The sequence below is a fragment of the Pseudoalteromonas sp. TB41 genome (assembly GCF_000497975.1).
In the GTDB taxonomy this organism is placed as follows: Bacteria; Pseudomonadota; Gammaproteobacteria; order Enterobacterales; family Alteromonadaceae; genus Pseudoalteromonas; species Pseudoalteromonas tetraodonis.
This window is the reverse complement of the sequence record NZ_AUTH01000094.1, coordinates 57672-113734: the sequence shown is the minus strand read 5'-3', so window position 1 is coordinate 113734 and position 56063 is coordinate 57672. Positions and strand designations below refer to the sequence as shown.

Annotated in this window: 43 protein-coding genes (1 of these 43 only partly in view); 25 read left to right on the top strand and 18 right to left on the bottom strand. The window is 38.7% G+C overall.

Features of this window, described 5'->3' with window-relative positions; all coding sequences use genetic code 11:
• Positions 1 to 77 precede the first annotated feature (77 nt).
• Positions 78 to 1258, top strand: a protein-coding gene (locus tag L641_RS0116300) for an IS3 family transposase (RefSeq protein ID WP_086007400.1) whose coding sequence is annotated in 2 segments (ribosomal slippage) — positions 78 to 336 and positions 336 to 1258 — 1182 coding nt in all. Because the reading frame shifts where the segments join, the coding sequence is not laid out codon by codon here.
• A 3-nt stretch (positions 1259 to 1261) separates the two neighbouring features.
• Here L641_RS0116300 and L641_RS0116295 read toward each other — a convergent pair.
• The 4 genes from L641_RS0116295 to L641_RS0116280 all read right to left on the bottom strand — a co-directional run bounded on the left by L641_RS0116295 (position 1262) and on the right by L641_RS0116280 (position 4185).
• Positions 1262 to 1591, bottom strand: a complete 330-nt coding sequence (locus L641_RS0116295; RefSeq protein ID WP_024602483.1) for a hypothetical protein — start codon at positions 1589 to 1591, stop codon at positions 1262 to 1264.
• A 112-nt stretch (positions 1592 to 1703) separates the two neighbouring features.
• Entirely contained in the window at positions 1704 to 2081 is a 378-nt protein-coding gene (locus L641_RS0116290; RefSeq protein ID WP_024602482.1) for a hypothetical protein, read from the bottom strand.
• Positions 2082 to 2206: 125 nt separating this feature from the next.
• Positions 2207 to 3598, bottom strand: a complete 1392-nt coding sequence (locus L641_RS0116285; protein ID WP_024602481.1) for an N-6 DNA methylase — start codon at positions 3596 to 3598, stop codon at positions 2207 to 2209.
• Positions 3595 to 4185, bottom strand: coding sequence for a hypothetical protein (locus L641_RS0116280; RefSeq protein ID WP_010365361.1), 591 nt, complete (start codon positions 4183 to 4185; stop codon positions 3595 to 3597). Before L641_RS0116280 ends, L641_RS0116285 begins: the two co-directional genes overlap by 4 nt.
• A 123-nt stretch (positions 4186 to 4308) precedes the next feature.
• Between L641_RS0116280 and L641_RS0116275 the strand changes: the two genes are divergently transcribed.
• Genes L641_RS0116275 through L641_RS0116260 form a run of 4 tightly spaced genes read left to right on the top strand, consistent with a single transcriptional unit; the run spans position 4309 to position 9577 of the window.
• Positions 4309 to 4941, top strand: coding sequence for a hypothetical protein (locus L641_RS0116275; protein ID WP_008465531.1), 633 nt, complete (start codon positions 4309 to 4311; stop codon positions 4939 to 4941).
• Entirely contained in the window at positions 4934 to 6883 is a 1950-nt protein-coding gene (locus L641_RS0116270) for a hypothetical protein (RefSeq protein ID WP_024602480.1), read from the top strand. The genes L641_RS0116275 and L641_RS0116270 overlap by 8 nt, the downstream gene beginning before the upstream one ends.
• A complete protein-coding gene (locus L641_RS0116265) occupies positions 6876 to 7904 on the top strand; it encodes a TniB family NTP-binding protein (RefSeq protein ID WP_024602479.1) in 1029 nt (342 codons plus the stop codon). Before L641_RS0116270 ends, L641_RS0116265 begins: the two co-directional genes overlap by 8 nt.
• Positions 7904 to 9577 carry a hypothetical protein gene (locus L641_RS0116260; protein WP_024602478.1) on the top strand — a complete coding sequence of 558 codons (1674 nt, stop codon included), beginning with the start codon at positions 7904 to 7906 and terminating at the stop codon, positions 9575 to 9577. Before L641_RS0116265 ends, L641_RS0116260 begins: the two co-directional genes overlap by 1 nt.
• 324 nt (positions 9578 to 9901) lie before the next feature.
• Here the strand turns inward: L641_RS0116260 and L641_RS0116255 are convergent, their stop codons facing one another.
• The gene (locus tag L641_RS0116255) at positions 9902 to 10465 is read right to left on the bottom strand and encodes a YSC84-related protein (RefSeq protein WP_024602477.1); all 564 of its coding nucleotides are present in this window, start codon (positions 10463 to 10465) and stop codon (positions 9902 to 9904) included.
• A gap of 140 nt (positions 10466 to 10605) precedes the next feature.
• On the opposite strand from L641_RS0116255, the gene L641_RS0116250 reads away from it, so the two are divergent.
• Both L641_RS0116250 and L641_RS0116245 read left to right on the top strand, forming a co-directional pair.
• Positions 10606 to 11817 carry a tyrosine-type recombinase/integrase gene (locus tag L641_RS0116250; RefSeq protein WP_024602476.1) on the top strand — a complete coding sequence of 404 codons (1212 nt, stop codon included), beginning with the start codon at positions 10606 to 10608 and terminating at the stop codon, positions 11815 to 11817.
• Positions 11817 to 13016 carry a cation:proton antiporter gene (locus tag L641_RS0116245; RefSeq protein WP_024602475.1) on the top strand — a complete coding sequence of 400 codons (1200 nt, stop codon included), beginning with the start codon at positions 11817 to 11819 and terminating at the stop codon, positions 13014 to 13016. The genes L641_RS0116250 and L641_RS0116245 overlap by 1 nt, the downstream gene beginning before the upstream one ends.
• Positions 13017 to 13089: 73 nt before the next feature.
• Here the strand turns inward: L641_RS0116245 and L641_RS0116240 are convergent, their stop codons facing one another.
• On the bottom strand, positions 13090 to 16137 hold the full coding sequence (locus tag L641_RS0116240) for an FAD-binding and (Fe-S)-binding domain-containing protein (protein WP_024602474.1): 3048 nt from the start codon (positions 16135 to 16137) through the stop codon (positions 13090 to 13092).
• 144 nt (positions 16138 to 16281) lie between these two features.
• Between L641_RS0116240 and L641_RS0116235 the strand changes: the two genes are divergently transcribed.
• On the top strand, positions 16282 to 16500 hold the full coding sequence (locus L641_RS0116235; protein ID WP_024602473.1) for a PGPGW domain-containing protein: 219 nt from the start codon (positions 16282 to 16284) through the stop codon (positions 16498 to 16500).
• Between the two features lie 47 nt (positions 16501 to 16547).
• Here L641_RS0116235 and ppsA read toward each other — a convergent pair whose 3' ends face one another.
• Positions 16548 to 18923, bottom strand: coding sequence for a phosphoenolpyruvate synthase (gene ppsA, locus L641_RS0116230; RefSeq protein ID WP_016898933.1), 2376 nt, complete (start codon positions 18921 to 18923; stop codon positions 16548 to 16550).
• Between the two features lie 154 nt (positions 18924 to 19077).
• Between ppsA and L641_RS0116225 the strand changes: the two genes are divergently transcribed.
• Positions 19078 to 19887 carry a pyruvate, water dikinase regulatory protein gene (locus L641_RS0116225; protein ID WP_008108730.1) on the top strand — a complete coding sequence of 270 codons (810 nt, stop codon included), beginning with the start codon at positions 19078 to 19080 and terminating at the stop codon, positions 19885 to 19887.
• An 89-nt stretch (positions 19888 to 19976) separates the two neighbouring features.
• Here the strand turns inward: L641_RS0116225 and L641_RS0116220 are convergent, their stop codons facing one another.
• Entirely contained in the window at positions 19977 to 21326 is a 1350-nt protein-coding gene (locus tag L641_RS0116220) for a 3-deoxy-7-phosphoheptulonate synthase class II (RefSeq protein ID WP_024602472.1), read from the bottom strand.
• Positions 21327 to 21917: 591 nt separating this feature from the next.
• Here L641_RS0116220 and L641_RS0116215 point away from each other — a divergent pair.
• On the top strand, positions 21918 to 22793 hold the full coding sequence (locus tag L641_RS0116215; RefSeq protein ID WP_008464472.1) for a DNA replication terminus site-binding protein: 876 nt from the start codon (positions 21918 to 21920) through the stop codon (positions 22791 to 22793).
• 62 nt (positions 22794 to 22855) lie between these two features.
• Here L641_RS0116215 and L641_RS0116210 read toward each other — a convergent pair whose 3' ends face one another.
• On the bottom strand, positions 22856 to 24070 hold the full coding sequence (locus L641_RS0116210; protein WP_013463357.1) for a hypothetical protein: 1215 nt from the start codon (positions 24068 to 24070) through the stop codon (positions 22856 to 22858).
• Between the two features lie 773 nt (positions 24071 to 24843).
• On the opposite strand from L641_RS0116210, the gene L641_RS0116205 reads away from it, so the two are divergent.
• From L641_RS0116205 to L641_RS0116180, 5 genes are all read left to right on the top strand, one after another.
• Positions 24844 to 26082, top strand: a complete 1239-nt coding sequence (locus tag L641_RS0116205) for an AAA family ATPase (protein ID WP_008464468.1) — start codon at positions 24844 to 24846, stop codon at positions 26080 to 26082.
• Between the two features lie 15 nt (positions 26083 to 26097).
• Complete coding sequence (locus tag L641_RS0116200) at positions 26098 to 27060, top strand: transcriptional regulator (protein ID WP_013462769.1); 963 nt, start codon at positions 26098 to 26100, stop codon at positions 27058 to 27060.
• Positions 27061 to 27486: 426 nt separating this feature from the next.
• On the top strand, positions 27487 to 30633 hold the full coding sequence (locus L641_RS0116195; RefSeq protein ID WP_024602471.1) for a DEAD/DEAH box helicase: 3147 nt from the start codon (positions 27487 to 27489) through the stop codon (positions 30631 to 30633).
• 596 nt (positions 30634 to 31229) lie between these two features.
• Positions 31230 to 32699: a DNA recombination protein RmuC gene (gene rmuC, locus L641_RS0116185; protein WP_024602470.1), complete on the top strand. Its 1470-nt coding sequence runs from the start codon at positions 31230 to 31232 to the stop codon at positions 32697 to 32699.
• Positions 32700 to 32803: 104 nt separating this feature from the next.
• Positions 32804 to 33601, top strand: coding sequence for a class III extradiol ring-cleavage dioxygenase (locus tag L641_RS0116180; RefSeq protein WP_024602469.1), 798 nt, complete (start codon positions 32804 to 32806; stop codon positions 33599 to 33601).
• Between the two features lie 75 nt (positions 33602 to 33676).
• Here the strand turns inward: L641_RS0116180 and L641_RS0116175 are convergent, their stop codons facing one another.
• Positions 33677 to 34573 carry an MBL fold metallo-hydrolase gene (locus L641_RS0116175; RefSeq protein ID WP_128860824.1) on the bottom strand — a complete coding sequence of 299 codons (897 nt, stop codon included), beginning with the start codon at positions 34571 to 34573 and terminating at the stop codon, positions 33677 to 33679.
• A gap of 71 nt (positions 34574 to 34644) precedes the next feature.
• Between L641_RS0116175 and L641_RS0116170 the strand changes: the two genes are divergently transcribed.
• Together L641_RS0116170 and L641_RS0116165 are read left to right on the top strand one after the other, a co-directional pair.
• Positions 34645 to 35532 carry a LysR family transcriptional regulator gene (locus L641_RS0116170; protein WP_024602467.1) on the top strand — a complete coding sequence of 296 codons (888 nt, stop codon included), beginning with the start codon at positions 34645 to 34647 and terminating at the stop codon, positions 35530 to 35532.
• Between the two features lie 134 nt (positions 35533 to 35666).
• Complete coding sequence (locus L641_RS0116165; protein ID WP_024602466.1) at positions 35667 to 38003, top strand: S9 family peptidase; 2337 nt, start codon at positions 35667 to 35669, stop codon at positions 38001 to 38003.
• A 169-nt stretch (positions 38004 to 38172) separates the two neighbouring features.
• Here L641_RS0116165 and L641_RS0116160 read toward each other — a convergent pair whose 3' ends face one another.
• A complete protein-coding gene (locus tag L641_RS0116160) occupies positions 38173 to 39147 on the bottom strand; it encodes an alpha/beta fold hydrolase (RefSeq protein WP_013462777.1) in 975 nt (324 codons plus the stop codon).
• 493 nt (positions 39148 to 39640) lie between these two features.
• Entirely contained in the window at positions 39641 to 39952 is a 312-nt protein-coding gene (locus L641_RS0116155) for a hypothetical protein (RefSeq protein WP_013462778.1), read from the bottom strand.
• A 109-nt stretch (positions 39953 to 40061) separates the two neighbouring features.
• Between L641_RS0116155 and nhaR the strand changes: the two genes are divergently transcribed.
• Positions 40062 to 40955, top strand: a complete 894-nt coding sequence (gene nhaR / locus L641_RS0116150; RefSeq protein ID WP_024602465.1) for a transcriptional activator NhaR — start codon at positions 40062 to 40064, stop codon at positions 40953 to 40955.
• A gap of 69 nt (positions 40956 to 41024) precedes the next feature.
• Here the strand turns inward: nhaR and L641_RS0116145 are convergent, their stop codons facing one another.
• Together L641_RS0116145 and L641_RS0116140 are read right to left on the bottom strand one after the other, a co-directional pair.
• Positions 41025 to 41399: a hypothetical protein gene (locus L641_RS0116145; RefSeq protein WP_024602464.1), complete on the bottom strand. Its 375-nt coding sequence runs from the start codon at positions 41397 to 41399 to the stop codon at positions 41025 to 41027.
• A gap of 65 nt (positions 41400 to 41464) precedes the next feature.
• A complete protein-coding gene (locus L641_RS0116140) occupies positions 41465 to 42274 on the bottom strand; it encodes a sulfite exporter TauE/SafE family protein (RefSeq protein ID WP_024602463.1) in 810 nt (269 codons plus the stop codon).
• Between the two features lie 463 nt (positions 42275 to 42737).
• Between L641_RS0116140 and L641_RS0116135 the strand changes: the two genes are divergently transcribed.
• On the top strand, positions 42738 to 43712 hold the full coding sequence (locus L641_RS0116135) for a DUF1852 domain-containing protein (RefSeq protein WP_010388779.1): 975 nt from the start codon (positions 42738 to 42740) through the stop codon (positions 43710 to 43712).
• 31 nt (positions 43713 to 43743) lie between these two features.
• Entirely contained in the window at positions 43744 to 44784 is a 1041-nt protein-coding gene (locus tag L641_RS0116130) for a methionine synthase (RefSeq protein ID WP_024602462.1), read from the top strand.
• Positions 44785 to 45104: 320 nt separating this feature from the next.
• On the opposite strand, the gene L641_RS0116125 is transcribed toward L641_RS0116130, so the two are convergent.
• From L641_RS0116125 to L641_RS0116115, 3 genes are all read right to left on the bottom strand, one after another.
• Entirely contained in the window at positions 45105 to 45623 is a 519-nt protein-coding gene (locus tag L641_RS0116125) for a hypothetical protein (RefSeq protein WP_024602461.1), read from the bottom strand.
• 108 nt (positions 45624 to 45731) lie between these two features.
• A complete protein-coding gene (locus L641_RS0116120; protein ID WP_024602460.1) occupies positions 45732 to 46487 on the bottom strand; it encodes an abortive infection family protein in 756 nt (251 codons plus the stop codon).
• Positions 46488 to 46590: 103 nt separating this feature from the next.
• Positions 46591 to 47820: a hypothetical protein gene (locus L641_RS0116115; protein ID WP_024602459.1), complete on the bottom strand. Its 1230-nt coding sequence runs from the start codon at positions 47818 to 47820 to the stop codon at positions 46591 to 46593.
• Positions 47821 to 48617: 797 nt separating this feature from the next.
• On the opposite strand from L641_RS0116115, the gene L641_RS0116110 reads away from it, so the two are divergent.
• Positions 48618 to 49298, top strand: a complete 681-nt coding sequence (locus L641_RS0116110; RefSeq protein ID WP_024602458.1) for a haloacid dehalogenase type II — start codon at positions 48618 to 48620, stop codon at positions 49296 to 49298.
• Between the two features lie 67 nt (positions 49299 to 49365).
• Here the strand turns inward: L641_RS0116110 and L641_RS0116105 are convergent, their stop codons facing one another.
• A complete protein-coding gene (locus L641_RS0116105; RefSeq protein ID WP_024602457.1) occupies positions 49366 to 49821 on the bottom strand; it encodes a GyrI-like domain-containing protein in 456 nt (151 codons plus the stop codon).
• 382 nt (positions 49822 to 50203) lie between these two features.
• Between L641_RS0116105 and L641_RS0116100 the strand changes: the two genes are divergently transcribed.
• The 4 genes in view from L641_RS0116100 to L641_RS0116085 are tightly spaced (at most 24 nt apart) and all read left to right on the top strand, a layout consistent with a single transcriptional unit that may run on beyond the window.
• Positions 50204 to 51742, top strand: coding sequence for an aspartate aminotransferase family protein (locus tag L641_RS0116100; RefSeq protein ID WP_024602456.1), 1539 nt, complete (start codon positions 50204 to 50206; stop codon positions 51740 to 51742).
• The gene (locus L641_RS0116095) at positions 51742 to 53061 is read left to right on the top strand and encodes a SidA/IucD/PvdA family monooxygenase (RefSeq protein ID WP_024602455.1); all 1320 of its coding nucleotides are present in this window, start codon (positions 51742 to 51744) and stop codon (positions 53059 to 53061) included. The genes L641_RS0116100 and L641_RS0116095 overlap by 1 nt, the downstream gene beginning before the upstream one ends.
• Positions 53058 to 54236 carry an MFS transporter gene (locus tag L641_RS0116090; RefSeq protein WP_024602454.1) on the top strand — a complete coding sequence of 393 codons (1179 nt, stop codon included), beginning with the start codon at positions 53058 to 53060 and terminating at the stop codon, positions 54234 to 54236. The genes L641_RS0116095 and L641_RS0116090 overlap by 4 nt, the downstream gene beginning before the upstream one ends.
• A 24-nt stretch (positions 54237 to 54260) precedes the next feature.
• Positions 54261 to 56063, top strand: the 5' portion of a protein-coding gene (locus tag L641_RS0116085; protein WP_024602453.1) for a GNAT family N-acetyltransferase. Its footprint extends 546 nt past the window's final position; only the first 1803 of its 2349 coding nucleotides appear in the window; the start codon lies at positions 54261 to 54263; its stop codon lies beyond the right edge, outside the window.

Genomic DNA, 56063 nt, shown 5'->3' with positions numbered 1-56063 from the left:
TGTAGTGGTACAGTGATTTTGGCCACCCATTAAGAAAGAAATGTTATGCTAATAAGCATACAAATTTGGGTGAAAAAATGACGAAATTAAAACGCGCAACGTATTCTGCGGCAATCAAATTAGAAACAGCTCAGCTTGTAGTTGACCAAAGTTATACTCAAGAAGAAGCAGCCAAAGCGATGGGGGTGGGTAAATCAACCGTCAGTAAGTGGGTTACTCAATTAAAGCAAGAGCGGAGTGGCCAGACACCATCTGCTTCACCAATGACGCCCGAACAAATTGAAATCCGCGAACTTAAAAAGCAAATCCAACGCATTAAATTAGAAAAGGATATATTAAAAAAGGCTACCGCTCTCTTGATGTCCGACTCCCTGAACAATTCTCGTTAATTGAGAAACTAAATCAACGAGAGCGTTACCCAATTAGCGTGCTGTGTAACGTATTCAATGTGCATCGTAGCAGCTATAAATATTGGGCTATACGGGATACAACGCCGACGCCAGAGCAAATAAGGCTAGAAGCTGAAGTTAAAGCCATACATGCAATGAGCGGCGGCTCAGCTGGGGCGCGGACAATCGCGGCAATAGCAACGAACAATGATTTTGAATTGAGTCGTTATCGTGCTGCTAAGCTAATGGTTAAATTAAAGCTTGAAAGCTGCCAAGTACCTCAACATTCATATAAACGCGGTGGTAATGAGCACCTTGAAATTCCAAATCTGCTTGATAGACAATTTGATGTTGTTGAGCCAGATACCGTGTGGTGCGGTGATGTGACGTATATTTGGACAGGCAATCGCTGGGCCTATTTAGCGGTCGTTGTTGATTTGTTTGCACGTAAAGTCGTTGGTTGGGCAATGTCGTTGTCGCCAGATACTAACTTAACGCTAAAAGCGCTTGAACTCGCGTATGAAAGCAGAGGTAAGCCAAGTGGACTGATGTTTCATTCAGACCAAGGTAGTCATTATACAAGTTTAAAATATCGTCAACGTTTATGGCGCTATAAAATTACACAAAGTATGAGCAGGCGCGGAAATTGTTGGGATAATGCGCCAATGGAGCGATTTTTTAGAAGCTTTAAAACGGAGTGGATGCCAAAGGTTGGATACGAAAACTTTAAAGATGCTAAATATAGTGTGAGTGATTATATCAACGGGTATTACAACAACGTTAGGCCACATCATTATAATGCCGGTTTAGCGCCAAATGAATCTGAGGTTAGATACCAAGATTCTAAAGCTGTGGCCAAATTTTATTGACCACTACAGTGCTTCGACTGGAAATTTTGTATCGCCAATCGAATCAAAACCGTCTGATATCTCATTAGCTAATTTAACCAGTGTCTTTCGCGGATCATGATTGAAGAGTGGTTTAAAGTTGGACTCTATGATGTACTGCTTTTCTGTTGTGTTATACGACAGGTTTTTAGGTGCAAGCTCTTTATAAAGAGCTAAATCTCTGGAAGCAGCGGCAGTACCGCATTCGAAGCGTTGGATGATTTCGTTACGCGTTACTGAGCTTGTGAACATCAATTTAAAATCAATGAAAGCGAGACGTTGTTTTTGTGCGTAATTGACGTTTTCTAGTTCCATCTAACTTATTATACTAATTACGTATTTGAGCTAGTGTGTATCATTTTGATAATCACGTCAATGTCCAGATAAAAGAAAAGGAGCAGTTAAGTCCTTTTCGTTTATCTTTTGACTAAGAGAGATATTTCATAATCAAAATATCTCTTGGATTCATCAGTGTTTGCCGCATTTTAAGCCAATCTTGCCCATTTAATGTGACGTACTCTACCTCATTGCAACTCACATATTGAGAGCCGGATTTTGTTATAAATCGAGTATTATGATTAGATGAAATCTGTATCGGTGATGAAATCACAATATCATCATGTGAAAACCTTTGTGTTTCATCAAGCTCAACAAAGCCGTGTAGCACTTGAGCCATTTCTATCAGCTCTCCGTCTAGTTTATCTACCACAGAAACAACGGTTACTTCACGTAAATATGTTTTTAATGTGTCGATCTGAAAATCACTATATTCAGGATTTTCTTGGTTACTATCTATATGTTCCATATCGCTTACCTCTTCTACTTAAACATTAAGTTTTATAGAAGAGGTAGCTAATCTTGTCATTATACAAATATGTATAAAAACAACAGGTTGAGAGTTAATTTGTTGATAATGAATGACAATTACTTTTAAATTTTTTTCATTAATTTGTCGAATAACTGATTCGTGTTACTTTGAATTAAAGTAAGTTCGTCAATTAACTCATCAATCGAAGTGGGATCTATAATCTTTTTGCTTCTGCTTATGTAAGCTGGAACGTTTAAAGAGAAATTAGATTCATTTGTGGTTTCATCAATCAAACTTAACTTTTCAACTTGCCCATTGGTTATTACTTGGCAAATGTCAGGAATGTTTTTCCGTGCAGCGAGAATATTTGCTATTTCATCTTCACGAATTAGTCTGTTGCGCTTGATATCACGATTGAAATAAGAAGATGCATCGATAAACACAATGTCATTTGTTTGTTTATTTTTACGAAGAACTAAAGCGAACAAATCAACTGTTCTTGCACTTATTAAACTAGTTGGTAGCTGAATAACTCCATCAACGTAATTATTTTCAATGAGATATTTGCGAGACTTTGCTTCTTCTATGCGCTGCAATGCGCCTCGTCCAACAAATGCTATCGCTAAGCCAGTTTTATTTATTGACCAAACGAGGTGTTGAAGAAGTGCGTGATCGTTATATTGAGATGAAATTATATCTAGATCTATTCTTTTTGGGTCATAGTGACCACTCAAAGCCCCGCCTTCACAAGACTTTTTGACATCGGAACCAGATGCTTTTCTAACGGCAGTTGGCTCATACAGCGCAAACGCTAAGTCAAAAGTAGAGGGTTTTATAAATGGAGTACTATTGAGTGAATAACTCTGGCTCACTACACAATCGTCATTCCCGGCTAGCACAAACTTGTGTACAAGGTAGTAAGGGTTTTGAAGCAAGCTCTCAGTTGTAAAGTGCCAGTGCGGGTTTAATTGAGCAAGAAAATTGCTTAATTCACCAGTCGATGCCATTGCATCATATACAGCTAATTTCTCATTACTTTTGACGATACTTGCTATCAATCTAGAAAAATCATCGGGCCGCAGTTGAAAATCAAAACCTTTCGCATCACTGTGGATCAATTCAAAGACTTTTGGTTCTTGCAATAATTTGAGAGTTTGTTCGTATAATGTAATTGATTCGAAACGCGTCAACTTACTTAAGTCAAAAGCTTCATGTATTTCATTGAATCTACTCAGGAGCTTATTGATTTTCTCATCATTCAAATGCGCTATTGCTTGTTTTACAACTAACTCTTCTGAGTCAGTGAAATCAAATTTTTCCACGTCAATCGATTTAATATCGTCAGAAACCAGAAGTGATTCTAAGAAATTTTGATATTTCCCATCCTCTATATTGGCGAGCAAATCGATAGTTAGAAGCGCAAGAAAAGAAAGTCTTTCATCTAAATTAGCTGGCAACAAATCGCTGCCTTTATAAGCTTCTACATATTTTATTGTTAGTTCATTGGTTATCATTGCTTCACCATCTCACTTATTAACCCGGCTACTTGGTTTTTTCTTGCTTCTATTAATTGATGATATTTTTCTAATTCAGCATTGACGTTTAATACGTACTCGATGAAATCACTACCACTTTCGTCAGTCAAATCTGGGAGCGGCATCTTCTCTAAGATCCCTTTACCAATAGTACTTTGATAGTTACCACCTGAATTTGCTTCTATCCAATCCTTTGAAAAATTGGTTTCTAAATAAGATTTTAAAAATAAGCTAGTTACCGTTGAAAATTCCGACTTAGGTTTAACAATTAGAAAATGTTGAGTACATATTAGTTTATCAGGCACATCATTAAGCAATACAAGATGCTTTTCTCGTCCTTTAGTGACCATGATTAGATCACCGTTGTTTAAACATTCAACTTTCCTTGAAGTATTTATTTCAGTTTCTGTTAACTTGTCAAAATCTAAGGTTGCTTCGCCTTTATCAAAAACAATATCTCCTATTTGGATCACCTTAAAGCCCATGTCGGCAGCCTTTTTAATGGCTCCACGAAAAGACCTCCCAGTAGAAATATCCGCGTATTTTGAAAGCTGTTCAATTCTCATTTTTTTACCGACCCTAAATTACATACTGAGAAATGTAGCAAAACAGCTTGACAAATTCAAAACATTTGATCAAAACTATTAATACACCCTGAGGAATGTAGCATATAATTAAGGAGGTGCAACATGGTGTTTCCAAAACAAATTCGATTTTACGGAAAGAAAAAAGCGACTTACTTTAACTCTATCCAAATGAGAAAAACGTTCAGACCTGAAAGCAGCTTCGAGACTAGTTTCATGCTGCAACAAGAGTTTGATGATGATGTGTTTGCATGGGCTGGTCAGGCTCAAAGCTTTGTTTTTAATATCAAAGGAAAAAATACTCGCTATACCCCGGATGTTGTTAGAAAACGAAGAACGCCTGAAGGTGACGTGATCGAATTCATTGAGTTAAAACCCAATATCTTTGCCAATAACGAATCGGTCTATACCAAACACCAACTATTGAGTGAACAATTTCTAGATCTGTATAACCGTCCTCTTTCAGTTCATACTGAAGATGATTTTTATAAACCTATCAAAGCTGAGAACCTTGCGCGTTTCTACCAATACAGAGCTTATGACTTTTCACGCTATGATTTAGATTTAGCTTTTACACATTTAACAGATGTTAAATGCGTTGGTGACTTGTATGAGATGTGTTCACGTTTTAATGCATCACCTGCTTTCGCTCCGGCACTAATCGCTCAAAAAAAAGTTCATATTGACTTCGAAAAACCATTTTCTTTGGATCTGCCATTGGAGGTGAAGTATGGCTAGAGGTATCACACTTAGTTCTCTTCAAGATAAAAAATTGGAATACATGGGAAAAAAAGCTGTTGTCAGAGCTGTAAATGAAGCTACTCAAGAATTATTCATTGAGCGCGAAGGTCATCACATGTTCATGCGACCTTTTGTAGATTTATTGGAAGAGATCAAGAAAGGGAAAATCACAATTATTCAGGAGCTTGCTAAGGCTCCGTCTATGCAAGGAGCAACTAGTGAACAACTGCTAGAAATCAATCGTAGAGAAAAGTATTTCTATGCCATGTTGGCTAAGAAATATCCGACCAAAGATGTAGAAAGATTAGTTGAAGATATCCAACGAGAAGCTAACGATACCATAGGTTACGCCCGTTCAACCTTGTGTAAGGATTTTAAAAAATTTAAAAGGGATGGTTATAGCGCAGCTCCACAGGTTTTAAATAACAAACGAAATCGTGACGCTGGATTGACGCAAGATGTGGATGATTTGGTGTGGGAATATTTATACAAACACCACTTAAAAGAAAATGGTAAGTCAGTTGCAGCTACACAACGTTTATTAGCTATGAACTATGAAGAACTGGGCTATGAGGGTAATGCTCCATGCGCTAAAACTCTTATGCGCAGAGCACGGTCATTAGGTCCCTATGAGTATGATCGCCTTCGCTATGGCGAATCATACGCAAAAAACAAATATAAACAAAAATTAGAGAAGTACGACATCACGATTCCACTAGATCGCGTAGAACTCGATATGGCTCACTTTAACGTTGGCATTGTTAAGTTTGTTAACGGTAAAAAGTACTATCGAGGAACTGTTTCGATGGCGCTTGTATTTGATGTTGGTACGGCCAGTTTATTAGGTTATGCCATTCAAGTAGGCAAGAATAAAGAAGCCTCTAGCTACGTTGTTGCCTCAATTCATCATGCTATTAATAGAAAACCAGACCCTACTTATATTCAACACGGGTGTATGCGTTTAGCGGTCATGGATGCTGGTACAGCCTACCGCTCAGCAATGACCAAAAGTTTATTACAAAAGATTCAAGGAGTATTTGAAACAACCGAAGTAAGAAAGCCATGCTCAAAAGGGTTTGTCGAGAATTTTGTGAATCGCTTGAGGTTAGAATTTTTCCAAGGATTAGAAGGATATTGTGGCCCTTTCGATCCAAGCCGATATTCCGAAGCAAATATCAAGAAAGACGCAAAATACACGTTTGAACAATTCCATCAAAAATTTACCAACTATGTTCGTGATTACCATAACTCGCAATTAAAAAGGTTGCATGGATTAACACCTAATGAAGCATGGATAAAAGGAACTGAGGTTTACCCGGTATTAGAGCCTTCTGACATTCCTGAGCTGCGAAAATATAGAGGATTGGAAATAGATGTTACTTATAACATCAAATACGGCACTACCTATGACTATCAGTATTTCAATTCGCCAGAGTTGAAAGCGATGTATGCAGAGTACTGCATTGCAACTGAAAAAGATTTTATGCCTCTGACTCTGCTGGTTGATCTAAACGATGCTTCTTCAGTAAGCGTAGTTGTACCGAGAATCGTCAGCCCGAACCCTGATGAAATCGTTTTACTTAGTATTCCAAACACTAATCGATCTGCTTTTGGTAAGTCATTTAATGAATTGAGTGTTATTGAAGGCCGTTGCGAAGTGCTAGACGGGGCTACAACGTTTCTTGAAGACCATAACTTATCTGGGTATCGAAGTACGCCAAAGCATGGCGATCTCATTGATATCACTCATAGCCAAGATTCTGATTTGTCAGAAGACGAAGTTAACACTGAAATTGATGAAATCATTAACTCTGCTGGCGTTGATTTTAAAGCCGAAGAGCAGCTAGATGATGAAGAACTAAAGTCGAGTGATGAACAGACTAACAAGCATTTTGATGATGCTGAAAACAAAAAACTAGGAGTATCAGTAGATGATTAAAAAACAGAAATTTAAGATGAAAGAGGCAGCTTTAGAATTCAAAAAAATGCGATTTGATATGATTTTGCATAAAGACGCGGAACAAAAAGTTATCGATCTTATTAAGATAAGTAACGATGAAGCTAAAGTTCGCGCATTGTATGGTAATTCTCATACGGGCAAATCAAATTTTCTTAAAAATTTCATTAAGAAGCACGCAGACGTAATTGATCAGCATAGCGGCATAAAAGATATTGTTCTTGTACGACTCTCTTCTGGTGTCACGCCAAAAGATTTTTGTGAAGCGATATTACTTCAACTTGGTATAAAGCCCAAAGCAGGAACAAAACAGCCTCAACTAGAGAATCAAGTTATTGAAGTATTGAAAAATATTGGTATTGAGTTACTCATTATTGACGAAACTCAACATGCACTACCAAATAAAACAAACTCGAAAACCACCCAAAAATTGGCAGATACTATCAAAAATATAGTGGACGAGAGCCATGTTCCGATTTTGTTATGCGGGATCTCATCTATTTCTAAGTTAATTGAAAACAATTTTTCTAGAGCTTCTGAAATGCAACTAGAAGAAGAGCAACTATTTAACAGAACATTGCCCCCGATTGAATTCAATACAATTGAATTGTCCGACAAAGATACAATGGCTGCCGTGATGCAAGGTTATACGATGATATTCGACAAGTTGCACCGCCAATATAGGATATCGATCATCAAAATGACCTCAGCAAAATTTCAAGCTGCGATGTGGGCATCTAGCGAAGGTGTTATTGGCAGAATGGCATTGGTTTTACAATGGGCTATTGAGCTAGCCGACGAAGGGCAACAAATTGACTTTTCTGTACTTGGTAAAGCTCATGATGCTATAGCTACGGGGGGATGGGATAAAAGCGGAATTAACCCATTTACATGTAGTGAAGTTGATTTAAATAAACGAATTACTACGATTAATAAGTTTTCTAAACGCGCTCGTCTAAATGCCTTAAACAAAGCTAAGGCTAAAATGAAGGAGACTGCGTAATGCTGCCACTTAGATTAGATTTTTGTCCAACAATACATCCTGCATATTACCTTCTTAAAGTGGCTAGTTTGCATGGCTATGCTGATTTAAAAGATATGGTGAATGCGCATGGATTTAGATTTCCTAATAAGTTAGATGGCAACCTCGAAAGTTATAATCAAATCATTAAAGAAACGACTGGTATTGAAACCAACACCAAAGAGTTAGAAGGCTTTGAGTATGATAAAAGCCGCTACTTAACATCCTTAATTTATACTGGTGTGAACATTTGCCCGACCTGCCTTGATGACGGACATGTAAATTTTGACAGTCGTTATCTAACAACTACATATTGTAGTGTTCACCAGTGTAAAACAGTGCAAACCTGCAACCATTGCGGTGAGGAGCTTCAATGGGATAATGCACTACTGAAAGGATTGTGCAGTCATTGTGGTAACAAACTTCAAACGCAATATTCCGAAACTTCAGCATACATAACGTTTATGGAAAATCTTGATAAGGCGATGTTGCCACTCTTTTTAGATGACCTTTCACTTGCTGTTGGTTTCGTTCTAAGACCTTTTGATATTGTCCCGGAACGCGTTAACCGTAATGCCCTCAAGACATGGGACCACATTTTTGAGTCAGCATTCTCATTACTCACAAATGTAAGAAACATACAGAACTGGTTAGCAAATATACGAGCAGATAGCCGATTTACTGATTATCGTTCTAGATATGCAGGGCCAAGGTTCCTGATCAGAAATACAAAGATGGAATGGCCCATCCTTGAACAAGTACTAGCGGAAACTAACATAAACGAATGCTTTTTTGTAGCAGAGGAATTATCTGCTATCAGCCCCAAGAACTTCGGCATTAAGCCAAGTTGGAAAACTAAGGGATTAAGCGACACGGAACAAGATGAACTTGCACAGTGTAAATGTTCTGTGGATACGTTAGCTGATATATTGTCTTGCAACGTAAATGAAGCAAATTCGATTATTACAAATGGGTTTGTGAAAACTCTACGCGCAGCTAAAGCTGGTGTAACAGCTCAAATAGATATAAGAGAGTTAAGCACAATCGTCTTAAAGGTTGATTTTCAAGGTAATGGAACCTTCGCTCATAACCCCTTAAGTAACGATTTTTTGAAACTGTTTTACTGTGACTTGGCAGACGTATTCGAAATGGTATGCAAAACTCCTCAAATATTTACTCAGTCGAAATCTACAGATGGTTTTTTCAAAAGGCTGAAAGTTAACGATACAAGACAGTTTTTAAATACAATCCTTTCTAAATATAAAAGACGATTTGACGAAAAGATAACTGAAGTCGAAGCAGTTGCTTTATTTGGCTTTACTCAAAAAGACCTCAAGGCACTTTGGCAGCAAGAATTGGCCTATTCACTACCTTGGCAGCAAGGAGCTACTTATTTTCGAATCCGCGATTTAGAAAATATTGAAAACAAGGTATTCAATCTAAAGCGATACTGTTTAGTTAGAAATATTGACTTTGATAAGCTTAAAGCCGAAATGTCAAAAAATAATATCGATCCAATTGTTGGTGATTCTTTCTATCAATGTAAGACCCAAGTGGTTACCTATATAAAGGAAGGGAAAATTATCCAGCCAATTAGAACCTTTAAAACTAAAAGGTTGAACAACTGGCCATTTCAACAAATCCACTCAGCCTAAAACTCTCTATATATAAGTGGGCTAAAAATAATAATAATCGCCCAGACTCCAAACCAGAATCACAATTTATACCTTTTCATGTTGCAATTCTAACATTCTTGCCGTAGATTATTATTAGATAAATTAAATAAAAACAGTTGGTTATGAAATAAATCTCACTTTATGAGTCGCAAGACCCCAAGAGACTCAGCTTAAGTGTCCCAAATGGGATTTTAGGATCTCGCCTTAACTGTCCCAGCCCTTTAATCTCAAGGCTGTCTGATCTCAAGTTATGAGTCTTTTTTCACATACAAACTAGCCCACTTATGAGAGGGTTTTGAGGTCTTAATTTAGCTCAGAATCGACCCAAAATTTAGTACCTTTTAAAACAGCTTGCAGTGCAAGGCCACTTTCGGTTAAAGAGTAAACAGTAACTTGGTCAGCAATAGCTTCGGCAACTAAAGCACCACCTTTATCTTGGTATTTTGCAGCAGCATCGGCATTACCACCGAACGCCCAACCATGTTTAATAAATCTATTTAACGCTGCTTGATCGTGAAAAACCATCACAATATTGAAATCTTTAACACCTAAACCTAAGCCTAAACCAGCTTCACCCATATTCATATAGGTAGATTTTCCGGTTAGGTTATTTTTTACTACACCGTACCCACCACCAAAACTGGCTAAAATAACGTTTACATTTGCATTATCAAATACAGCATAACCGGCAGAGTTTGCAATTTGAGTTTTAACATCTGGTTTTTTTTCGTATAGAGCAGTTAATGTATTCGATTTCATACTTTGTACTAAAGCACGTTTTTCTCCAGGGGAAGCACTGCCTGTAGTAGCGCAACCTGTTAATAAAACGCTAATAACGAACATGCTCAACAGAAGTAATTTTTTCATGATTTTTCCTTTAATAAGGTATATGGTTAATAAATCTGCGTTTAGCATAAATATCAAAAATTCATTATGTCCAATACTAGACAGTATCGGACTTTAAGGTTAACCTATAAGTCTATTATTTTCTTATATATTTTACTATTATGCTTGTTGCTCTGGTCGATACATTAAAACAATTACGTTATCAAATAGCTCATCTTGAAGATAATACACTCTCATCAGAATATCCAGAACTAGCCTCTTTTATACAGCAAGTCAGCTTGACTGTAACTGAATCAAAGGCTGATCTTAATTTTTTATACCAGTTTTTATATGTTTATGGCCGAAAATCTGAGGCAACCTATAGTCGTTTTCGTAATGAGTTGGAACGTTTTTATTTATGGTCATGGCTTATAGCTGAAAAATCTGTATTTGAACTTAAGCGTGAAGATATTGAAGCCTATGTTGATTTTATGGTTGAACCGGATAAAAAATGGGCATCTACATCTGTTCAATGGCGTTATAAAGATGAGCAAGGAATTCGTCGGTTAAATCAAAATTGGCGCCCTTTCATGTTAAAAGAATCTATTGCGAGTCAGCAAACATTATCGGCCATGTTTACTGCCCTCAATGTATTTTATAAATTCGCTATTTTAGAAGAAAAAACCTTTGCTAACTTTGTACCTGTTGTTAAAAAAAATAGTCCCTACTTGGTTGTGCAATCGCAAATACAAATCCCCGATACATTAAGTGATATTCAATGGGAATATGTATTTGGCGTTACCCGAGATATATGCGAAAAAAAACCAGAGTATGAAAGAAACTTATTTACCCTCGCCTGTTTAAAAGGACTCTACCTTCGTATTTCAGAATTATCAGAGCGACCACAATGGTCACCTGTTATGTCTCATTTTTGGCAAGATAATGATGGTTTTTGGTTTTTACGAATAATGGGCAAAGGAAATAAATTACGCGATGTAACATTAAGTGATGATTTTCTTGAGTATTTAAAACGTTATCGCTTGTATCGAGGCTTGCCTGCTCTGCCCCGCGTTGATGAGTCAGACCCGCTAGTTCATAAAATTCGTGGTCAGGGTGGAATGACCGTAAGACAAATTCGCAGATTGGTACAACAAAGTTTCGATATTGCGCAACAATCTTTACTTGATGATGGATTTAAAGATGACGCGGAACAATTAGAAGCGGCCACTGCGCATTGGTTACGCCATACGGGGGCAACGCATGACGCACAAACTCGCCCTTTAAAACATTTATCTGAAGACTTAGGCCATGCAAAAATTGCTACAACCGATCAAATTTATATTCAAACAAATATAAAAGAGCGGGCTAAATCTGGAATTAAAAGGAAAATTTAATGGAATACTTAGTGATCTCATTTATTGGCGTTTTATTTTTAGTTTATTCCTTAACATTTCGCCAACTAGAAAAAACCGAAGTAACGGGGCCAATGTTTTTTGTAATTGGTGGGATATTGCTTGCCACACTTTTACCTAACGAAAGTAGCAGAATAAAAACCGGCATAGATTTTTTACTGCCCTTTATAGAATTGACACTCAGTATATTTTTATTTTCTGATGCGGCTAAGTCAAAATTAAGTGTTTTAAGACATAGCTTTCAGTATCCGAGTTTACTGTTATTTATCGCCCTCCCCTTAACGTTATTACTTGGGATTGCCGTTGGGTTATTTTTGTTTGCCGATTTATCTGTTATTCAAGCGGCGTTACTTGCAATAATATTAACGCCTACCGATGCGGCGTTGAGTAAAGGGTTATTGGCAAGTGCGCAGGTACCTGAAAAAATTCGTGAAGGAATAAATACCGAAAGTGGTTTGAATGATGGTTTATGTGTTCCTATTTTTTTAATATTTATATTACTGGCAAAAAATCCTGAATCTGCAATTACAGCAACGCAAACGTTAAGTGTGTTTGGCAGAGAACTTGGTTTAGCCTTATTAATAGCCTTTACAAGTACCGCTATTTTTATTCCGTGTTTAAATTTTGCAATGAAGCGCCATTACTTTGCCCAAAACACGAGTCCTTTTTTACTATTGGGTTTTGCTATGACTGTATTTTCACTTACGCAATATTTTCATGGCAGTGGATTTATTGCCGTATTTGTAGCGGGGCTTTTATTTGATAAATACGCGAGTACTAAAATAAACAAAGAGCTGATTGAAGACTCAGAGCATATAGCTGACTTTTCCTCTTTAATGATTTGGTGTTTATTCGGTTTTGTTTGTGCTTATTTAGTGATCCCGAAATTAAATACTGAAATAGTAATTTACGCTTTACTCAGTACAACACTGATCAGAATAATACCGGTTATGCTGTCATTGCAATTTACAGCACTAACAATTAAAGAGCGTTTTACATTTGCTTGGTTTGGGCCAAGAGGATTGGCCTCAATTGTTTTTACCTTAATGGTAATAGACACACAAATAGAAAACAAATTTCAAATTGCGACCATTGCCATGACAACAATTTTATTTAGTGTGTTTATTCACGGTATTAGTACAAAACCTATAGCAGATAGTTTTGCTAAAAAAACTAAATAAATATAAGCAAAATAAAAAGGCGTACTTAATAATAAGTTACGCCTTTTTATTTTCAGCTTAATTAATTAAATTATTAACTAAGTACATTTGCCAGTAACTCTATCGGATGCTTGGGTTTAAACTTTTCATAACGTTTAACTTGGCTGCGACATGAGAATCCCGTTGATAAAAGTTGCTCAGGTTTATTTTTATCAACAATAGGTTTCCAACTCATTTCGTAAAGCGATCGAGAGTTATCTTGGTTTTGTGCTTCGTGGCCATACGTACCTGCCATTCCACAACAACCCGTATTTGTAGTATTTAATGTCAAACCAAGTTCATCAAAAATAGTTTTCCAAACACTTGCCGCTTTTGGTAAAGCGGTTGTTTCAGTGCAGTGGCTCAATAACGTAAATTCAGTATTTAAATTTTGTTTAGCCGTTAACTGTTTAAACGATTGTGTTTCTAGCCATTCATGGGCAAGTAGCACATGAAAATCACCACGGTTATTTTCTAAAATTGTATTATATTCATCGCGATAACACATCACTAAAGATACATCTAAACCTACTAATGGCGCATTGATCTCGTTAAGTTGATTTAGAAATTCTGCAGCATTTTTAGCTGTCACTTTAAACTCATGTAAAAAACCTTTCACATGTTGAGGCTTACCATTGGGTTTAAATGGTAACAACATGGGTTTTTTTCCAAGCTGTGTGATCAGTGTAATAAAGCTCTCAACCAATTCGGCTTCGTAAAAGCTGGTAAATGGGTCTTGAACAATGAGTACATACTCATTTTGCTCATCGGCGCTTAATTTTTTAAGTAAATTTAAATCAAATTTTTGCGCTTTGTTTATACGTTTACCGAGTGCTGGAATACTTAGCTGCGGGGTATCAACATAACCGACCGTTTTTTTAATGATGCTACTAACCAATGATGTTTTTACAATTGGGTTAATAATCCGAGCAAATTTTGACATTAACGGTGCGCTATTTTCGATATTACCCACTAAATAATCTTTAAGTGGGCGCGCATAATAACTATGGTAATAATTTAAAAAACGAGCTCGAAAAGTTGGTACATCTACCTTTATTGGGCAAGCGGTAGTACACGCTTTACATGCTAAACACTCGTCCATTGATGCTTTTACTTCGTGAGAAAAATCGTAAACGCCTTTATTTTTTTCACGGCTATGAACAAAACGCTCCCACCAGGTGATCACTTCACCTTTGTTTAGCTCTTTCTCTACTTCAAGCAAATTAACATCTTTTGACTCTTGAAGTCGTAACCATTCACGCATTAAACCCGCGCGACCTTTAGGTGAATTACGGCGATCGCCGGTCACTTTATAAGATGGGCACATTGGCGAGTTTTCATCATAATTAAAACACAAGCCGTTACCATTACAGGTCATTGCATTGTTAAAACTGGTTTTAACATCAATAGAAATTTGCTTATCGAAGTAAGAACGTTTCTGCCCATCAACACTAACTAGTGAGTCTTTACTTTCAATTGGCGTACATATTTTACCGGGGTTTATTTTATTATTAGGATCAAAAGCTGACTTTATTTTTCGTAATTGAGTAAATAAATGCTCACCAAAAAATTCAGGGCCGTATTCACTTCGGTATCCTTTGCCATGCTCGCCCCACATTAATCCACCGTATTTAGCGGTGAGTTTTACTACCTCATCTGAAATTGTACGTAGTAATTTTTCTTGTTCTGGGTCGCACATATCCAGTGCAGGTCTAACATGTAATACACCGGCATCAACATGGCCAAACATACCATATTGTAAATTATGGCTGTCGAGTAATGCTCTAAATTCGACAATGTAATCGGCTAAATTTTCAGGCGGTACGGCAGTATCCTCTGCAAACGCGAGGGGCTTTTGGCTTCCTTTTACATTACCTAATAAACCCACTGATTTTTTACGCATTGCATAAATTTTTAGTATATCGCTTTTATCGCTTGTTAACTGATAGTCAATAACCCCATTAGTTTGATTTTCAACGCATTCATCTAATAATTTACATAAAGTGTCTACTTTGTCTTTTATGTCTTGTGGTGATACAGCATTAAACTCAACCATGTTGAGTCCTTGCATATCTTTATTTGGTACATCGGTTATTAAGTCCGATACTGAATGCCAAATAATGTCTTCGCGCGCAAGATTCAAAACTTTGCTGTCAACGGTTTCAACCGAGGTAGCACGGGCATCAACCAAAAATGGTGAATGGCGAAGTGCAGAATCAAAACTGTCATATTTTATATTGATGAGTGTTTTAAATTCAGCAATGGGTGTTAGGTTTAATTTCGCCTCAGTAACTATACCTAATGAGCCTTCAGAACCTGTAATTAGTCGACTCATATCAAAAGTTTGTAAGTCTTCACTTAGTACATGCTCTAGGTCATACCCAGTTAAGAAGCGATTTAATCGTGGGAATTTGGCTAATATAGCGTCGCGTTCACTAATTGAAATATCTAAAACTGTTTTGTATATTTGCCCAATTAATGAGTCTTGATCGGCAATTATTTTTGCTTTTTCTATGTCTATTGGGCTGGTAGACATTGCTGTGCCATCGACTAAATACGTAGTTAACCCTAAAACATGGTCGCTGGTTTTGCCATAAACTAATGACCCTTGGCCAGATGCATCTGTACTGATCATGCCGCCAATGGTTGCGCGGTTACTGGTAGATAAATCGGGTGAAAAGAAAAATCCATACGGTTTTAAAAAGTCGTTAAGTTGATCTTTTATCACGCCCGTTTGAACTCGTACCCAACCTTCTTCTACATTTATTTCGAGGATTTCACGCATGTAACGTGATAAATCAACCACAATACCTGGGGTTAAAGACTGTCCGTTAGTGCCTGTGCCGCCACCGCGAGGACCAAAAGTTAACGACAAAAACGGGTCATGAGATGCAGTTTGTAAGGCAATTTGAATGTCTTTTTCGCTTTTTGGAAAAATAACACCTTGCGGAAGCTGCTGGTAAATACTGTTATCGGTTGATGCAGTCAGCCTCGTTGCATAACTGGCGTCTGTATCTCCAGTAAACCCTTGATTTTTTATGGTATTTAAGTAATTTGCAACCAATTCGGTCGCGGCATCTTGTTGTGTAATCGTTGCTATCATGGCGGCGCTTTTTAATGCATTTGTGTAATTATATCATGGTGATGGCTAATAGAAATTGAAGATTTTACAGTTTGTAACACTCTTTTAATCGTAATATGAGCTGCTGCAATTATAATCAAATTAAACGCCTACTATGAGGTTTATATGAAAAAACTACTTATACAGATCAGCGGGACACTGTTTATTTTATTAGGACTACTATTTGCCGTAGTACCAGGGCCTTCGTTAATATTTTTTATTGCAGGTTTACTGTGCTTTTCTATGTATTACCCAAAAGCGAGAGGTTATTTAGCGTGGTGTCAAAAAGCGCTTACTCGTTTATGTGCCTATTTAGATAAAAAATTAGCAAAACACACATTTTAAGCCATAAAAAATGCCAGCAGATGCTGGCATTTTTTTAACAAGGTAATTTATTTAGCGAGTTTATCAGCTAAATATAACCATGTTTCTAGTACTGTATCTGGGTTAAGCGAGACAGAATCAATGCCTTGCTCTACTAACCATGCAGCAAAATCTTCATGATCTGAAGGACCTTGACCACAAATACCTACGTACTTACCTTTTTCTTTTGCTGTTTTAATAGCCATAGAAAGAAGCTTTTTGATTGCAGGGTCGCGCTCATCAAATAAGTGCGCAATTAAACCTGAATCACGGTCAAGACCAAGCGTTAACTGCGTTAAATCGTTAGAGCCGATAGAGAAACCATCGAAGTATTCTAAAAATTCTTCAGCCATTAATGCATTTGACGGAAGTTCACACATCATAATTACTTTAAGACCATTTTCGCCACGTTTAAGGCCATGCTCTTCAAGTAATTCAATAACGCGTTTACCTTCTTCAAGGGTACGTACGAATGGGATCATGATTTCAATGTTAGTCATATCCATAGTATTTCTAACGCGTTTTATTGCTTCACACTCAAGGGCAAAACAATCACGGAAATCTTCAGAAATATAACGCGCAGCACCACGGAAACCAATCATTGGGTTTTCTTCTTCTGGCTCGTATTGCTGGCCGCCCACTAAGTTTGCGTATTCGTTTGATTTAAAATCAGACATACGCACAATTACACGCTCTGGAGCAAACGCACAACCTAGGGTAGAAATACCTTCAACAAGTTTGCCAATATAGAATTCAACAGGTGATTCGTAACCGGCAATCATGTCAGTAATTTCTGCTTTTAATGCATCAGTTTGTGCATCAAAATTTAATAACGCTTTAGGATGAACACCAATCATACGGTTGATGATAAATTCAACGCGCGCAAGGCCAACACCTGAATGTGGTAAACGAGCAAAATCGAATGCGCGATCTGGGTTACCTACGTTCATCATTACTTTCATTGGCAGTTCAGGCATTTCGTCTACGCGTGAAGTTAACACTTCAAAGTCTAAAATACCTTCGTAGATGAAACCTGTATCGCCTTCGGCACATGATACAGTAACTTCTTGACCTGCTTTAATTAAGTCTGTTGCATTACCACAACCAACAACGGCTGGAATACCTAACTCACGTGCAATAATCGCAGCATGACAAGTACGGCCACCACGATTTGTAACAATCGCAGCTGCGCGTTTCATGATAGGTTCCCAATCTGGGTCGGTCATATCGGTAACTAAAATGTCACCTACTTGTACTTGGTCCATTTCTTTGATTGAATCAAGTACACGCACAACACCACTACCAATTTTATGACCAATTGCACGGCCTTCAACAACAACATTGCTGCTGCCATTAAGTTGGAAGCGTTCCATTACGTTAGTGTCTTCGTTTGAACGAACTGTTTCTGGACGCGCTTGAACTATATATAGTTTGCCATCGTTACCATCTTTTGCCCATTCGATGTCCATTGGACGACCGTAATGTTTTTCAATGATTACAGCTTGTTTGGCAAGGTTTTGCACTTCTTCATCTGTAATCGAGAATTTGTTTGAAAGCGCTGGATCTACGTCAACAATTTCTACTTGTTTGCCGTGAGCTTTGTCTTGTGAGTAAATCATTTGAATGGCTTTAGAGCCAATATTACGACGAACTACTGATGGCTTGTTTTTAAGCAGCGTTGGTTTATGAACATAAAATTCATCAGGGTTTACCGCACCCTGTACAACCATTTCACCCAAACCATAGCTTGATGTAATAAATACAACATCTTCAAAACCAGATTCAGTATCAATACTAAACATAACGCCTGATGCTGATTTATCTGAGCGAACCATGCGTTGAATACCTGCTGATAAGGCAACACCACGGTGATCGTAGCCTTGGTGAACACGATAAGAAATTGCACGGTCGTTAAATAACGAAGCGAATACGTGTTTGATGGCTGTCATTACAGAATCTATACCAACAACGTTTAAAAACGTTTCTTGTTGGCCTGCAAAAGAGGCATCTGGCATATCTTCAGCGGTTGCTGATGAACGAACAGCGAATGAAACATCTGCAGTTGTGTCGCCATGTAGCTGGCTGTATGCGTCGCGGATTGCTTTGTCTAGACTAGGTTGGAATGGGGTATCGATAATCCACTGGCGGATATCGGCGCCGACTTTGGCGAGTGTGTTTACATCATCAACATCGAGTGTATCTAAAATGTCATGAATTTTTGCGTTGAGTCCTGATTGTTCTAAAAACTCGTTAAAAGCGTCTGAGGTAGTAGCAAAACCACCTGGGACTTGCACACCTGCGTTAGCTAAGTTTGAAATCATTTCACCAAGTGAGGCATTTTTACCGCCAACTCGAGGAACATCTTGCATACCAAGCTCTTGATACCAGAGAACGTATTCTTGCACGGATCTTTCTCCAAAAAACAAATTGTAGTAGTAACTGTGAGAGTTAAGAAAGAAAACCTTTTATAAAGGTCGCCACCATTCTACACTGGCAAACGTCCCCACGTAAACCGTGATACACTGATTTTAAAATTAAATGTAATAAAAAAGAGGCTTTATGAGAACTGCGTTTTATATTTCAGATGGCACAGCAATCACATCTGAAGTGTTTGGTCATGCGACTTTATCTTTATTCCCTGTCGAATTTAATCATAAAACAATCCCTTTTGTAGAAACTGAAGAAAAAGCGCATGAAATAAAAGCGCTTATTAACGCCACGTCATCTAAGCAAGGTGAAAAGCCTTTGGTGTTTTTTACTTTTGTGAATCATAAGTTGTCTGAGATTATTCGCTCTGCAGATGCTGTCTCTTATGACTTTTTAACAACGTATAGCGAAAAAATTGAAAGCGAATTAAACGTTGCCCCAGTACCTAAAGTACATAGAACACACTCTATACACGAAAAAAGCTATGACTTTAGAATTGATGCAGTTAACTATGCTTTAATGAATGACGACGGCGGTAATATTAAAAACTTTGCTGAGGCTGATATTATTTTAGTTGGCGTTAGTCGAAGCGGTAAAACGCCAACAAGCCTTTATTTAGCCCTGCAATACGGTATTAAAGCGGCCAATTATCCGATCACCGAAGATGATTTAGAAAGCGAAGGGTTACCCAAGTGCTTAGTGCCTTATAAACATAAACTGTTTGGTTTAACTATAGACCCTGAGAGACTGGCTGCAATAAGAGACAGACGCATGGCAAATTCAAAATATGCATCAATTAGACAGTGTCGTATTGAAGTTCGCGAAGTAGAAATGCTGTATAAAAAGCATAAGATTGCTCATTTAAATTCTACCCACCATTCGGTTGAAGAGATCTCAGCAAAAATCATTTCTGATACAGGTCTTGAGCGTCGTAAGTACTAACAAACTAACATGTGATTTAAGCATGTAATGACACACAGCACACAAAAAAGCCGCTAAATAATAGCGGCTTTTAACATATTAGGAGAGTATTACTTGCGAGCATCTTTTAAAAGGTCTGCAACTAAAAAGCCAAGCTCTAATACTTGATCGGCATTTAAGCGAGGGTCACATTGAGTTTTGTAACGCTGCGCTAAGTCATCATCTGATAAACCGTATGCACCACCGGTACATTCAGTAACGTGTTGTCCGGTCATTTCTAAATGAACACCACCTGCGTATGAGCCTTCAGCTTTGTGAACAGCGAAGAACTGACTAATTTCGCGCATAATGTTATCAAAGCTGCGAGTTTTATAACCTGAGCTGGCTTTTTCAGTATTGCCATGCATTGGATCTGAGCTCCAAATTACTTTGCGACCTTCTTGCTGTACTTTACGCACCAGCGCAGGTAACTTCTCTGGTAATACATCCGCACCCATTCGCGTGATAAGTGTTAATCGGCCTGGGATATTATCCGGGTTAAGCGCATCGATTAAACGGATAAGCTCGTCTGGATCCATACCTGGTCCAACTTTAACGCCAATTGGGTTTTTAATACCTTTAAAAAATTCAATATGGGCATGGTCTAGCTGGCGAGTACGTTCACCAATCCAAACAAAGTGTGCTGAACAATCGTACCAGTCACCTGATAAATGGTCTCTACGTGTTAATGCTTCTTCGTAGCCTAGTAATAACGCTTCGTGTGACGTGTATAAATCAGTTTCTTTTAAGCTTGGCGCTATAGTTGAATTAATACCACACACTTCCATAAATTCTAACGCGTCTTGAATTTTGTCTGCAAGTTGTTGGTATTTTGCTTTTTGTGGATTAGCAGCAACAAAGCCCATGTTCCAACGGTTAACTTGATGTAAGTCGGCAAGTCCACCTTGTGCAAAAGCGCGTAGCAAATTTAGCGTTGCCGCACTGTGATGATATGCCGTCATTAAACGTTGAGGGTCTGGAATACGTGCTTCTTCAGTAAACTCAAAGTTATTTACTATATCACCACGGTAAGATGGCAACGAAACGCCGTCTATTGTTTCTAAGTCGGCTGAACGTGGCTTAGCGTATTGACCTGCCATACGTGCAATTTTAACAACCGGGCACTTTCCACCATAGGTTAATACTACAGCCATTTGTAAGATGGTTTTAAATGTATCGCGAATATTAGCGGCATTAAAGTCGCTAAACGATTCTGCACAATCTCCACCTTGAAGTAAAAAGGCACGGCCTTCGCATACGTCTTCAAGTTGTTTAAATAAACTTCTTGTTTCTTCGGCAAATACTAAAGGCGGTGCACTTTTCAACTGGCTTTCTACCGACTTTAATACGTCTTGATCTGGGTACTGTGGTTGCTGCAGTATTGGCAGTTCTCTCCAGCTATTTGGGTTCCACGATTGCATGTTCATTCCTCATTCCTATTACCTGATGTAATGAAATTAACGTATGCAGTGTGCTTTGTTCAAGGACTAAATACACTATTTACCAATTATTTAGTTATTAGTTAAATTTTAATAAGATTTAAGAGCCTATTTTGAGTTACTTTTGATGAGCAAGTTTATAAAGCAAAAATAAATAAACATTTAAAAACAATAATCTAAGTAGGTAGAGTGTGCATTATAATGGCTTGAGTAGAAGCTTAACAGCTAAGCGATGGTGATACAGATAGTAATAGGAACACATCATACTTAATTAGCACTTATGTAATCTTAACTTTACGGGTGGTTTTAAAAAAGAATGCTACTCAATTATGCGTTTTTAAATATTTATGCTAACGCTTCATACAAAGCTCAATGCCTTAACTCAGCCCTTCTATTATTTCCTTTAAAGTATATGAAGCAAAAGTACTTAAAAAACCATAAAGAACACATCATACTTAATTAAAATTACTGTAAATCTTAGCTAAAGCATGTTATTTAAAGAAATAAATATCAAAAGAAAGGGTTGTTTGCGAGAATAGTATATAAGTAAGATGTGTTCTAGGTAGGTAGCTAATGGTTACAAAGGTACAAATAAGAAGTCAGTTTGATTTACTCAATGAATTAACACTTAGCTTAATTGATGAGCTTAAAGAGGTTGGCTTTGCTAAAGCAGAGTATTTTCAATTACCTGAGATTAGTAGTACTGAAGAAAATATAATTCCTGAGTCTATAAGCGTTTCAAAAATAACAGGGGAATTGGCACATAAGGCAATTTTAAATGCTTTCTCAGATATGTATAAAAAGCCAGGGCTAAGCAGCCGAGTATTAAAGCGACACCCTGGTTTGCTAGTAATAAAAGAGGCGAATAAACAAGCCATTATTGATCGCATAGCACAGGTAAATAGTGCAAAAGCAGCTTTTAAAAATTGTATTTTAGCAATAGATAATAACGACGCGCGATTTGAAGCGGTGCATAATGCAATGCCAAATTTAATAACGCTTGCGGCGTATCGTAAAATTCATAGTGAAATTGAATCCCCTTTTTCTGTTCGCTTTACTTGGATGCATAAACACGCAACCAAAACACTTACAAAAAAAATGGCGCTTGAAATGTTAGAAAAATCGGCAGGCTATAAAAACCCGCGAATGATTGATCAGCAAAAATGGCAGTCACTGGTTGCACAAGAACAGGTTCGAGTAGCCAGTTTGGGTGAAAAAGAAAAATTGCGAATTAGGCGCCCTACTCGAGTTAGTCCTCAAGTTAATGTGAGGTACACTGCACAAAATCGCTATCATGTTAGTGCTGCTTTACCTTTTATACTAATTAACCCACAGCCCGACGTAAAATTTGGCGAACTACCGAGTTACCAAAAACCCTTATCGCATCCCCGAAAACGCGAATATGATTTTCTAGTGGACCGATTATATTTAGAACAAGTAACTAAATAAATTATGTTAAAAAGGCCACATAATGTGGCCTTTAATATATTTGTTGGTAAAAATAAATAGAATTACTTTTCTACAATTTCTTCCAGCTTATCTTCATCAATCAATACCGCATTTTCAACAATGCGTTTACCGCCTTGTATTTCAATACGCTTATTGTGTTTATTTAATGCCAATATCTCATCACAAAATTGATCAGACGGATGCATTTCATAAGTGTAATCGACTATGTTGCCGGTTTTATCATCTTTAACATTGGTAATGCTGTATTCAGATATTGCTCCTTTTTCAATTAAATCTTTCATCGTGGTTGTCATATCACGACGCAGTGCTTTTAATTTATTTTCGGTAATATCATCCGTTGAGTAAATAGAGCCATATTTTTCCATAATAGAAAGTAATCTAAAATGGTAGGTTTTTCCTGGTGCTGCATAACGCCATAAATGATATAAACGTAGCATCATCCAACGCGATAATCCGCGTTTTAATTCTTGTGCACTGTTAAAGTAATAACCTTTGTATTCAAGGTTATCAATCATGTTGTGTACAAATGCATTTAAACACGCAACACATTTTACATTTCCGCCTTGGCCTTTCTTACCACTAAAGTGCAAAGACGATAAAAAGTTCATATTAGACTCGTAAAACGAATCATCAATATCAGAATTTTTAGTATCCGTTGCAGAATATTTAAAAGAAAGTTTAGAACCTTGCAATGCTTCAAGCGACTCTTTAATTTGCGGATATGGCATAGATTGGCCAACCGCTTTAAGCTCTTGTGCTAATTCGTTCATAGAAAACACAACGGCATATTGAATACCGGACTTAAAATTAATTTTTACAATTTTACCTTTTGAAGCTAGGCGAATTAATGCGCGCTCTACTTTTTCTTCTCTATCTGATGGCCACACTAAATATTCTACATCTTCGCCATCTTTACGAGTACTGACCACAGCCGGTGTTATTTTTATTTCGCCATCATATAAAATACCATCTACTTTTTCAGATATCTTACGCGTAATGATGGTTTTTTTAGGGGCTTCTTCAAGTGGCAGTTTTTTGTGGCCTGAGCGAACAAAACGTCCCCACAGATCATAATGGTTAAATGTGTTAGAGTAAGCGCGTAACCCATGGGCTGCATTTTCTATCGAAATTCGCACATCTTTATTATCTGTAAATAGTGCTAGGCTTTCGTTATCGATCGCACTTTCCACCCCGTGAATTTGGCCCCTAAGTGTATCGGGCAAGTTATCTACCGAGATGTTGACCTTTCGGCTCATGGTTTTTATTTCCGTTTTTATTGTGACAGCTAATAACAACACATAAAGCCACAAAAGTTAAATGTTTAAGTTAGTATAAAAGTGATCTGACTTCAAATAAAATGCTCAGATCAGTATTTTACTAAGGAAAACTTAAAACAAGCGTTTTCAGATCACATTTTTACTAACTGAGTGTTGATAAGCCAAATTTTTACTAACTAAATAATAATTTTGTCCATTACAAAGTGTTTTTTTTTATATTTTACACGACAAATTATATAAAAATCTTAACCCCCTGTGGATAAGCTTAGTTCGAGTTAGCATAGATCTGATCTGTACTTACTACAGATCAGATCTATACTAATTAAACCATGCATTATCACTATTGCTTAGTGCATAACTTTATAATTTACTTAGTAAAAATATGATCTACAGGTAGGTATTTGTGAGTAACTCAGTGCTTAACCTGTGCGTAACTTAGATTGTAAATATTCGCTTAGTAAAAAGCTGATCTGCAAGTAGATAAGGATCTGATCTTAACCACGTACAATGCTGATCCACTATTTTTAATATTATTTATATAAATCATTACGTTATATATGTATTTTACACCCTTAGCCTTAAATACCTTATATATTTAACCATACTTAAACTTCTTTATTTATACTAAGCAATCTTAAAGGTGTAAAAATTATTTTATATGTCATGTATTTAAAAGACATGTCGCCTTAAATAGTTGTTTACAGCTAATTGAATGGACATTATACTAAACACCTAACTTTGAGGAATAAAGTATGTCTATCAATAAAAACGCGCTAGATACTTATCGACTTTTGAAAGCAACCGCAGAAGTTGCTGAAAAATCACTAGAAGGACGTATCCAACATTATCGCGCCCATCTTAAATCTGAAGAAAAAGAATTAAGAACTTACACCCAAAAAGCAGCAGCTGATTTACTTGGCTGTAATAATCGTACCTTAAAAAGACGCCATGACAATGGTGACTTTGACGATTTAAATATAAAACGCGGTGCAAACGGCCACTATGCCTACACCTTAGTTAATATTTTTGCTATGGCTGATATTATGGACATACAGCCTGATCACCGCGCATCAACAGACAAACTCCAAGTTATTGTTATTAATTCATTAAAAGGTGGTTGTGGTAAAACAACAAGCATGGTTAACATTGCTGCTGCACTCGCTACCACTAACATTAAACGTTACCGTATCGGTATAATTGATTTAGATCCTCAAGGGTCATCATCAAGCTTTTTCCCATCTTCAGAGCCCGATCCAATTACCGTTGGTGATTTGATGCGTGATTGCATTGACCTTGATGAAGGTGAAACATGGCCAGAATTTGTGTCTAATTCTTTTTTACCTACTCATATTCCTAATATTCGTGTTTTACCATCAGGTATGGATGACTTTTACTTTGAACACGAAACAGCAACATTACTCAAAGACACCTCCAATTATGAGCAAACACGCCATTACCACAAACTACTAGAACGAGTAATAAATCCGGTAAAAGATGAGTTTGACATTCTTTTAATTGATACAGCGCCAACGCTTAACTTTATGTTTTACAATGCATTAATGGCTTCAACGGCGATGCTAATTCCGGTTCACCCTGAAGCGGTAGACTTTGATGCAAATAATAAATATTTAAAACGTTTAGGTGAGATTTATCATACAGTTGCCGCTCTTGGCCATGATGGTTGGGATTTCATGCAATTTTTAGTTACTAATTATGTGAAAGGCAATCACTCACAACGCGACATAGTTAAAGATGTGCGTAGTGCTTTTGGTCGCCAAGTAATGAGCTATCCTATCAATCATAGTTCAGCAATTACCGCCAGTTCATCGTCGTTCAATACTATCTTTGACCAAAAAGCATCTGACAGCTTAGCAAGTAGAGAGTCATTAATGCGCGCACAAGAAAATATCAAAGATGTAGTTGATGAACTCGAAATGCTAATTCGTTCTAATTGGCAATCCACTCAATCTAAATTAAATACGCCTAAGTAAGGATGTTGACTAAAAATGGCTAAAAAACGTAAAAATGACACCCGCTTAGATCCCTTTGCAACCGCTGTTGGCAGTAGCAGCTTAGATGCCCTTTTAGAGCAAGCCAATGCAGGCGATGTTATTCGTATGCCTGCTCCTAGTGATCCTAATCGGGAAATTACGCTTGTTTGTAAAGTGATAGCACATAACGAGATTGAAAACTCAACTCAGGTTTATGGTAAAAATCGTCGCGTACAAGCGCTTTTAAACGAAAAGTCAGTCGCAGATATTCTTCCTGCTATTAAAGAAGATGGCCGTAATCAGCACCCTGCTCTATTGTGGGAGCAAGGTGATATGAGCCTTGTATTAGCTGGCTCTAGACGTCGTAAAGCCTGTATTTTAGGTGGCGCAGACTACCTCGTATTGAGTTCTAGTGACTTTAGCGAGCAAGATGCCAAAGTACTTGCGGTTTCATCAGATCAATACATTGCCCCAAGTCTTTGGGAGTTGGGTCAAGCGTATCAGCAAACTAGAAACGATCTTATTCAACAAGGCAAAAAAGGCTCGTACCGTGAAATTGCTGTTATTGAAGGGGTATCGCATACAGCGATTGCTGATGCGATAAAAGCGTATGAGCAAATATCTGCAGATGTTATAGCCCTTTACCCAACAGCTAATCATGTTGGTAGAGAAGTTGCTAAAAAGCTGATTAACGCAAAGGAGCGCGATGAGGAAGCATTTAACGAGTTAGTTGTTGCACTTGCCAGCAATGATGAAATTAACGCCTTAGAAGCCGACGACAAGCGCGCTATGCTAATTACTAAATACCTAACTGCAGAGCCTAAAACAGCATCAAAACGTGAAGCGGTTTTAGAAAATGACTTTATTAGTGTGCAACGCAACCTTAAAAGTGGTGACGTTTCAATTAAAATAAATAATAAAGTGATGACAGACAAGCGCTTAGAGCAACTTACTAAGTTATTAAGTGCCTTTAATTAGTTAGTAATATCGTGATCTGTAAAAGGGGTTGGGTTAGTTAAAACATGATCTAAACCTCTTTTTTAGTTGGTAAAAATCTGATCTTTAGTGGCATAAAAAGGCTAAAAACATGGCTTAAATCATCAAGGATCATATTTTTACTAACTAAACACCTCCTTTTAATGCCATTTTTCACCTTGTTAGTAAAAACCTGATCTAAGCCTAACTAAATCTCCTTTTAAAGTTAATTAATTGTTTTTATTTTGTAATTTAAACGTACTTTTTTAGTGAGCAAAATTAAACAATGATCGCCAATTCGCTATAAACCAATTTTTTACTAACCAATCAGATCCAACCAGTTTATTTTAAAAATAATATTGCTTTAGCTCAGCGCTGATAAGGCATATACTGGAAAAATTGTTTTTAAATTTTAATACTTTGAGTGACATGTCTGCTAACTTATCAAAAAATGATTTAATGGCTATTTTTGAAGAAATTAAAAATGAGCAGGCTACCCAGTTTCCTCTTTCTGAGCGATTCATTAAAAAATTATTTAAACCCGCGGTGTTGGCCAAAGGAAAATCGTACTATAAAAACGGCCAAATCAGTTGGTTAGAACATAATGCAGATTTTTCTGTGGTTGACTCTACGGTGCAAGGTGATAAAGGAATCGCGTTCAACCAACGTATTGAGATCAGTAAATTACCAACTGGTTATTCGGTCGATACCCACTGTACCTGTAATGTTAAAACAAAATGCCGCCATTTGGCCGCTATTTTGTTAAAGCTTAAAATTGAGCATTCTGGTGAGTACGGTGAAGATTATTTTATTAATGATTGGTTTAGTGAACTAAGCGCACTTAAAAACACCGACCAAGCTCAACCCTCGCAAGTATTACTGTTTGTATTAGACATAGAAAACAACAAAGTATTTTTAACCCCTAAAATTGCCAACTACGATAAAAATAATAATTATGCACTTGGGCGAAATTTAACTGAGCAACAGCTTAATAGTTTTATAACCCCTAGCGATTTGCTCGAAAGTGATTTTAGATTATATAGCTGGATCCGATCGCAAAATGCGGTCGGTAATATTGAGCTTAAAGGTCAATGGGGTTTTAATGCGCTGCAGCAATTACTAGCCACAGACAGATTATTTTTACAACGCTCTCGAGTACCTATTAAAGCGCAACCTGGTTTACCTCTTAACTTTGTTTGGGAAAAACAAAAAGAGGTAACCCAGTTAAAAATTCACTTGGATCAAATTCCTAATTGGGCGTTAATTAAAACAACGCCGCCTATCTACTTAGATTTAGATAAATATAAATTAGGCCGTATTCGTACGCCCCTCAGTGCTGATGAAATTTCGCACTTACAAACTATACCGGCGCTGCACGATACAAACTTTGACCGAATTTATAAGCAGCTTGCTGATAACTTTGGAGTAGGTGTTATTCCCCACCCTACTAATACACCAAGCACGCCTGTTAAGTCGTTGAGTAATGCCATACTTAAAGTTAGCATGTCGGGCTCAGTAATGGCTATTTCGTTATCGTTTAAGTATAAAAATAAAAACTATTTAGCGGGCACCGCGCCTGCAAAGTTAATTAATAGCGCCTTTGAAAACACCGTTACCAATGAGTTAGTCAACTTAGGCTTCGATTTTTGTAAAGGGGGTTTACACAGCGAGTTTATTTTTAGTCAGGAATCGGCTATTCACTTACATTGGCTAGTTCACGAGGTACTGCCCAGCTTTAAACAACGCGGTTGGCAAGTATCAATGAGCAAAGTTAATGTTGCTGATACTAAAAGCCAAATCTCATTGCATGTAAACAGAGCTGCAAATCATCAAATGCATAGTAAAGTAATGCTAAACGATACCAAAGTAGCCACCCTATTAAATGTAAATAATAAACTGTATGAATCGTTAAACCGTCAAAGTGAATTATTTTATTACTACCCTGTTGGCCGTCAATTTGGGGTTATTGATAAAGCAGCGTTTAATTTATTAATTGAGTTTAAACTGCGGTTTGAATTTATTAAAACCCGTGACGAATTTAACATTCCGCTTTCATACTTACCTGAATTAGTTCAGCACACAGCTATTAATGTAGAGCTACATGACCCGTCATTAGAGCGTTACCTTGATGAACTAAATAACGATGCACTGCTATCACCTAACACTGCCATTCATGGCTTACACGATTCTGTAGTATTAAGAGAGTATCAGCAAGAAGGCGTGGCTTGGCTTAACTTTTTAAAGCGTAATCAGTTAGGTGGGATTTTAGCGGATGATATGGGCTTGGGTAAAACGTTACAAGTGATTGCCTACTTAGCAAGCTCATACAATACACCGCAAGCAGGGCCTACGCTTATTGTGTGCCCTACAAGTTTAGTGAGTAATTGGCAAAACGAAATTACCAAGTTCGCAAAAAGCTTAAAAGTGACCACTATTTTTGGTGCACACCGAAATGATTCGTTGCAGCATTTGGCACAAGCGCAGTGTATTTTAACCACGTATCCGCTATTAAAACGTGACATTGCTTATTACTCACCGCTGTATTTTGAAAACATTATTCTTGATGAAGCCCAGTATATTAAAAACGATACCGCACAAGTTTCGCGGTTGGTAAAACGTTTAAATGCCGACTTTAAGCTTTGTTTAAGTGGCACACCAATTGAAAACAATTTATTTGAATTAAAGTCATTGCTCGACTTTGCAATGCCCTCGCTTTTAGGTTCACAGGCGCACTTTAAGCAGCATTTTCAAGGCCCTATTGAACGCGAAAGCAACATTGAACGTGCAGAGCAACTAAAAGCGTTAATTATGCCGTTTATTTTGCGCCGTACTAAAGCCCAAGTGGCTCAAGAGCTGCCGCAAAAAACCGAACTTATAAAAGAGTTTGAGTTTGAACCTAAACAAAAAGATATGTATCACGGCATTACGCGTGCGCTTGAAGAAAAGCTCATCGATTTATTTGCTGAGCAAGGTGTGCAAAAAAGTAAACTCGCCTTTTTAGAAGCCTTGTTAAAGTTACGCCAAATTTGTTGTCATCCTAAACTCATTGAACCTGAAACTGAGGCAGCCAGTGCTAAATTAGAATGGTTATCGAGCCACTTACCTTTAATGCTAAGCCTTGGCCGTAAGGTCATTATATTCAGTCAGTTTACCTCTGCCCTTGATTTAATTGCCGAGCGTTTAAATGAGCTAAATATTAATTTTAGTATGCTAACGGGGCAAACGCGTCATCGGGATAAAGTAATAGACGAATTTACCAGTGGTAACACTTCTGTGTTTTTAATTAGCTTAAAAGCCGGTGGCACAGGGCTTAATTTAACCCAAGCCGACACGGTTATTCATTTTGATCCATGGTGGAACCCTGCCGTTGAAAAACAAGCCACCGATCGTGCTTATCGAATTGGGCAAACAAACCCAGTGTTTGTTTATAAACTAATTATGGCTAACTCTATTGAACAAAAAGTATTTCAAATGCAGCAAGATAAGCAAGCGCTTGTAGATGCATTATTTACCGAAAAATCAATGAGTTTTACCCAGTTTGACGAACAACAAATGCTGTCTTTAATTAAAAGCTAAAATAATTTTAAAAAATCATGACGAGTTTTTGAACTTATTTAAATTGTAGGCGTCTATTAATATGCTTGGTTAAATTGCAGTTTCTCCAAGCTTTCATGTTGATATCCCATATAGTAGTTACTAGACATAGTAATGATTAAGCCAGCCAGTAATGCGCTGGCTTTTTTTTGCTTTTAAAAATATTTATTTTTTATTTAATTTATTTTGAACTAATCACAAATGGCTGGGTCTATTATTATGCTTGTAGTTGATGTGTTGTTATACAAGTTTCATGTTGATTTCCCTGTTTGATTACTAATTTAGTAATATTGAGCCAGCTTTATTAGCTGGCTTTTTTTATGCCTCAAATTCAACTTTTTTAAAATTATTTTGAACTAATTTAATCAGAGCGCGTCTACAATTATGCTTGTAGTTGATATGTTGTTTTACAAGTTTCATGTTGATTTCCCTGTTTGATTACTAATTTACTAATTTAGTAATATTGAGCCAGCTTTACTAGCTGGCTTTTTTTATGCGCTTAATTTAGTGTTTTACCCTACTGCTAAAGAGCGTAATTCGTTATGATGGCATGTCACTAAATTTTAAAAGTTTATTCTATGTTTACTTCGTTTTTATCCCATTTAGATTGGTTAAGTGTTGGTACTGGCGCTATAGCCGGTATGGCTATTTTCAGCGTTGTATCAGTCCAGTTAAGTAAAAAAATAAAGCGCCAAGTGAGTGAGCAGCAACAAGAGTTATTGTTATTACAAAGCCAGTATGAGCATACGCAAAATCAATATGCCTCTTTAGTGGAAGAGCACGACTTGTTAGGGCTTACTCATCAAGAGCAACGTGATCAGGCGCAACATTTTAAAACGCGATTAACTGAGCAAGAAAAACAAAGTCAACTTTATAATCAATATTGGCGTAAAACCGAAGCCGAGCTAACCGCCCTGCGCGAGCAATACAATCTGCGCGATGTCGAGCTTAATAATATACGCACCACCCTTGAGCAAAAGCAGCAACATTTCAGCGAGCAACTCGCCCATATAGAGCAAAGTAAAGAAACGCTTAAAAAAGAATTTGAAAATTTAGCTAACCAAATATTAGAAGAAAAGTCGCAAAAATTTAAAACCCTCAATCAAGAAAGCATAGAGCAGTTACTTAAGCCGGTTCAAGGTGAGCTAAAAGGCTTTAGAGATAAAATGGAGTCTATTCACGTTGAAGACTTACAGCAACGTGCAGCACTTAAAACCGAGCTGCTTCATTTACAAGCCAAAAGCCAAGCAATTACCGAGCAGGCCGATAAGCTAAGCAATGCTTTACAAGGGCAAAAGAAAACCCAAGGTAATTGGGGCGAACTCATGCTCGAAAACGTGCTTGATAGCGCAGGCCTGCGCGCTGGCACCGATTACAAGCGAGAAGTGTCGTTTAATACCGAAGACGGCCGTTTGCGCCCTGATGTTGTGGTGTATTTACCTCAAGGTCGCCACTTAGTGATTGATGCAAAAACATCGTTAAATGCCTATACCCGTTATGTAAATGCCGAAACAGAGCTTGAGTCTCAACAAGCGATTAAAGAGCATGTAAATGCCGTAACTGCCCGTATAAATGAGCTGGCCAGTAAATCGTATGACCGCCTACCAGGAATAAACTCGCCTGAGGTTGTTATTATGTTTGTACCCATAGAATCCGCCTTTGTAGAAGCACTTAAATACCAAAGCGACATTTACCAGCAAGCAATAGAAAAAAACATTTTGGTTGCTACCCCTACTACCCTGCTAACCAGTTTAAATATTGTTAAACAGTTATGGCGCTTTGAAGAGCAAACTAAATATTCAAAAGAGCTGGCTAATCGTGCTGAGCGTTTTTACAGTAAACTCAACGGCTTTTTAACCAGTATGGAAGGCGTGGGTAAACAGCTCGATAAAGCCAAAGAAACCTACGATAAAGCATTTTCTCAGTTATACCGTGGTAAAGGTAACTTAATTAAACAAGCCTCAGAATTTAAAGAGCTGGGTGTATCGGTGCAAAAAGAGTTACCTCAAGAAAGCGTTGAACGCGCTCACTTAGAGCTTGATGAATAAACACCACACATAATTTTTGCGCACTGAGGTTGTGCGTTTATGTGGCTAGTTATTTACTAACTGCGCAGGCACTATAATTATATCTGTCCTTTAGGATTAACCACATGCAACGCCCAACCGTTTTTTTCATTTCACATGGTGGCGGCCCAATGCCATTACTAGGTGATGCCAACCATGCAGAAATGCGAGCTTGCTTAGAACAGGTTGCCGCTACAATCCCAAAGCCCTCTGCTATCTTAATGGTCAGCGCGCATTGGGAAGCTCAACCAATTAGTATAACCGCGCACTCTTCACCGCCACTTATTTACGATTACTACGGTTTTCCTGAGCAGGCGTATCAATTAACTTACCCTTGTGTTGGCGAGCCGCAACTTGCTAATTTAGTACAGCAAGCGCTCGCAACACATAATATTGACTCAAAACTCGATCCACAGCGTGGCTACGATCACGGTATGTTTGTACCGTTAAAAATTATGTATCCAGAGGCCGATATTCCCTGTGTGCAAATATCCTTGCACCCAAGCCTTGATCCGCTGTTGCATGTTGAAATTGGTAAAGCGTTGCAAAGTATTGATTACGATAACTTATTAATTATAGGCTCAGGCTTTACCTTCCATAATATGCGCGCTTTTGGTGTTACTCAGTCAAACGATGTTAACCAGCAAAATCAGGCATTTGAAAATTGGCTGGTAAGCACAATCGCAGATCAAACATTAACCGAGCAACAGCGTGAACAGCAATTATTAGCATGGCAGCAAGCTCCAGCTGCACGCTTTAATCACCCCAGAGAAGAGCACTTGTTACCGCTACATGTATGCTATGGCGCTGCTATGTGTGCAAGCACTGAGGTATTTGAATTAAATATTGCCAATAAGCGAGCCAGTATGTATTTGTGGCAATAATAAAAAACACGCCAGACTTTGCTAGGCGTGTTTTTTGGTTCTACTGTATTTATTACAGTGGTTAAGCGTAAGCAATTACCATTTCATTTCGCCTTTATGAACTTTAGCGCCAATGCTAAGAGCCATAGGTAATACAGCCTCTGGGTATGAGTTGGTCATTTTATCTATCAGCAGCTTACTGCTATCACTACTTTGCTTAGCGTGTGCAAAATCCTTTAAATACTGGATTGAAAAATCAATATTTGCAGCATCTAATTGAGTGCCTGCTTTCATATGCCCAGGGATCACCACGTCAGGGTTGAGTGCTTTCATTTCATTAAGTTGCTTTGCCCATGCATTTTGCTCTGCCTGAGTTTGTGCATCGGCCATCCATAAATGAACATTAGCGTATACAGCCACATTCCCTAAAATAGCTTTATTATCAGGTATCCATAAATATGGGCGATGATTATGCTCACCCTCTGTGCCACGAATTTCAATGGTATGGCCTTCTATTTTTAAGCTATTACCATTAAATACCTTAGGTACGACGGGGTTTTTTGGTGCGTTTTCACCCATTTTTGGGGTCCAGAAAGCAAGTTTACCTTTAAGCTTTGCTGCTATTTTTTGGTGCACTGCGGGCGTAGTAATAACCTCTGCCTCAGGATAAAACTGTTGTAACACTTCAGCGCCAAAGTAGTAATCAGGATCGGCCTGGCTAATAAAAATAGTTTTTAGTTGTTTACCAGAGTCAATTACTTTGGCGGCAATGCGCAGTGCATCGGCTTTGGTAAATCCGGTATCAATCAAAATTGCATCGGTACGGCCATAAACCAGCGTGGCATTAACATGAAAGCTATTGCTGTCAGCGTTATACACATCAAGGGTTAATGGGGTTTCGTCTGCAATAGCGATATTGCTGGTTAATAGTGTGCTTAATAAAAGCGTGCGTAGGTTCATGGTATTCTCATCATTGGTTGCTAATGCGAGCATAATAAAGGTTTGATATGTTCAGAAAAACAACCAATAATTAGCATCATTGTTTCATAAATCGTGCAAATACTATGGATAAACTCACCGCAGCGCAGGTTTTTGTTGATGTTGCCTACTCAGGCAGTTTTACTGCCACTGCCGATCGGCTTGAAATGTCACGCCCTATGGTTACTCGTCATATTGAGTCGGCAGAAGCATGGCTCAATACTCGTTTGCTACACCGAACTACCCGCAAAGTTACACTTACCACCGCTGGCGAGGCCTGTTTACCCGAAATAGAGCAATGGTTAGCACAGGCTAACCGTTTAGTTGAACAAACTAAAAGCCAGCAACAGTTGTCAGGTAAAATTCGAGTAGCGACCAGTATGTCGTTAGGCTTTGCACAATTAGCCCCTATATTTACACGCTTTATGAAACGTCACCCTAACGTGCAAATAGACATAGATCTTGAAGACTCAACCACAGATCTAATAGAGCAGCGTGTTGATTTGGCAATACGTATTGCAGCCAATCCTGATCCTTCGTTAATAGGTAAACCTATTGCCGAGTGTGAATCTATATTAGTGGCCTCAGCCAGCTACCTTGCTGATTATCCGGCAATAACGACACCACAACAGTTAAGCACTCATCAATGTTTAGGCTATAAAAACTTCGACCGATATATTTGGCATTTACACAACGGGGATGAATTTCAATCGGTTGATGTTAAATGTAATTTAAGTGCAAACGAGGCCACCACATTACTTCATGCAGCCATAGCCGGTGGTGGTATTTCAGTGCAGCCTACGTATTTGGCAAATCAATATATACTGGATGGTCGCTTGCAGCGTGTATTAGCGCCATGGACATTAAACCCAATGAAAATATATGTGCTTTACCCTTCTCGTCAGCATTTATCAGCAACAGTAAGAGCACTAATCGACACGCTCAGTGAAGAATTTAAAAATCCAGCATGGTAATTAATTATAAAAGTTTGGGTTTAAACCATAGCTTTGTGCGTTAAGCATACTGATATTCTGTAGGTTATTTTGTTACAGTAAATGTAATAAGCGCCTTAATCCATAAAGGGCAACAGACCCAAGGAACAATAACAATGAATCTGATCAAAACATCGGGCTTGGCACTGGCCATTGTTGCGGGCTTAGGCTTGCAAGCATGTTCAAGTACCAACATAACAACCAACAACAATGCAGCGATGAGTACCGTGAATAATCCATTAAGCCTAGCGCAAATTTATAAAGATAAAGAATTTAAAACCCAGCGTAGCACTTACTTTAAGTGGCTAGACGATGGCACCGGCTACACTGTGCTTGAAGAGCGCGAAAGTGAAAAAGAAAAAGCAGACGATAACAACGTCGATGATGAAAAAGAGCACGGCGTAAAAGGCAACGACATTGTATTTTACAATGCTGACGGTACAGGCCGTAAAGTACTGGTTGAGTTTGAAAAGCTGTTGCCAGAGGGCGCAGACGAGCCATTTGCAATCGAAAGCTATCAGTGGTCAAAAGACGGTAAATGGCTGATGGTATTTACCAACAGTGAGCAAGTTTGGCGCTCACGCAGCCGAGGCGACTTTTGGTTACTTAACCTTGAGACTAACCAATTACAGCAACTTGGTGGCTTGGATGTTGAGCCTACTAAGTTAATGTTTGCTAAGTTCTCGCCAGATAGCTCAAAAGTGGCTTACGTACGCGATAACAACATTTACATGCAATCGGTTGGCAGTAACGATGTAACCGCGCTTACAACCGATGGCAGCGCCACCATAGTTAACGGTAATTTTGATTGGGTATACGAAGAAGAATTCACCATTGCCGATGGTTTTCGTTGGAGCCCCGACAACAAATCAATCGCCTATTGGCAGCTTGATACCAGTGACGTTAAATTTTTCACTATGATCAATAACACCGACGAACTGTACCCTACCCTTAAAGAATTCCCTTATCCTAAGGCCGGTGAAACCAACTCTGCCGTGCGTGTTGGTGTGGTAAGCCTTGCTGATAAACAAACCCGTTGGGCTGAGCTTGAAGGCGATAACCGCGACCGTTATATTCCGCGTATTAGCTGGGCTGGCACCGGTAATGAATTAATGATTCAAGACTTAAACCGCCCGCAAAGCCATAACAAAGTGTGGTTGTTTGATTGGCAAAAGCAGCAACTGACCAAGATTTTAGAAGACAAAGACGATGCGTTTATCGAATGGTTTTATAAAGCAAACTGGTCAAAAGACGGCGAGTTTTTTATTTGGCATAGCGAACGCGACGGTTGGCGTCATCTTTATCGTGTATCGCGCGATGGCAAGACTATTATCGACCTAACCCCTGGCGATTACGACATTATTGATATGCTTACCATCAATGAAGATAAAAACGTGATGTATTTTATTGCCTCGCCAAACGATCCTGGTCAGCGTTATTTATACAGCACACCGCTTGATGGCAGCAGCAAACCGGTACGGGTAACACCTGCTGAGTTTGAGGGATCAAACAGCTACTACATGTCAAAAGATGCCTCGTGGGCAATGCATACTTACTCTAAATTTGGTACGCCACCGACTAAAGAGATCATTAAAGTGAGCGATCACAGTAATGTAAAAACCTTAGTTGAAAATACAAAGCTCAAACAAAAGCTGGCTGAACAAAGCTTACCCAAGCATGAGTTTTTTAAAGTAAACGCGCAAGATGGTACCGAGCTTGACGGCTACATTATGTTCCCAGAGAACATGGATAAAAGTAAAAAATACCCAATTGTATTTTACGTATACGGCGAACCATGGGGCTCTACCGTGCAAGACCGCTGGGAAGGCAACAGTTACCTGTATAAAGCACTGTTAACGCAAAAAGGCTTTATTGTGGCATCGGTTGATAACCGCGGTACACGTGCACCAAAAGGCCGCGATTGGCGTAAATCGATTTATAAAAAAATTGGTTCTATCACAGTGCAAGACCAAGTAGACGCCCTAGATGCTATGGCTAAACGTTGGGATGTAATAGACACCGATCGCGTTGGCGTATGGGGACACTCAGGCGGCGGTAGCTCAACCCTTAATTTACTGTTCCGCCATGGCGATAAATTTAAAGTAGGCATTGCCTCAGCACCCGTGCCAGATATACGTTTATACGACACCATTTACCAAGAGCGTTATGCGGGTAACCCAAACACCGATCCTGAGAGTTACGATAACACCTCGCCGATTACCTTTGCTAAAAACCTAACCGGTAAGCTATTGCTTATTCACGGCACAGGCGATGATAACGTGCATTATCAAGGCTCAGAGCGTTTAATTGACGAACTCGTTAAGCACAACAAGCAGTTTGAGTTTTTCTCATACCCTAACCGTTCACACAGCTTGCGCGAAGGCAAGGGCACCACTTTGCATTACCATACTATGATGGCCGACTTTTTTGAAAAGCACTTATTAAACAAGTAATCGCTTTAAAAAAATAAAATACTAAAGCCGCACACTAATTATTAGTGTGCGGCTTTTTTAATCAAAATGTAACGGGGGTTTACAAAGCGTAAGTTGGATAGAGTGCAACGAAACTCAACAATAATAAAAAATGACTTATACACTCAATGTCATCTAAAACAGCCAAGGCTCACCATGTTATTAGCCATTTTTCAATTTCGATAGCATCATCACGATCAAACACCATTAAACTTGAATGAGAGCGAGCATTAAAAGTTATTTTTTTTACTAACTCATTTTGTATAGATGAAAAGTAAGCCGGGGGGGATAGAGAGTCAACATCTGAGTTAATTAACAATACAGGCTTTTTAGTCTCAGTTAATTTAGGCAATAAATTTGTTTCTTGAATGGTTACTCCTGCCTCAAACATTGCTTGGTTAACAATATTATCAATCTCGCTATGAAAAAAATGACTAAGCAAAGGCGATTTATAAGGTAAGTACTCCTTAGCTGCAACGTCAAAACTCATCATTGGGGCAAGTAAAATAGCAGCGTCAACATATTCTGATGATAATAAGTTACTTGCAGTAAGTGCTCCCATAGAATGGCCGACTACAACAGTCTGGTTATTTATTTGATTTAAAAGTGATTCAGCAAGCAGTTCATTTAAAATGCCGTGCTCTTTTGCTGCAAATACAAATGCTTCAGTTGATTCACCATGGCCAAAAAGATCTGGAATAATAACGTTCATACCAAGCGCTCTAAAATAGATAGCTGAAGCCATCATTGCTTCTTTACTGCCCCCATAGCCATGAAGTAATAAAGCAGTGCCTTCAAAACGATTAAATGTGTCTGGTGTCATTCTGTGTGAAATTGTATTTTCTACATTATTACCAGTTGCATGAAGGTTGTAATAAACAGAACTCTCTTGCGAAAATTCGGCTGCTTGATAAGGTTCAGCAGTCAGATATGTAATGCATTGAGTGGTACTAAAAGAGCAAAACTTTTGTTTTTCAAAGCCAATGTCGCTAGGTTTTGCTTTTATAAACTGTGCTTCAGAAAGATAGATACCGGGGTTTGACATGACGTAACTGCCAATTGAAGTACAGCCAGACAAAGAAAATATATAAAGTGTAATTGCTAATAGTTTGGTGAAATTTTCCATTTTCGCTTCATTAGTTAAACTTGAACATCAACACTTTAATTAAGCAGATAACGTCCTATGAGGTGGAGGAGGTTTTAGCCGTTAGTTAGGCATTTTTTTATCATTTCAAAGTACCTTAACAGTATCTTCTATCCACCTCAATTTTCTCAAGTAAATAAATCTGTTTGGCATTAAGTAGACACTTGCTTATTAATCAAAACCCAAATTTAGTGCTTAGTTACGATTTTGAGTTTTTTTTATCTAAGTTTTATGGATTTAGGGGCTGAAATTTAACTCTCTTTTTAATCAAAATGGTGTGAGGGGTTTACAGCTGAGGTCAAAGGTTAAAGGAAAAAGGGCAAAGGTTTTTAGTTATTGTGAGTTGGGTAGAGTCGAACAAAGCCCAACAAGGAAATACTGCTCAATGGCAATAATTGAATCATTTATTGCTAAACATAACTTGGAATTAGAGAGGTATTAAAAAAGTAGCATCCTTGCTACTACAAGTGCGATATTAAGAGCTTGGTTGCGAAGGTTGATACTTATTAACGAGAATGTGCTGCAAACTTTTAAGTGCTCGCTTTATCGCTTGCAGCATACTTCTTCCCTTTGTATTTACATTAATACTGGGTAGCCCAGGCAAAAGAATATTAATTTTGCATTGCTGCAAAGTGCCGTGGCGATCACTCGAAAGATCATTTATTTGAATCTCAACTTTACGAATATTTAAAGCATGTTTTGCCAATTGGCTTTTTATCAACTTTAAAAGCGACATCTTTTCACTTGCGTTAATTATCTTGTTTTTAACTGTAAGTTTTAGCTTCATGCAATTACACCTTTTAATAGTAACTATGTTGCAGGCATGACTGTAATCTACTAACTTAGTGGCAAAGGAAAAAGCTGATTATTTCTTACTTTAAAACAGGTATTTTCGAATGATTACCAACATTAACTACAATCACTTATATTATTTTTGGCAAGTAAGTAAGCACGGCAGTATTGCAGCGGCGAGTAAAATACTTAATTTAACGCCGCAAACGGTGAGCTCGCAAATTACTAACTTAGAGCAACGACTAGGAAAACCGCTATTTATTCGTCAAGGGCGAGGCCTACAGTTAACGGAATTTGGCCATGTAACCCAGCAATACACCAATGATATGTTTGCTATTGCCCATGAATGGCTAGAAACCACGCAAGGTGATACCACGCACTATTCACGAACGTTAAAGGTGGGTATTTCAGACGTGTTGCCTAAATCACTGGTGTCGAAGTGGCTAGCGCCTTTAATTAATAACGACCGTATTACAAACTTACACTGTATTGACGGCCAACAAGATGAGCTGCTTGCACAAATGGCGATTCATAAGCTCGACTTAGTGTTAGCCGATAAACCACTCGATACCACCTTGCCATTTAAGGCGTTTTGCCATGAAATAGGTAAAAGCCAAATTGCTCTTTTTGGTAACGAAACATGGCATTCGCAGTTACATAAGCAGTTTCCGCAGTCTTTAAATAACAAGCCTCTAGTGCTCCCCGCAAAAGAAAGCCCCGTCGCGCGTGCTATTTATTATTGGCTGCAAGAGCAAGACATTGAAATGACAATAGCAGGCCATGTTGACGACAGCGCATTAATGAAGTCACTCGGTGAGCAAGGGTTTGGGATATTCCCTGCGCCTATTTTGGTAAGAGCCGAAGTAGAACGCCATTACGACGTTAATTACATTGGTAGAATTGATAATGTTTATCAGCATTATTATGCCTTTACACCCGACAGGCTCATTAAAGACAGTATTTATGACGAGTTTATAAAGCACGCGCAAATGACGTAGATTTTAGTTAACCGTCTTAAGATTAACGGGCGTCGGGGTGCGGGTTACGGATCTAAAACCTTACACTTCTCATACTTCAAATAAATATATTAAAAATATCAACAAAGCGATAAAGAATATCGGAGTGAGCAAATAAAATATGATATTGGCTACTATTTTATTGTTATCTCTAAACTTTAATATTTTTTGGCGTGCGGCAATTAAGGCTGGAAATGTAATAAACCCTTGGATACCGATAGCTAAAGTAATAGTAAGTTGCATGATAATAATTTGCCAGTATTGCTCTGGGTCATCAATTAACGATGCTTGTTGATAGTCGCTGCCTGTCGTTCCAAGCTGATGAGCAGTTCCTGTAATTAACCCTATAGTAGGTGATATCAAAAAGAACAAAGCAACACTTAAGATTGTTTTATCAACTTTATCCCTTAATTTAACTATTTTCATAGCATCCTTGCCTTAAAGTTTATTATTTCAAAATATATTCGCAAGCAAGCCTGCGAACTTTAACCTTATCGAGTAAACATATTGATTGCCATTACAATTAATAAGCCGGCAAATATTTTCTTTATGGTTGAAACTGGCAAATAATGGGTGGCTTTAGCACCGAGTGGCGCGGTAAACCATGAGGTGCATACAATACCCAATAAAGCGGGCAAATACACAAAGCCTGCAAATCCTTGTTTTAGGCTAAATAACTGGCTGCCTGAGCTGATATAACCCAGTGAACCAAACAGCGCTATCACAATGCCTGAGGCCGAGGCGCAGCCAATGGCTTTTTTCATATCAACAGAAAAAAACGTCAGTAACGGCACCAATACTGCCCCGCCGCCAATACCAATCATGGCAGACAAGCCACCGGTTATGGTCGTATAAACACTGAGTAACCCTTTGTTTGGTAACGGGCGCGCTATTGCTGAATCACTTTTACCAGAAAAAATCATTTTAAGTGCAATTAGCACCACACTTACAGCAAATACCAAACGCACTACATGCTCAGGTAACAGCGCAGCCATAAAGCCACTAATAAGCGCGCCAAAGGCAACGCCTACCATAACCCAAGGTGCAATATTCCAGGGTACATTGCCATTTTTATGATGCGCAATAGCCGACGAGGTCGAGGTAAATAAAATAGAGGCCAGCGAGGTCGCAATGGCAACCACCACTACTTGCTCAGGTGGCAAAGCATTAAAGTGCAGTAATATCATGCTGAGTATGGGTACAATAACCAGCCCGCCCCCTATTCCTAATAAGCCTGCTAAAAAACCAACACCGCTACCTAATATGGCGCAGTATATAATTAACACTATTAAATCACTCATTCCTTTTGTCTCTTCTTATGTTAAGGGTTGTTATGCTCTGTGGCGGTGAGTTGCGTGTAAAAAACGTTTAATAAAACATCTAAGCTCACCAAGGTTTATTCGAGTATATCAACAACCGTTTATGCAAATGGCACTTTAAGTACTTATAAGTATTGAATAATACTCACGTTTTGTATGAATAAATCACAACACCCGTAAAAACATCTAGAAATCTAGACTTCTAAAGCGGTTTTTGTGAGAGGGTCATAGGTAATTAGCTGAATTTACCCATTTAACTTTGCTACAGAATGAATCTGGCTCATGTTTTACCTGAAATAATACCGTTTTTCTTCATGCTACATAGCGCGTATAAATTTATTAACTCTGCAGAGCACCATTACAGCTAACCCGTTATGTCGGTTTTAACAGCGAGTAATGCGCCATCAATAAAAGCAGCAACAACTCAAATTGAAAGGATACGGCTATGAGCACTGATCTTACATTTACTATTAAAAGCACTAACTTGGATGAAAACTATCATCCATCAAATAACACACGTATTACGACCAACTTCGCTAATTTAGCAAGGGGTGAAAGCCGCCAACAAAACCTGCGTAATACCCTAAAAATGATCAACAATCGTTTTAATGCTCTGGCTAGTTGGGATAACCCACAAGGGGATCGTTACGAGGTTGAGCTCGAGATCATTTCGGTTGATTTAGACATTGCAGGCAGTGGCCAAGCATTTCCGTCAATTGAGGTATTAAAAACCAATATTATTGACCGCCAAACCAACGAGCGAATTGAAGGCATGGTGGGTAATAACTTTTCATCCTATGTGCGCGACTACGACTTTAGCGTGTTATTGCTTGAGCATAACAAAAGCAAACCGCAATTTAGTATTCCCGATAACTTTGGTGACTTACACGGTAAGTTGTTTAAATGCTTTGTAAACTCAAATACCTATAAACAGCACTTTAAAAAGCCACCGGTTATTTGTTTAAGCGTGTCTGATAATAAAACCTATCAGCAAACCGAAAACTTACACCCCATTTTAGGCGTAGAGTATCAGCCTAATGAGTCGTCGTTAACAGAGCAATATTTTAAAAAAATGGGCTTACAAGTGCGCTACTTTATGCCACCAAACAGCGTTGCACCGTTAGCCTTTTACTTTTTTGGTGACCTACTTAACGACTACAGCAACCTTGAGCTAATTAGCACTATTAGCACCATGGAAACGTTTCAAAAAATTTATCGTCCAGAAATTTATAACGCCAATGCCGCCGCAGGTAGCCGTTATAAACCAAATTTAAAAAATGATGATCATTCATTAACGCAAATTGTGTATGACCGCGCAGAACGAGGTCAATTAGCGGTTGAGCAAGGCAAATTCACCGAGCAGCATTTTATTAAGCCTTATCAATCAGTGCTGCAGCAGTTCTCAGCAAGTATCGCTTAATCACACAACAAAATTAAAGGCAGCATTTATTATGAAAAAACTATTACCCACATCATCTGCTGGCAGCTTGCCAAAACCGTCATGGCTTGCTGAGCCCGAAACCTTATGGTCACCGTGGAAATTAAAAGGTAGCGAGCTGGTTGATGGCAAACACGACGCCTTGCGTATTTCCCTACACGAGCAACAAACCGCAGGCGTAGATATAGTCAGCGATGGCGAACAAACCCGCCAACACTTTGTAACCACCTTTATTGAACACTTAAATGGCGTTGATTTTGAAAACCGCAAAACGGTTAAAATTCGCGACCGTTACGACGCCAGCGTACCCACTGTGGTTGGCCCTGTGTCTCGCACTAAATCGGTATTTGTTGAAGACGCCAAGTTTTTACGCCAGCAAACCAGCCAACCAATCAAATGGGCACTGCCAGGGCCAATGACCATGATCGACACCCTGTATGACGATCACTATAAAAGCCGTGAAAAACTAGCATGGGAATTTGCTAAAATACTCAACCAAGAAGCCAAAGAGTTAGAAGCCGCAGGGGTTGATATAATCCAATTTGATGAACCCGCTTTTAACGTGTTTTTTGATGAAGTAAACGACTGGGGCATAGCCTGTCTAGAGCGAGCCATAGAAGGGTTAAAATGCGAAACTGCCGTGCATATTTGCTACGGCTACGGCATTAAAGCCAACACCGATTGGAAGAAAACCCTCGGCACAGAGTGGCGACAATACGAAGAAGTATTCCCTAAGCTGCAAAAATCGAATATTGATATTATTTCGCTAGAATGCCAAAACTCACATGTACCCATAGAGCTACTAGAACTCGTACGCGGTAAAAAAATAATGGTAGGCGCAATCGATGTAGCCACCAATACCATAGAAACTCCCGAAGAGGTGGCAAAAACCCTACGCGAAGCACTTAAATATGTTGATGCCGACAAACTCTACCCCTGCACCAACTGCGGTATGGCACCCCTGCCCCGCGATATCGCAAACGGCAAACTTAACGCCCTAAGCAAAGGCGCAGAGCTAGTACGTAACGAGCTATTAGCAGCGAATGTCGCTTAATTCTTAGTTAAAGCAGCTGTAAAAAAGCCACACCTTAACACATGTTGAGGTGTGGCTTTTTTAATCAAAATGTAAGGGGGGTTTACAGCTGAATTTAGAGGTTCAAGGCAAAAGGCAAAAGGTGAAAGGTTTTAAGTTTGTTGAATATTGGTTGAGCTAGTACAAATAATTAAACCTAACCGCTTGGTATTATTGATTGAGTGGGAGTGCCCCATTTGCAGAGAATGTCAACGCCTCGCTTAATCGGCGCAAAATAGCAGGCTAAAATTAGCGACGAAGGAGCGCAAGCCTGCTTTTTTTAAGCGTTTGTTAGCCAACTTTTATGTAAATTCTATAAACATTTCAGTCTTTAAAGAGTCTGGGTACCTTGGTATTTGATACTTATCAAGTATTTCTTCCCAGTTTGAAAATGAATAAAATAGAAACATCATCAATAACTCACTTTCACCATTGGATTTTTCAATGATAAAAGAGTCTCGACTGTGTGTAGTAGAGCTAGTTTGACCATCAGGGGTGATAGTAACCAACTCATCTTTAATATCGTTTACCTTCGATACGGTACTTTTTTTGTCCGCCATGAGACCAAAGTGTTTGGAAGAATTAGCTATGTCTCTACACCACTTTAGTCGTTCATAGGTATTACAAACTTCATGAAATTCTTTTTTAGGAATAGAAAGGTGTTTAATACACCAATCTCTTAAGGAATGCGCTGTTATGCAGTAATTGAAAAGATTATCAGCGGTATCTACTTTGGAGTCTGAAGTCCAAGCCCTTCTTCCCTCTCTAGCTAGTTTTAAAAAAAGGTCTTTCGGTTCTTGATAAATGCTTATGATTGACATACTAACTCTTGTTGGCTAACGCCCGCCTAAGCGGTGCAAAATGCTTGGTTATAATTCGAAACGAAGTGACGCAAGCCAAGCGTTTTGCATCCGTTCTTGGGGGGTCTGTTATTTTTTTTGTGCATCATAAGTTGAAACCAAAAACAAAGCCATTGAGCCAGCTAAGTTTACTGACAATTCTGCATGCCTTGCTTGTGGTTTAACTGGTTTCTTACCTTGACCGTGTGCATCACCCAGCTTATTTCTTAAAGAGCCAAGTCCATTAACTATACCGCTACAACCACCAAGTATTTGCTTGAAAACTTGTTCACCATGTTGCTCAGGTGCTAAGTTTAACTCTTTAGCTGTGAGCTTATAAAGTTCAGACAACTCAATAGAAGTGGCGTTGTATCTAACTCCTTTATCATCGAGTATGTGTTTACAGATACTTTCTAAAATAGTCCTAGAGATTGTTATTGCACCCTCTGGATCTGTGCTTTTTCTTTCCAACGCTTTACCCCAAGCATAATGAATGCTTTCGGAATCAAATTTCTCTAGGACTTCTGATATTGATTTCTGAGCAGGATGAGTCTCGCCACTTTCAAGTAGTTCCAATATTGGGCTAAAAGCATTCCAAATGTGCTGTCTGCGATCCGCGTAGTTATCATGTTCGTGTTTAATAAATTGCCAGAACTGAGATAAGTTTCTATTTACTCTAACCCAACGAGGTAGAAGGTTTGAAATTGTTGGCTTATCAAGCGCTTCCTTCCTTATTAATTGATAATGACCATCATCAGCGTTACCACCAGTCGCTTGAGCAATTAAAGCATTCTGAAAGTATTCAATTCGATCATAAAGTGAATTTAGATGTTCTAATCCCTGCACAAAACCTCCTTAAAAACATAGCGCCCAAATAATGGGCAAAAAACAGTTGGTTAAAATATCGACGCAGGAGCATTGTCCTTATTGAATTGCTTGTTATAAGCACCTACGCTGCTGTAGAAAATAGAACACTCTCAGATAAAAACTTAATAATCGGTATATATTGACTCACAATCGATTCTGATTCTGAAAAAGGCATGAAACAGTCTTCTCTAGAATATCTATCACTTGAGTGGACTAAAGAGTTACGTATATGCTTAATGACTTTTGCTGTATTGGAGATTGCATGACCTGACTCCAATTTAATAGACATTTTTTCACCAAAGACTATAGCTTTATTATTTGAGAATATTTTTTCATCTAACTCCGCTTCCAATTTTTTTATGAATTCAATCAGTTCATCTTCTTGTACATACTTAGCCAAAACTGCTTTTAGCATTTCAGTTTCATCTTGATGTTTATCATGTTTTTTTATTACAGAAAGTAACTTATTAACATTTGAATAGGTTGCCTTATAATTTGGCTTATTAAGTTGAGTTTTTACAGAGTTAAAGAGAATTTCGTCAGCAACTCTCAAAAAGTTATATTCCAATACATGATAGAAAGACAAATAAGATTGTCCTGGAAATTGACTACTTTTAGCTACCTTATAAAAGCTCACAAGATCATCATCATATTTTACGTTAGGTATTTTTAAAGGTTCTTCTTCAAGTTCCGGTTGTAGATGTTGGAAATGTTTTGCCTTGATATCGTCTCTAAGCTCCCAGCATTCCCCTTTGGCGTAAGCCAAATTGAACAGACAGGCTTTGATTTTTTCTTTTCCTACTACCTCTATCTTTTCTTTAGACAGTTTAGGTTTTGGAGTGTACTTCGCAGTAAAAGGGTTAAAGAACAAGTCATCGAATCTAATTCGTAACCGACCGTTTTTCCGAGCTTTTAATCTTTCGCTACGCTTCTCGATTTTACGCTTTACATAATCAAATAAGTATTCATAAGCTGTTGAGGAGTAATGACTTAAAACAAACTCATTTGACGCTCTAGTAATAGTTAACAAACTACCTTTGTCATCTGTAAATTCAAATTCTGGTCTTGGGATAAAATTAGGATCTAATCTTACTATTTGAAACTCGACGAAATTATTACTTGTTAAAACCCTTATATCAGGGTTAAAACTATACTGTTTAGCACGATAAAAATGATTTATTGACTTAATCCAAACATCATCAACTTCCAAAAAAACTTTTTTATCATCAATATCTATTAGGAGGGTTCTATCGTCAATTTCAACTGAACAACCTAAATTTGTGAGGACTTCCGAAAATTTCGCTAGTGACATGACTATCCTTGTGCTTATAACATTTTAGTATTTATGCGACACGCTGTTTGTGTTGCAAAATAGCTTGTTGGACTGATGCGCTACCTGCTCGGTGTGTCAGAGTTGGTGTTGTTTATGCTATGGACTTTTATATAAAAGAAAGGCTTTTTATCATCTAAGCTAAACAGCTAATTTAATAAGCTGACCAATTATAATTTAAGCTTTCCCTGCGTCGCTCAGTGTTCATTATTTATCCATTAAACCTAATATTTAACCGTTAAGCAAGGATATTTTTCGCTCGCACAGCCGCTATTAGCCTGAGCAGTTAAGCAGGTTAACTCATTGATTTGATGCAGCAACCAAGGCAGCTAACTTTTTCGAACTATTTCATTCGTAGCAATACCTGAGGTTATCCCTCCGATATAAAGGACAAAGGAGGAAAATCTTAACTTCAGGCATCAAATACTTTGGCTGACCCATTATCAATATTTTGCTTATCAGTAACAGTCTAAAACAATAAGATAAACAAATAACCCCTACTTTTAGCTATTACTTAGTTTGATTTCTAACTAGCACTTACAAACTCAACAGTCCTTCTACCCATTCTAAAACAAAGCGTGTGTTTTGGGTTTGTTCGCGCTGCTGATTAATTACTTTATCAACCCCCACCTACATGCGGTATTTTTAACCAAACCGTAACGGGGGTTTACAGCAACTGCTTAAAACGCGGGTGCTGTTACTGTACTTTATTAACTGATAAGGTGATTAAGCGAAGCAATAAAATTGCGTTTTAGTAACGATTTAAACAGGAGTCATTAATGGCAACTACACTGGCGTTTGATGTATACGGTACGCTTATAAATACTCATGGCGTGGTGTCGTTACTTGAAAATATGGTTGGCGATAACGCGCACGCATTTTCAACTACTTGGCGTGAAAAACAACTCGAATATTCGTTTAGGCGTGGCTTAATGCAAAACTACGTGCCGTTTTCGGTGTGTACTGAGCAGGCACTTAATTATGCGTGTTTACTGCACAAGGTAACTTTAAGCGATGAGCAAAAAGCACAGTTATTAGCACGCTATAAAACCCTCCCCGCATTCGATGATGTTAAAGCAGGGCTTGAGAGCTTAAAAGCACAAAACTATCGGTTATTTGCGTTTTCTAATGGTGCGGCCAGTGCGGTAAATACCTTGCTCGAAGCGGCAGGTATAAGTGATTACTTTGAAGGCGTGTTGAGCGCCGATGACATTAAAACTTTTAAACCCAACCCCGGTGTTTATAGTCATTTTTTACGCGAGGCAAATTCAACCGGTGCTAATACCTGGTTGATATCGAGTAACCCGTTTGATGTGATTGGGGCGTTATCGCACGGTATGCGTGCTGCGTGGATACAGCGCTCAAGTGAGGCTATTTTTGACCCCTGGGAACTAACGCCTACAATAACGGCGTGCGATTTACATGATTTAAAAACCAAGCTGGCCAGTAATAACCAATGATTTAGTGGGCAGGAGTTAAATTACACCAATGAAAGGCTAGGTTTGCGCTTACAAACCTAGCCGTTTTTTAGTCTTCAATTGCAATTGCAATGGCAATTTCTATTTCGTTACTGTTTTTATAATACTCAAAATCACTGGTGTAAGTACGTTCATAGCGGCAATCGTCTGAGCTGAAGTATTGCCAAATTTCGCCCCATAAATCGATTACTGCATCGGGCATTTCACCTTCACCTTTAAATACCAAATAACGCCCCGCTTGGGTGGTTACTTTTTTAGCTTCAGGGAGTTTAATTGATAAATTATCGCAGCAGGCAATTACGTCAAAATCGCCAGTGAGATCGCTTTCGTAATTAGTATACACACCATACACTTTGGTGTTTTGGGTAAGGCTGTTGGCAAACTTTTCACCAAATTTTTGCCAAAGTTCAGCTATATTTGCAGTGCCAGCGTTCATTTCATTGGCGTTGCAGGTTCTTACTTTTAAGCCGATTAAGGTCTGACTTGCTAATTGTTTTACTTCCATCATGACGTCCTTTAGCGTTAATACAAACACCAACGTAACAGAAAAACCGCCAATACTTTAAATTTTGTATTAAATATTTCATAAACAGTGATTATTGAGCTCAATTGCGTGTTTATTGCTCATGTTTAAATAGGTGCCAATCGCTAAACGTGGCTTTGCTACCGCTAAAATAATTGCTCAATTCCCCCTTTTTTAACTTTATTTTTGCATGTAATGCTTGTCGTTTAATAATATGGCTTATCGATTTTTGTTAAAAATATACGACAAGCTTATTAGCTCTAATTTAAAAAAAGTTGTTATCTAATCTTTTTTCATTATTGTAAATAGAAATCATTATCATTAAGATCCTTGCACCTAAAAAGTGTACTCAAGGAATGTTGATGTGTCTCAATCTCACGTGTTAAATATTAATACCATTGAAAAACAGGCTGTATTTGAACAAAGCGGCCTGCCCCCACAATTCAATTTAGAGCAGTTCATTAATTATCAAATAGCGTCTTTGCAAGGGTTGTCGGCGGTACAGCAAGCGATGGCTAAAGCCCAAAAGCCATTTTCAGGTGTGTCGGTAAATGCGTTAGCAAAAGTAGTAAACGATGTTGATTTATCAAAGCCTTTGGCTGACTTTCCGGCGGTGCTTGAAGAGCTAAAAGGCGTGTATTTAGATCATGCCGTGTATTTTCATCATCCTCGCTACATGGCGCATTTAAACTGCCCTGTAACCTATCCTGCTGTGGTGGCCGAACACATTATTGCTGCTATTAATACCTCGGTAGATACGTGGGATCAAAGTGCAGGTGCGACCTTAATTGAGCAAAAGCTGATTGATTGGACATGCCAAAAAGCAGCATTGCCAAGCACTGCCGATGGAGTATTTACTAGTGGCGGCACACAATCAAACTTAATGGCAATGTTGGTTGCTCGTGAAGTAGCAGTAAGCCGATATGCGCCAGAGCATCAGGTGAAACTTCAGGGCTTACCAGCTGTTGCCTCGCGCTTTAAAATTTACTGCTCTGAGGTGGCGCACTTTAGTATTCAAAAAGCAGCGGCGTTACTGGGCTTAGGTTACAACGCTGTGGTGCCGGTGGCTACAAACAGCGAAATGCAAATGGATATGCAGGCACTTAAAACCGCCATAGCAACAAGCAAAGCGCAAGGTGATTTACCCATTGCAGTGGTTATTACCGCAGGCACAACCGATTTTGGCTCCATCGATCCAATCCATAATATTGCCATGCTAGCTAAAGAAGAGCAGCTATGGTGCCACGTAGATTGCGCTTATGGTGGCGGTTTGTTGGTGAGCGAGCACCACCGCAATGCGCTTAATGGCATTGAGTTGGTTGATTCAATAACGATTGATTATCACAAATCATTTATGCAACCGGTTAGTTGTAGTGCCTTTTTATTAAGCGATAAACGCCATTTTAGCCACATTACTTTATATGCCGATTATTTAAACCCATTAGCAGAGGCCGGTAATGGCACGCCTAATTTGGTTGATAAAAGCCTACAAACCACTCGCCGTTTTGATGCCTTAAAGTTATGGCTAACACTGCGCACCACTGGAGAAGCGCCGCTGGGTCGCGCGTTCGATAAAGTTATTGGTCTTGCGCGCCAAACGCATATTGTACTTAACGACCATCCCGACTTTGAAGTAGTTAACTACCCTGAGCTTAGTGCCTTAGTATTTAGATTTGCCCCTGATGATTTAAAACATGACCTTGATTTACTCGACTCTTTAAACCTGCATGTACGACAAACGTTTTTACAAACCGGTGAAGCCATGATTGCCCGTACAAAAATAAATGGTCGTCATTATCTTAAATTTACATTGCTTAATGCGCAGTGCCAATTAACAGATGTACGCGCTGTTATTGAACAAATTAGCCACATTGCATGGCAAACTTATAGGGAAATTGCATAATGGATAATCAACCTTACGATTTTATAGCTATTGGCCTTGGCCCATTTAACTTATCTTTAGCGTGTTTAAGTGAACCGCTCGAAGATGTAAAAAGTCTGTTTTTAGAGCAGCGCAGTGAATTTGATTGGCACCCAGGAATGATGCTTGAGGGCGTTACATTACAAACTCCGTTTATGTCGGATTTAGTAACCATGGCAGATCCAACCAGCCAGTATAGCTTTTTAAATTATGCCAAATTAAATAATCGTTTATACCCGTTTTATATTCGCGAAAGCTTTTTTTTATTGCGCCGTGAATACAACTTATATTGCCAATGGGTTTGCTCGCAGCTTTCAAATGTTAACTTTGAACAAACAGTCACTCAAGTTGAGTTTTGCCCGCAAAGTGAGTGTTATACCGTTAGCTGTAACACCCCTAATGGCATACAACATTATGTGACTCGCCATATTGTTTTGGGCACAGGGCCTGCACCGTATATTCCTGATTGCGCTGTGCAAAGTAACTCAAATAACGTAATGCACAGTAGCGATTTTTGTCATCGGCTTGATGAATTAAAAGCGGCTAAACGAGTTACTGTGGTGGGGGCTGGACAAAGTGCAGCAGAAATTTACCACACCTTATTGCAACAAGCAGTACCGCAAGGCTTGCAGCTTGATTGGATAGCACGCTCACCGCGCTATTTTCCGCTTGAGTATACTAAACTCACCCTTGAAATGACCTCTCCTGAGTATGTAGATTACTTTTATAATTTAAAAACTGAGCAGCGAGATTGGCTCAATCAAAACCAAAAAAATCTATTTAAGGGCATTAACGGCGATTTAATTAACGACATTTTCGACACCCTCTACGCACAAAGCCTTGATGGGCCAATTTCCACTACATTTAAAACTAACAGCAAGCTAACAAGCACTCAAAAAGTAGGTAAGCGTTTACTGACTGAGTTTTATCATCAGGAGCTTGAGCAGCCCTTTTCAATAGAAACCGACTTTTTAATTTGCGCCACGGGCTTTAAATATCAGCGCCCTGCTTTTTTAAATAATATTGCCCAGCAATTACCCCAAGATGAGCAAGGTCGTTATTTAGTAAGCCGTGAATATGCGGTAGATAGCGAACAAAAACGTATTTTTGTACAAAATGCCGAGCAGCATACTCATGGTTTTGTAACTCCAGATTTAGGTATGGCTTGCTACCGTAATAGTATTATTTTACGTGAAATTTTAGGTTATTCGCCTTATCAGGTTGAGCAAAAAATTGCTTTTCAAAACTTTGATTTAAGTGATGTCACCCTATCAACACAACAGCAGAGTAGCGCCGCATGAGTCTTCGTTTAGCGCTAATTTTGCTGACGGTTATTTCGGTGGTATGCGATACCTTGCTGCTACCGTTTTATCCGCAATTTTTTGCTAGTGAATTTGCTATTAGTAACGCCACCCTAATCGGCCTCTTTGTGGCTAACTCATGTATTACTGTAATGCTGGCTTTACCGCTATGGGCTAAAGTCGCTAAAAAATACAATGAGTTGGCTTTGTGGTTAGTAACCCAGGTGGTAGCCGCTGGTTTTGGCGTGCTTTGTTATTTTGCAACAACGGCGTGGGAGTTTTGGTTTTACTACCAGCTCATGCTGGTACTAAAAGCAAGTTACCTACTTATTTACCCATTTGCACTGCGATTAGAACAACAAACTAAGCATTTATCTATTATTGGTCTGTTTTCTGTATTGATGCATTTTGGTGCGATTGGTGGCGCTTTAATTGGTGGTTATTTCTTTAGTTTAGCAGAGCCACGCTACGCGTTATTACTCAGTAGTGCCGGTGACCTAGTTCAGGTTTTATTATGCGCCTACTTAATGTATTCATTAAAAACAGGTATTTATCAGCAAGTAATAGCGACTGAAAAACCGCGAGAACGTATTCCCTATTTTATTTGGCAATTTTGCTTTTTAAGTGTGGTGGTTTATTTTAGCGCGTTTTTAATTCGCCCCTTCTTTACTACTCATTGGCAAGCATTAAACGCACAAAGCAGCACGTTGCAAAGCGCTGTTGTATACGCCATTCCTGCCTTTGCCGCGCTTGTTATGCTGGTTTTTAACCATTTCAGGCAGCATCTACCACTGCCAACATTAAGCCGCACTAGCACTTTGTTATGTGCACTTATTTTGGGGGCACTTGGGCTTTATTTACAAGCGCAGGAGTCGGTGGGGGTAGTGATTTTATCACGTGTTTTATATGGTTTTGCGCTATTTCAAGTGATGGTACTACTAGAGGTAATGCTATTTGCTAAAAGTGAGCCTGCACATTACGGCAGCGACTTTGCCAAAGTGCACATTGCTCAAAATATAGGGGTTATTTTAGCATCGTTACTAGTGGGTATGAGCGTAGAGCATCTTTCAACAACGGTTGTGTTTTACTTTGCTGCCATTGGCTTTGCAAGCCTTGCCTTTATTTTGCTTTGGCGGGTTAAGGCTGTTGCTCGAACTGCGCGTTCAGCGTCTTAGTTTTTAAGATTTTTTGGAGTTTTTATGTATTTTTCATCTTTTGTAACCACCCTACAGCATACCGGCAAAGTGACTATGCGGTTATTACAACAAACAGATATGCCAACAGTTTGCTATTGGCTTAAGCAACCGTATGCACTTTTTTGGGGTATGCAGCAGCAAACCGAGCAACAAATAACTAAAGCGTATCAAGATATTATTGATACGCCTCATCATCAGGCATACGTGATCGAGCAAAATAATAACCTATTGGCTTTAGTTGAGCTTTATAGCCCTGAGCACGAAAGCTTAATGAAAGCGGCGTACGAGGTTGAACCTAATGATGTGGGTATGCATATTTTATTAGCGCCTAACACGGCACCTAAGCGCCATTTTAGTTTTGAAATGATGCAGTGCGTGCTGCAAAGTATTTTTGCTCAAAACAGTGCCGCCCGTGTTGTGGTTGAGCCCGACATTGCTAATAGTAAAATTCATACGTTAAATAAACGTTTGGGGTTTGTGCATACCCAGCAAGTTCAACTGGGCGAAAAAGCCGCTTATTTAGGCTTTTGTAATAAAGCAGCCTTTGATAGGCACAGCCAACTATTTACTGATTCGTTAGCGCCTTTGCAAACTGATTACGTGATACAGCCACATTGGCAATGGGCAAATCGGCATTTACAAGCTAAAGCACTCACCGAGCTAGTGCACGAGCGTTTATTGGCCGCAGAGACAACAAAGCGAGGCTTTAAAGTGAATGTTGAAGGCGGTTACTTTATTTTTAATGGCCGTGCTATGGCACTAAACCACATTGATATAGACGAGCCAAGCTTATGCTTTTACAATCTTAACGAAGAGCTGCAACCACTAGATGTGTTGCACTTTTTTAGTATGCAAGGGCCTGCGCTAGGTTTAACGGGTAAGCGCCTTGCCACCTACCTTGAAGAGCTAAATGCTACTTTAGCCAGTGCGTGCTTTAAACGTGAAAATAACACGTTAACAGCGGCGCAGTTAGCTAATTTAGGGCTGCAAAAAATAGAAGCCGCAATGAGTGAAGGGCATCCTGCCTTTGTTGCTAATAATGGCCGCATTGGTTTTAGTAAAGCTGACTTTTTACGTTATGCGCCAGAAGTAGGCAAACCGTTTAAAGTACTGTGGTTAGCAGCGCATAAAGCGGTATGCGACTTTGCCCATAGTGAATACTTTGCCGATTACCCAAGCCATATAAGTGATGAGCTAGATTTAACCACCCGAGATGCGTTTAACAAAGCGCTAAAAGCTCAAAACCTAAACCCCGGTGATTACTTACTCATTCCTGCTCACCCTTGGCAGTACCAACATAAATTGAGTGTGGTATTTGCAAATGAGTTGGCAAATCAGCGATTAGTGTATTTAGGTGAAGGTGACGATTTATATCAAGCGCAACAATCAATTCGGACCTTATATAATTGCTCGCACCCGCATAAGCCGTATTTAAAAGTGGCGTTGTCGATTTTAAATATGGGATTTATGCGTGGCCTATCGCGTGCTTACATGGCGGTGACTCCTGCCATTAACGATTGGGTATTTGAAAAGGTTAGCCAAGATCAACAACTCGCAGGCGCTAATTTTACAGCGCTTAGAGAATACGCCACCTTAGGTTATGCCCATCATACGTTTGAGCAACACGCCCTTGGGGATACACCCTATCGTAAAATGTTTGCCTGCTTATGGCGAGAAAACCCAAACCATAATTTAAATAGTGATGAACAACTGACCACTATGGCAGCGTTATTACACTTAGATAATAATGGCCAAAGTTTAGTGGGCGAATGGATAGCGCAAAGTGGTTTGAGCACGCAGCAGTGG

What these genes read in the sequence shown, in the direction of transcription:
- L641_RS0116295 (WP_024602483.1), bottom strand. Translation starts at nt 1,591, where the DNA reads ATGGAACTAGAAAACGTCAATTACGCACAAAAACAACGTCTCGCTTTC.
- L641_RS0116290 (WP_024602482.1), bottom strand. Translation starts at nt 2,081, where the DNA reads ATGGAACATATAGATAGTAACCAAGAAAATCCTGAATATAGTGATTTT.
- L641_RS0116285 (WP_024602481.1), bottom strand. Translation starts at nt 3,598, where the DNA reads ATGATAACCAATGAACTAACAATAAAATATGTAGAAGCTTATAAAGGC.
- L641_RS0116280 (WP_010365361.1), bottom strand. Translation starts at nt 4,185, where the DNA reads ATGAGAATTGAACAGCTTTCAAAATACGCGGATATTTCTACTGGGAGG.
- L641_RS0116275 (WP_008465531.1), top strand. Translation starts at nt 4,309, where the DNA reads ATGGTGTTTCCAAAACAAATTCGATTTTACGGAAAGAAAAAAGCGACT.
- L641_RS0116270 (WP_024602480.1), top strand. Translation starts at nt 4,934, where the DNA reads ATGGCTAGAGGTATCACACTTAGTTCTCTTCAAGATAAAAAATTGGAA.
- L641_RS0116265 (WP_024602479.1), top strand. Translation starts at nt 6,876, where the DNA reads ATGATTAAAAAACAGAAATTTAAGATGAAAGAGGCAGCTTTAGAATTC.
- L641_RS0116260 (WP_024602478.1), top strand. Translation starts at nt 7,904, where the DNA reads ATGCTGCCACTTAGATTAGATTTTTGTCCAACAATACATCCTGCATAT.
- L641_RS0116255 (WP_024602477.1), bottom strand. Translation starts at nt 10,465, where the DNA reads ATGAAAAAATTACTTCTGTTGAGCATGTTCGTTATTAGCGTTTTATTA.
- L641_RS0116250 (WP_024602476.1), top strand. Translation starts at nt 10,606, where the DNA reads ATGCTTGTTGCTCTGGTCGATACATTAAAACAATTACGTTATCAAATA.
- L641_RS0116245 (WP_024602475.1), top strand. Translation starts at nt 11,817, where the DNA reads ATGGAATACTTAGTGATCTCATTTATTGGCGTTTTATTTTTAGTTTAT.
- L641_RS0116240 (WP_024602474.1), bottom strand. Translation starts at nt 16,137, where the DNA reads ATGATAGCAACGATTACACAACAAGATGCCGCGACCGAATTGGTTGCA.
- L641_RS0116235 (WP_024602473.1), top strand. Translation starts at nt 16,282, where the DNA reads ATGAAAAAACTACTTATACAGATCAGCGGGACACTGTTTATTTTATTA.
- L641_RS0116225 (WP_008108730.1), top strand. Translation starts at nt 19,078, where the DNA reads ATGAGAACTGCGTTTTATATTTCAGATGGCACAGCAATCACATCTGAA.
- L641_RS0116220 (WP_024602472.1), bottom strand. Translation starts at nt 21,326, where the DNA reads ATGCAATCGTGGAACCCAAATAGCTGGAGAGAACTGCCAATACTGCAG.
- L641_RS0116215 (WP_008464472.1), top strand. Translation starts at nt 21,918, where the DNA reads ATGGTTACAAAGGTACAAATAAGAAGTCAGTTTGATTTACTCAATGAA.
- L641_RS0116210 (WP_013463357.1), bottom strand. Translation starts at nt 24,070, where the DNA reads ATGAGCCGAAAGGTCAACATCTCGGTAGATAACTTGCCCGATACACTT.
- L641_RS0116205 (WP_008464468.1), top strand. Translation starts at nt 24,844, where the DNA reads ATGTCTATCAATAAAAACGCGCTAGATACTTATCGACTTTTGAAAGCA.
- L641_RS0116200 (WP_013462769.1), top strand. Translation starts at nt 26,098, where the DNA reads ATGGCTAAAAAACGTAAAAATGACACCCGCTTAGATCCCTTTGCAACC.
- L641_RS0116195 (WP_024602471.1), top strand. Translation starts at nt 27,487, where the DNA reads ATGTCTGCTAACTTATCAAAAAATGATTTAATGGCTATTTTTGAAGAA.
- rmuC (WP_024602470.1), top strand. Translation starts at nt 31,230, where the DNA reads ATGTTTACTTCGTTTTTATCCCATTTAGATTGGTTAAGTGTTGGTACT.
- L641_RS0116180 (WP_024602469.1), top strand. Translation starts at nt 32,804, where the DNA reads ATGCAACGCCCAACCGTTTTTTTCATTTCACATGGTGGCGGCCCAATG.
- L641_RS0116175 (WP_128860824.1), bottom strand. Translation starts at nt 34,573, where the DNA reads ATGCTCGCATTAGCAACCAATGATGAGAATACCATGAACCTACGCACG.
- L641_RS0116170 (WP_024602467.1), top strand. Translation starts at nt 34,645, where the DNA reads ATGGATAAACTCACCGCAGCGCAGGTTTTTGTTGATGTTGCCTACTCA.
- L641_RS0116165 (WP_024602466.1), top strand. Translation starts at nt 35,667, where the DNA reads ATGAATCTGATCAAAACATCGGGCTTGGCACTGGCCATTGTTGCGGGC.
- L641_RS0116160 (WP_013462777.1), bottom strand. Translation starts at nt 39,147, where the DNA reads ATGGAAAATTTCACCAAACTATTAGCAATTACACTTTATATATTTTCT.
- L641_RS0116155 (WP_013462778.1), bottom strand. Translation starts at nt 39,952, where the DNA reads ATGAAGCTAAAACTTACAGTTAAAAACAAGATAATTAACGCAAGTGAA.
- nhaR (WP_024602465.1), top strand. Translation starts at nt 40,062, where the DNA reads ATGATTACCAACATTAACTACAATCACTTATATTATTTTTGGCAAGTA.
- L641_RS0116145 (WP_024602464.1), bottom strand. Translation starts at nt 41,399, where the DNA reads ATGAAAATAGTTAAATTAAGGGATAAAGTTGATAAAACAATCTTAAGT.
- L641_RS0116140 (WP_024602463.1), bottom strand. Translation starts at nt 42,274, where the DNA reads ATGAGTGATTTAATAGTGTTAATTATATACTGCGCCATATTAGGTAGC.
- L641_RS0116135 (WP_010388779.1), top strand. Translation starts at nt 42,738, where the DNA reads ATGAGCACTGATCTTACATTTACTATTAAAAGCACTAACTTGGATGAA.
- L641_RS0116130 (WP_024602462.1), top strand. Translation starts at nt 43,744, where the DNA reads ATGAAAAAACTATTACCCACATCATCTGCTGGCAGCTTGCCAAAACCG.
- L641_RS0116125 (WP_024602461.1), bottom strand. Translation starts at nt 45,623, where the DNA reads ATGTCAATCATAAGCATTTATCAAGAACCGAAAGACCTTTTTTTAAAA.
- L641_RS0116115 (WP_024602459.1), bottom strand. Translation starts at nt 47,820, where the DNA reads ATGTCACTAGCGAAATTTTCGGAAGTCCTCACAAATTTAGGTTGTTCA.
- L641_RS0116110 (WP_024602458.1), top strand. Translation starts at nt 48,618, where the DNA reads ATGGCAACTACACTGGCGTTTGATGTATACGGTACGCTTATAAATACT.
- L641_RS0116105 (WP_024602457.1), bottom strand. Translation starts at nt 49,821, where the DNA reads ATGGAAGTAAAACAATTAGCAAGTCAGACCTTAATCGGCTTAAAAGTA.
- L641_RS0116095 (WP_024602455.1), top strand. Translation starts at nt 51,742, where the DNA reads ATGGATAATCAACCTTACGATTTTATAGCTATTGGCCTTGGCCCATTT.
- L641_RS0116090 (WP_024602454.1), top strand. Translation starts at nt 53,058, where the DNA reads ATGAGTCTTCGTTTAGCGCTAATTTTGCTGACGGTTATTTCGGTGGTA.